A 57671-nucleotide genomic window follows, 5' to 3' on the forward strand; every position below is an offset into this window, starting at 1 on the left:
CTGGGGGTTTTCTGTGCACAAAAAAAACGGTTCCTTTACAAGAACCGTTTCTAATTTATATTGCAGATCCAATTAACGGCAATATCACCGATATCTTCAGTTTATTACTTTTTGATCTGCGCGTGCATTTCCTGCACCGAGGTTACTTTCTCGGTAGCGTCCGCGTTCAGCGCCATCGCGGTGGCGAAGCCGCCGTTCAGGGTAGTGTCGTAGTGCACTTTGTACTGCAGCGCGCTGCGGCGAATCAGCTTGGAGTCTTCAATCGCCTGACGACCTTCGGTGGTATTGATGATGTAGGTATATTCGCCATTCTTAATACGGTCCTGAATGTGCGGACGACCTTCATGCACCTTGTTCACCAGACGTGGATTGATACCCGCTTCACCCAGAACAATCGCGGTCCCGTGCGTCGCATCCAGCTCGAAGCCAAACTTCAGCAGTTTCGCCGCAAGGTCAACCACGCGCTCTTTATCGCCTTCACGAACGGAGAGCAGCGCACGACCTTGTTTTTTCATGGTGGAGCTACTGCCCAACTGTGCCTTGGCGAACGCTTCCGCGAAGGTACGGCCCACGCCCATCACTTCCCCGGTAGAGCGCATTTCTGGCCCTAACAGCGGGTCAACACCCGGGAATTTGTTGAACGGCAGCACCACTTCTTTTACCGAGTAGTACGGCGGGATTACTTCTTTGGTTACGCCCTGCTGTGCCAGCGTTTTCCCGGCCATCACGCGCGCCGCGACTTTCGCCAGCGGTACGCCAGTTGCCTTGGAGACGAACGGAACGGTACGCGCCGCACGCGGGTTCACTTCAATCAGGTAAACTTCGTTATTCTTCACCGCAAACTGTACGTTCATCAGACCGCGAACCTGCAGTTCGAAAGCCAGTTTCTGCACCTGTTGGCGCATCACATCCTGAATTTCCTGGCTCAGGGTGTACGCTGGCAGAGAACATGCGGAGTCACCGGAGTGTACGCCCGCCTGTTCAATGTGCTCCATGATGCCGCCAATCAGCACCATTTCGCCGTCGCAGATAGCGTCCACGTCCACTTCAACCGCATCGTCAAGGAAACGGTCCAGCAATACCGGCGCATCGTTAGAAACGCTGACCGCGGTCTGGAAGTAGCGACGCAGGTCGGCTTCGTCGTAGACGATTTCCATCGCGCGACCACCGAGAACATACGATGGACGCACCACCAGCGGGTAGCCAATCTCTTTCGCCTTCTCAACGGCCATCTCAATGGCGGTTACGGTAGCGTTCGCCGGTTGTTTCAGCTTCAGACGGTCAACCGCCTGCTGGAAACGCTCGCGGTCTTCCGCACGGTCGATGGCATCCGGGCTGGTACCAATAACCGGCACACCTGCCGCTTCCAGCGCACGCGCCAGCTTCAGCGGGGTCTGGCCGCCGTACTGTACGATGACGCCTTTCGGCTTCTCGATACGCACGATTTCCAGTACGTCTTCCAGCGTGACCGGCTCGAAGTACAGGCGGTCGGAGGTGTCGTAATCGGTTGAAACCGTTTCCGGGTTACAGTTGACCATGATGGTCTCGTAACCGTCTTCACGCAGCGCCAGCGAGGCGTGTACGCAGCAGTAGTCGAACTCAATGCCCTGACCGATACGGTTTGGACCACCGCCCAGCACCATGATTTTATCGCGGTCAACGGACGGGTTCGCTTCGCACTCATCTTCATAGGTGGAGTACATGTAAGCGGTGTCGGTGGCAAATTCTGCCGCACAGGTATCCACGCGTTTGTAAACCGGATGCAGGTTATACTGGTCACGCAGCTTGCGGATTTCCGCTTCGCGAACGCCAGCCAGTTTCGCCAGACGCGCATCGGCGAAACCTTTGCGCTTCAGTACGCGCAGGAAGTCAGCGTCGAGGCCGTTGATGCCAAGGTCGGTGACTTTTTCTTCCAGACGCACCAGTTCTTCAATCTGCACCAGGAACCAGCGGTCGATGTTGGTCAGGTTGAACACGCCATCGACGGACAGGCCAGCACGGAAGGCATCGGCGATGTACCAGATGCGCTCAGCGCCAGCGTCTTTCAGCTCGCGACGGATTTTAGTCAGTGCTTCCGGGTCGTCCAGGCTTACTTTCGGGTCGAAACCGGTCGCGCCCACTTCCAGACCGCGCAGCGCTTTCTGCAGCGATTCCTGCTGGGTGCGGCCAATCGCCATCACTTCACCGACAGATTTCATCTGCGTGGTCAGACGGTCGTTAGCGCCAACGAATTTCTCGAAGTTGAAGCGTGGAATTTTCGTCACAACGTAGTCGATGGACGGCTCAAACGAGGCCGGAGTACGGCCACCGGTGATGTCGTTCATCAGTTCGTCGAGGGTGTAACCTACGGCCAGCTTGGCGGCGACTTTCGCAATCGGGAAGCCGGTAGCTTTGGACGCCAGCGCCGAGGAGCGGGATACGCGAGGGTTCATTTCGATGACAATCAGGCGACCGTTTTTCGGGTTTACCGCAAACTGGACGTTAGAACCGCCAGTTTCTACGCCGATTTCACGCAGTACCGCCATCGAGGCGTTACGCATGATTTGGTATTCTTTGTCGGTCAGCGTCTGGGCTGGTGCTACGGTGATGGAGTCACCGGTATGGATGCCCATCGCATCGAAGTTTTCGATGGAGCAGACGATGATGCAGTTGTCGTTTTTATCACGCACCACTTCCATCTCGTACTCTTTCCAGCCAATCAGTGATTCATCAATCAGCAGCTCGTTGGTTGGGGAAAGATCCAGACCGCGTTCGCAGATTTCTTCGAACTCTTCGCGGTTGTAGGCGATACCGCCACCGGTGCCGCCCATGGTGAAGCTAGGACGGATAATGCACGGGAAGCCAACGTCAGCGGCAACCGCCAGCGCTTCTTCCATGGTGTGAGCGATGCCTGAACGCGCGGTGTCGAGACCAATCTTCTTCATCGCGATATCGAAGCGACGACGGTCTTCCGCTTTATCAATGGCATCCGCCGTTGCGCCAATCATGGTCACGCCGAACTCAGCCAGTACGCCCTGGCGTTCCAGTTCCAGTGCACAGTTCAGCGCTGTCTGACCGCCCATGGTTGGCAGCACCGCATCCGGGCGTTCTTTCTCAATAATTTTGCGTACTACTTCCCAGTGAATCGGCTCGATGTAGGTGGCATCGGCCATTTCCGGGTCGGTCATGATGGTTGCCGGGTTTGAGTTCACCAGAATAACGCGGTAACCCTCTTCACGCAGGGCTTTACACGCCTGCGCGCCGGAATAGTCAAACTCACACGCCTGACCGATAACAATCGGACCCGCGCCCAGAATCAGGATACTTTTTATGTCTGTACGTTTTGGCATGGCTCTTTTACTCCTGATTATTTCGCGGACTGACGGTATTGCTCAATTAACTCGATAAAGTGGTCGAACAGCGGTGCAGCGTCGTGCGGACCCGGACTCGCTTCAGGATGCCCCTGGAAGCTAAACGCCGGTTTGTCGGTACGATGAATCCCCTGCAGGGTGCCATCGAACAGTGACTTGTGAGTCACGCGCAGGTTGGCTGGCATCGACGCTTCATCGACCGCAAAACCGTGGTTCTGCGCGGTGATCATCACGGTGTTGTTATCAATATCTTTTACCGGATGGTTGCCGCCGTGGTGGCCAAACTTCATCTTAATGGTCTTCGCACCGCTCGCCAGCGCCAGCAGCTGATGGCCGAGGCAGATGCCAAATACCGGAATATCGGTTTCGAGGAATTTCTGAATCGCGGTAATTGCGTAGTCGCACGGCGCCGGGTCGCCAGGGCCGTTGGACAGGAAGATACCGTCCGGATTCATCTTCAGGGCTTCTTCTGCAGAGGTTTTCGCCGGTACAACCGTCAGGCGGCAGCCGCGGTCCGCTAACATACGCAGGATGTTACGTTTGGCACCGAAATCGTAAGCCACAACGTGGAACGGCAGTTCATCGGCGGATTTTGCTTCCGGCAGGTCACCGGCCAGCGTCCAGCTCCCCTGCGTCCAGCTATAAGGCTCCGCGGTGGTCACTTCTTTCGCCAGATCCATACCGTTCAGGCCTGGGAAAGCTTTTGCTTTTTCCAGTGCCAGCGCCGCATCCGGGTTATCGTCCGCGATGATGCAGCCGTTCTGAGCACCCTTTTCACGCAGCAAACGCGTCAGCTTACGGGTATCGATATCAGCAATCGCCACAATGTTATGGCGCTTGAGGTAAGAAGAGAGGTCTTCGGTATCGCGGAAGTTGCTGGCAATCAGCGGCAGGTCGCGGATGACCAGGCCTTGCGCATGTACCTGAGAAGATTCTGCATCGGCTTCATTGGTGCCGACATTACCGATATGAGGATAAGTAAGAGTGACGATTTGGCGGGAATAGGAAGGATCAGTGAGGATTTCTTGATAACCGGTCATTGAAGTATTGAAAACGACTTCCCCAACCGCCGAACCTGTTGCCCCTATGGCCCGACCGTGAAACTGGGTTCCGTCTTCCAGAACCAATAGCGCTGACTTAATCAAAACACCCTCCAGAGAATATTCACTCACTTTATTTGCATATTAATTCATTAACACCTCATGAATCAATGCAAATTTGCTTACCTATGGATTTCTGGCAAACGGCGGCATTCTAGAGATAGCCCACGTAAAAGTCTACCCAAAAGGGTAATTTTTATTATTATTTTACGCCATTGGGATAAATCACACGATTTAACAGGCAAAAAGATCAGCTAACTCAGGGTGGAAAACGCTTGCGGCAGGCAAAGAGTGTAAAAACAGAATGTAAGAGAGAAAAAAGTGGACCATTTGGTCAAAATTTACATTGAGATAACAAAAACACCCAACAAAACATATAAAAACACCAATCTGAAAGAAAAAACATACTAAAAAGCGAAAAATAAAAGGGCAATAAAATATTGCCCTATGTAATCAAATAATTATGATTACAATAACCACATCACGAAGGGTAATGAAAGCTATAAACTGCGTAAATCAAGCACATCTTTCATATCAAAAAGACCATTTGACTTTGATTTTAGCCAAATCGCCGATCGCACTGCGCCATTGGCAAAAGTCATGCGGCTGGACGCTTTATGCGTGATCTCAATACGCTCGCCAATATCAGCAAACATCGCGGTATGCTCCCCGACGATATCCCCCGCCCGCACCGTGGCAAAACCGATCGTGCCCGGTACGCGCTCACCGGTGTAACCTTCACGCGAATAGACAGCGCACTCTTTTAAATCTTTATCCAGCGCCCCGGCAATTGCCTCGCCCATCGCCAGCGCAGTGCCTGACGGCGCATCAACTTTATGGCGGTGGTGGGCTTCAATAATCTCAATATCGGTGTAATCGCCCATCACTTTCGCCGCTTTCTCCAACAGCTTAAGCATGACGTTAACGCCAACGCTAAAGTTCGCGGCGAAAACGATAGCAATCTCCTGCGCAGCATCGCGAATAGCCTGTTTACCGGCGTCATCAAAGCCGGTGGTGCCAATCACCATCCCTTTACCGTGCTGGCGGCAAAACGCCAGATGCGTCAGCGTGCCTTCCGGGCGGGTAAAATCGATGAAAACATCGAAATCATCTTTCACAGCTTCAAGACTGCTTTGCACGGTAACGCCCGTTTTCCCGGCTCCCGCTAACTCTCCGGCATCGCTTCCCAGTAAGGATGAGCCTTCGCGCTCTAACGCCGCACCAAGCTGTACGCCTTCCATGCCGAGAGTGGCCTGAATCAACTGACGCCCCATGCGTCCTCCGGCTCCCGCGATGGCAACGCGGATTTGTGCATCATGCATAGCTATTCTCTTTTGTTAATTTTACGTAAATCGTTTTCAGATTAACCAGCACAACGCTGCGCCGCCAGCCGAAAACGTCGATAATTAGAATTTAATGATAAACAGGCAGAGATATCAGTAAAAGGCATGACGCCACGGAATAAGCAGCGTCATATCGTTATATCAGAGTGGAGATCAGGGGGCCAGTGCCAGCACCTCTGCCACCCACTGCTGGAAACCTTCCACGTTCAGGCCCAGCGCAACCTGCGCATTTGCCGGATGCCCCAAACGTCCTTCGATGTCCACCACCGTCGTACCCGAGGTATATTCGCCCTGGGTTTCAACCGCCACGAAACACGACTGCAGGGTAAACAGTTCCGGGCGCACCAGCCAGGCAATGGCGCACAGATCGTGCATTCGCAGCCCCGTATTCATACTGCCGCTACGGTAATGGCTAAACAGCGCGTGCAGCATTTTTCCCGTCTGGTTAAGCTGAGGCAACGTCGCCAGATAGTCCGGGGCGAGCATGGCCTGATTAGTGACATCCAACCCACACATCACAATCTCCAGCCCGCTCTGGAAGACTTTCGCTGCGGCCTCGGGATCGATAGCAATATTAAACTCGGCGTTGGGTGTGAAGTTCCCGCGCCCGGCAGAGCCGCCCATAATCACCAGACGGTGAATGTTAAATACGCATTCAGGATAATGGGTCAGCAGCAGCGCAATGTTGGTCAGTGGGCCAATCGCCACCAACGTCACGGGCTGCGGGGCATGCATCAGCGCATCGCGAATCGCCTGGAAGGCGGGTTTTACCATCGCCTGGCGGTCGTGTTCGACAAATTCATACCCTTCCATACCGGACTCGCCGTGCACGGAAGCGGCATCACGCAGCGGTCGCACCAGCGGCATCGATGCTCCCTGCGCCAGTGGAACATCCGCATTCCAGAAGTGCAGCAGTTGCAACGCATTGCGAGTGGTTTTTTCCACCGACACATTGCCTGCTACCGTGGTCATCAGTTGCAGATCCAGCTCAGGGGCAAACAGCGCGGCGGCAATGGCGGCGGCATCATCAATGCCGGGATCGGTATCAAGAATGATCGGTAAGCGCATGGTTTCTCCATAAAAAAATGCCAGACGTTAAGTCTGGCATCTTCTCATAATCGTAACCGGAAAGACTTACTCTACTTCACGAACATCCACACGCAGCTCTTTCGGCACTTCGAAAACGATGTTCTCTTCGCGGCCTTCCAGCGGAATAGCTTCCCCACCGCCAAGCTCCTGCAGGCGAGCAATCACGTTTTGCACCAGGATATCCGGCGCCGAGGCTCCGGCCGTCACGCCTACGCACTGCGCCTCTTTCACCCACGCTTCCTGGATGTCGGTCGCATCGTCAATCAAATACGCCGCTTTCCCCATTCGCTGGGCCAGTTCAGCCAGACGGTTGGAGTTAGAGGAGTTCTTCGAGCCGACCACCAGCACAACATCAGCCTGTTCCGCCAGCGCGCGAACCGCTTCCTGACGGTTGGTGGTGGCATAACAGATATCGTCTTTGCGCGGCCCGACAATTTTCGGGAAACGTTGACGCAGAGCATCAATAACGTCAGAAGTGTCGTCAACGGAAAGCGTTGTCTGCGTCATGAAGGATAATTTGCCTTCATTTTTCACATTCAGTTTCAGCACATCATCTGGTGATTCAACCAGATACATTCCCCCTTGCGGGTTGCTGTACTGGCCCATCGTGCCTTCGACTTCCGGGTGCCCGGCGTGACCAATCAGAATGGATTCTTCGCCACGACGGCTGGCGCGGGCAACTTCCATATGCACTTTCGTGACCAGCGGGCAGGTCGCATCAAAAACCGTGAGATCACGGCCTTTGGCTTCGTTACGCACCGCCTGAGACACGCCATGAGCGGAGAAAATCAGGATCGCGCCATCCGGCACTTCGCTGATTTGCTCGATAAAAATAGCGCCGCGCTCGCGCAGGCTATCCACCACATAGCGGTTATGCACCACCTCGTGACGGACATAAATCGGCGCGCCATAAATAGCCAGCGCGTTTTCCACAATGCTGATAGCGCGGTCTACGCCAGCGCAAAAACCGCGCGGGTTGGCCAACAGGATCTGCATTTTACGCCTCCAGTGCCGGTTCGACTTCCAGCACTTCAATATCAAAATGAACGGTATGCCCGGCCAGCGGATGGTTGAAATCAACCGTGATCGAGTCACCGTTGATTTCGCGGATCACGCCAGGCATCTCACTGCCGTCCATTGCGGTAAAGAGCATGATAGCGCCAATTTCTGGCTCGCCCGCGTCCATAAATTCCCGACGCGAGAAATACTGAATTAAATCCGGACTTGACACGCCAAAGGCGGCATCCGGTTCCAGAGCAAAAGTGGTTTTATCACCTTCTTTTAGCCCCAGCAGGTGTTGTTCCAGTCCTTCAGACAGAGAACCGTCGCCCAGGCGAAACAGCGCAGGCTTGCCGTTATTGCGGGTTGACTCTGCGGTGGAGCCATCGTCGAGCTTAAGGGTGAAGTGCACCAGCACCGCACTGTTACTCTGTACTGATTTAGACATGCAGGTTGCTCTTTAAAATTGCTGCCGCCTGTTTGCCCGGTGGCGCTACGCTTACCGGGCCTACAAGGATCGCAGTAAATTGTAGGCCGGATTAGCATAGCGCCATCCGGCATTTTTTTATGCGGCTTTTTTCTCTTTCGACGGTAAGAAGCCTTCGAGGACAATCAATGCCGCCCCGATACAGATAGCTGTATCGGCCAGATTGAAGGTCGCGAAATGCCAGTCACCGACGTAAAAGTCAATCATATCAACCACGAAGCCGTGCCACAGGCGGTCGAACAGGTTGCCCAGCGCACCGCCAATGATTAACGCATACGCGATGTTGTTCAGCTTCTGCGTCGCCTTCGAGCGATACATCATCACCATCAGAATGACGCAAATACCGATGGCGATGCCGGCAAAGAACCAACGTTGCCAGCCACCGCTGTCAGCTAAGAAGCTAAACGCCGCACCGTAGTTACGCGCGTAGTGCAGATTAAGCGACGGAAACAGCGACACCGTATCCCCCAGAGCAAAGTTCTGGAGGATCAGGTATTTGCTGCCTAAATCGATAATCAGCACGACTACCACCAGCCACAGCCAGCGTAGTCCTGTTGAACAAAGAGGCTTACTCATCAGGCAAACTTACGTTGTTCGCCATCACCGGCGATGTTGCTGACACAGCGTCCGCAGATATCTGCATGTTCCGCCACCTGACCGACGTCGGTAGTGTAATGCCAGCAGCGCGGGCATTTCTCACCTTCGGCCTTGCTCAGTACGATTTTCAGACCTTTGAGCAGTTCGCTCTGCTGAGCATCAGCAGGAGCCGCTGCATAATCCGCAACCGTCGCACCGGAGGTCAGCAGAACAAAGCGCAACTCTTCGCCCAGCGCGGTCAGTTTCGCCGCCAGTTCGGGTTCAGCGTACAGGGTCACTGCCGCTTCCAGAGAACCACCGACTTTCTTATCCGCACGCGCCTGCTCGATGACCTTGTTCACTTCGCCGCGCACTTTCAGCAGCTCGTCCCAGTAGGCATCGTTCATCGCTTCGGTTTCGCCTAAGCCAAACAGACCTTCGTACCATTCACCGGTAAAGACGTACTTCTCACGATCGCCCGGCAGGTAGCCCCAGATTTCATCGGCGGTGAAGGACATGATCGGCGCCATCCAACGAACCAGCGCTTCAGCGATATGGAACAGCGCAGTCTGGCAGCTACGACGCGCCACGCTGTCCGCTTTCGCGGTGTACTGACGGTCTTTGATGATGTCGAGGTAGAACGAGCCCATTTCTACAGAGCAGAAGCGCATCAGGCGCTGTACCACTTCGTGGAAATCATAGGCTTCGTAAGCTTTCAGGATCTCTTCCTGTGCAGCTTGCGCACAACCTACCGCCCAACGATCCAGCACCACCATATCTTCCGGTTTCACCATGTCTTTCACTGGATCGAACCCGTTCAGGTTCGCCAGCAGGAAGCGCGCGGTGTTACGGATACGACGATAGCTGTCGGCAGCACGTTTCAGGATTTCGTCAGAAACGGCCATTTCGCCAGTATAGTCGGTAGAAGCAACCCACAGACGCAGAATATCCGCGCCCAGTTTGTTCATCACGTCCTGCGGAGAAACGGTGTTACCGATAGATTTGGACATCTTACGGCCCTGACCATCAACGGTGAAACCGTGGGTCAGTACCTGGCGATAAGGTGCTTTGCCTTTCATAGCGGTGGAGATCATCAGGGAAGACATGAACCAGCCACGGTGCTGGTCAGAACCTTCCAGATACATATCGGCCGCATGGCCTGCAAACTCAGGGCGCACGTCCACGACGGATGAGTGGGTTGAACCGGAGTCGAACCACACGTCCAGCGTATCCGGGACTTTGACATACTGGTCAGCTTCGTCGCCGAGGATATCTTTCGGATCGAGATCCCACCACGCCTGGATGCCGTCAACTTCAACGCGTTTGGCGACTTCTTCCATCAGTTCGATAGCGCGCGGATGCAGCTCTTCGGTATCTTTGTGAACAAACAGAGACATCGGCACGCCCCACGTACGCTGACGGGAGATACACCAGTCAGGACGGTTGGCAACCATCGATTCAATACGCGCCTGACCCCAGTCTGGGATCCACTGCACGCCTTTGATTTCTTTCAGCGACTGAGCGCGCAGGCCTTTCTGGTCCATGCTGACGAACCACTGTGGCGTCGCACGGAAGATGATCGGTGACTTGTGACGCCAGCAGCATGGGTAGCTGTGCTGCATCTTCTCAACATGCAGCAGCGCGCCTTTTTCGCTCAGCAGCGCAACGATTTTGTCGTTGGCTTTAAAGACGTTCACACCGTCCAGATCCGGATAGGTACCCGCCAGGTATGCGCCGTCCGGACCAACCGGGTTAGCGATTTCCAGACCGTACTTCTGGCTGATGACGTAGTCATCCGGACCGTGGCCGCCAGCGGTATGGACCGCACCGGTACCCGCGTCCAGCGTAACGTGATCGCCAAGGATAGCCGGCACGTCAAAGCCCATGAATGGGTGAGTAAAGCGCAGCAGTTCCAGCTCTGCGCCTTTAACGGTGTTAGACCACTCAGACATACCTTTAGAGTCAGGATTTTCTTTCGTCATAACTTCGAGGAAAGTACCATACAGGTCCTGAGCAACAATGAAATTCTTCCCTTCAAAATTGCACATCACATAATCAAAATCAGGGCCCAATGTAATGGCTCTATTCGCAGGCAGCGTCCAAGGTGTAGTTGTCCAGATAACTAAAGACACCGGTCCATCAACAGAGGTTGCCCCAAATTTAGCTTTTACAGCATCAGGATCCGCGGCCTCAAATGCTACATAAATGGACGGAGAGGTTTTGTCATAATACTCAACTTCCGCTTCCGCCAGCGCGGAACGGCAGTCAACGCACCAGTGCACCGGCTTCGCACCTTTGTGCAGGTGACCGTTACCGATGATTTTACCCAGCGCACGAATGATGTTGGCTTCGGTTTTGAAGTCCATGGTCAGGTACGGATGCGACCAGTCGCCCAGTACGCCAAGACGGATAAAGTCTTTACGCTGACCGTCAACCTGGGTCGCTGCGTATTCGCGGCACTTGGCACGGAACTCAGCGGCGGTAAACTTCTCGCCCGGTTTGCCGTATTCCTGCTCTACTTTCAGCTCGATCGGCAGACCGTGGCAGTCCCAGCCCGGAACGTAAGGCGAGTCATAACCCGTGAGTCCTTTGGACTTCACGATAATGTCTTTCAGAATCTTGTTAACCGAGTGACCAATATGAATGCTGCCATTCGCATAAGGAGGGCCATCATGCAGAATGAAGGTTTTTTTGCCTTTTTTGGCCGCACGAATGATGCCGTACAGGTCATCATCAGTCCAACGCGCCAGCATTCCCGGTTCGCGCTTGGCGAGATCGCCGCGCATCGGGAACCCTGTTTCCGGCAAATTCAGGGTTGATTTATAGTCACTCATCAGATTCTCGGTTCCGTATTTAAAACTCGTATAGGCATTAAGCCGGTTTTGTTAGCCCAAAAAATTCACGGGCAGTCAACTCATCACGCGCAATCTGCGCTTTTAGCTCATCCAGCGAGGCGAATCGCTGTTCGCTGCGTATTTTTTTACGCAGTACTACATCTATATGGCGACCATACAGGTCCATTACAACGTCCAATAGATGCACTTCCAACTGTTGGCGTACGCCTGCTACCGTCGGGCGGGTGCCGATGTTGGCGACGCCGGGCAACGGTTTGTCACCCAGTCCCATCACTTCAACCGCATAAACCCCTTTCACCGGAGAAACCTGGCGACGCAGCGGTAAGTTTGCCGTCGGAAAACCGATGGTGCGCCCTAATTCATCACCGTGAACGACACGTCCTGAGATAGTAAAAGGATGCCCAAGTAGGCTTTCGGCCAGTTGCAGGTTATCTTCTGCCAGCGCCTGACGTACCGCGGTGCTGCTAATGCGCACACCGCCTTCGCAGAAGGTTTGGGTGCTGGTGATATCAAAACCATACTCAGCGCCCGCTTCCTGTAATAACAAGAAATCGCCCGCACGGCTAGCGCCAAAGCGGAAATCATCGCCAACGGCAAGAAATTGTACACCAAGGCGCTTAACCAGCAGATCGCTGATGAAGGTCTGCGCCGTTAATGCCGCAAAGCGCCTGTCAAAACGCACGCACAGCACGTAGTCCACGCCGCATTCCGCCAGATAACGCAGTTTTTCCCGCAGGCGGGTAAGGCGCGCAGGTGACTTCTCCGTCGCAAACAGTTCCAGCGGCTGTGGTTCGAAAATCATCACCACCACCGGTAAATTGCGTTTGCGCCCTTCTTCCCGTAAGCCTTGCAGCAACGCACGGTGGCCACGGTGCACGCCGTCGAAATTACCAATAGTCAGCACACACCCATGCGGGGCCTGGCTGAGATTATGTATGCCTCGTATCAGCTTCATGTCTGGCTCAAAACAGTGAAAATCGTGAAAGTATACCCTGTACCGCGGTCAACGTTAACCGGCGATTGTTTCTACGAAACAGAAAGAGGATTGTTTTCATTGTTATGAAACAAATTGCAGACCTCCATGGGCACGCCAATGCAATTTTTCTCGTCGAAAAGCTGTATTCACAGCACGCAAGCTGGTAGAATCCTGCGCCATCACTACGCAACGAGTGCTGTAATTTAAACGGCGCTTATTTGCACAAATCCATTGACAAAAGAAGGCTAAAAGGGCATATTCCTCGGCCTTTGAATTGTCCATATAGAACACATTTGGGAGTTGGACCTTGGCTAATATCAAATCAGCTAAGAAGCGCGCCGTTCAGTCTGAAAAGGCCCGCAAGCACAACGCTAGCCGTCGCTCTATGATGCGTACTTTCATCAAGAAAGTATACGCAGCTATCGAAGCTGGCGACAAAGCTACTGCACTGAAAGCATTTAACGAAATGCAACCAATCGTGGACCGTCAGGCTGCTAAAGGTCTGATCCACAAAAACAAAGCTGCACGTCATAAAGCAAACCTGACTGCACAGATCAACAAACTGGCTTAATCGCCTGCTTGTTGTCGCTTTGTAAAAAAACCCGCGCAAGCGGGTTTTTTTATGGCTGTCATTTGTTCATTGGCGTAAAGAGCGCCGAGTAGTCCGCATTACAAATACGCTGCACCGCCGGATGCTGGATCATCCTTTCCGCAAATATAGCGTGGTACTCCTCCATCACATTCTCCACGCGCCCAATCTCAACAATCGAATCATCGGCATAGAAGTTGTTCGAATAGAGCGTCGGGGCAACGAAAATAGCGTTATGCGTTGCACCAAAAGCTTTCATCAGCGCTGCGTCATCAAACTCGCCGAGGATTTCAACGTTCAAGCCTTGTGAGTTAATCCAGTTCAACAGCTTACGACCGAGCATCGAACGTCGTCCAGGAATCAGTAATCGACGCTCTTCCAGACAGGCCGGAAACGGCTTCTCAGGCAAAGGCTGGATGCACCAAAAACTCACGCCGCATTCGCCTATGCGCACCGAGAACAACCCTTCCTGTTGCGTAGAATCAATCGGACAGTCAGAGATAATCATATCCAGCTTATGCTGGCTGAGTTGGTCCAGCAGCATCTCGTGCGTTGATTCAAAACAACGCAGATGGATTTGTTCATCTTCCACCACCGCGGCATCCAACACACGGCTGACCAGCTGTTTGGATAGTGCATCCGCCACACCGACATCAAACAGCAAGTTAGACTCTTTGCGGTAGTTCACGATATCCAGCATTTCCTGGCTTAACGTGAACATTTTATCCGCATAACGAAAGACTAACTCGCCCAACTCGCTTGGCTCCAGCCCACGCCCCTTCCGCTTGAACAACTTTCCCTGTAAACGTTCTTCAAGCGCTTTGATCTGCCCGGTAATGGTCTGCGGTGTCAGATAAAGCGCTTCTGCTGCACCAACCACCGACCCTTCTTTATAGACATGCCAAAAGTAATACAGGTGGTTGTAATTTATATGAGACATACTCTCTCCCTGAAAATTGTCACGAAAGGGTTATCCTGTCAGGCGGATGCGTTTAACCGGGTGCGTAACCAGCAGTAACCAATTACCGCCGACAGCAAGGAGCCAATCAGGATCCCCAGTTTCGCCCAGTTAATCAGCTCAGGATCGACATTACCAAACGCCAGGCTGGCGATGAAAATCGACATCGTAAAGCCAATACCGCACAGAATCCCGACCGCCATGATCTGCTGGAAATTCGTTCCTTCAGGTAATTGCGCCAGCTTTAAGCGTAACGCCAGCCAGCAAAACAGGCTGATACCCAGAGGTTTACCAATCAACAGACCTGCAATAATCCCCAACGGTAATACAGAGGTCAGTCCATCAATAGTGACGCCCTGCAGTGAAACGCCTGCGTTGGCGAAGGCAAACAGCGGCAGGATCAGGTATGCCACCCACGGATGCAAAACATGCTCCAGACGCTTTGCCGGTGAACGTCCGTGTTTTTCCTTTAACGGAATGAAGAAACCGACGATCACGCCAGCCAGCGTCGCATGCACGCCAGACTTCAGTACCGCAGTCCATAGCACCACGCCCACCAGAATATAAATCCCGGTACGTCTCACGCCACACAGATTCAAGGCTGCCAGGACGAGAATGGCACACGCGGCAACGCCCAGCGACAGCAGCGAGAGATCGCTGGTGTAGAACAGCGCAATGATCACGATAGCGCCAAGATCATCGATAATCGCCAGCGCCATGAGAAAGATTTTCAGCGCCAACGGAACACGACTGCCCAACAGTGCCAGCACGCCTAATGCAAAAGCGATATCCGTTGCAGCCGGGATCGCCCACCCTTCACGAGTGATAGGGTCAGCATAGTTAAATGCCAGATACAGTAGCGCCGGGACAATCATCCCCCCGATAGCGGCAATGATCGGAAATGCAGCCTGACGCAGACTGGCCAGCGACCCCTGCATCAACTCGCGCTTTACCTCCAGACCAATCAACAGGAAGAACACCGCCATCAACGCGTCATTGATCCACAGCAGCATATTTTTGTTGATCTCAAGCGCGCCAACCCGCAGTTGAACGGGCGTTTCCAGAAAGGCGTGGTACCATCCACTGGTGATCCCGATATTTGCCATCAACATAGCGACGACGGCTGCGATGATCAGGATGATGCCCCCCGAGGCGTCACTACTAAAAAAACGATGCAGATGTTTCACTTTTATTCTCTCTATTAGGTGAATACTTCGTAAATACTATCTTACACCCTCAAAAAGCTCGTTAAAATTAGATTATTTATGATGAATAGATCGGTTTTTACGAACCATATATCCAGGAGGTAACTGCTGAAAATCAGTATTTAACCTTAGCAGTCATGTCATTCGATGTGGCGGGCATTGAAGGCATAGCGGAGATAATCCAGCGTTGAAACGACATTGCTGGGTGACATATGATTAATTTGTGTCAAAAACGGGTGTCTATTGATGTACGTAATAAACTCCGTTGCTCCGGCAAGCGTAGCATGGCGCAGCATGCCCGTTTTTTTATTACCCGTTAGGCTACATACTGCTATCGCATAATCTTGGGTGGAATAGGTACGCCAGACATTATTACGAATCCCTCCACTTTGAAACATGCGGTACGGAATACCACTTTGCGCAGGCCTGTCCCCTCTTTCCTTTACAAACGAGATATGGCAGCGCCCTTGCTGGACGTGTTGTAAATTAGCCATCATACAACCACCTAATATGAAGCACTCATGGTCAATGTAATGCTGAACATTGAGGGAGCGTTCATCAGTAAGTGTTTTGACTAATTCAAAATGCCGATAAGCTGGCAGGACAGGTTTTACCAGCATCCCGGAGTCATTTCTGTATAGCGTTGCGGGACCATAATCCACATCAAACAAGATATTCCGTCGCATTGTCATCAGTTCCTTGCGCTGGACAAGATGCGCTAACGTTCCGGAGGGTAAACGTTCTTCGTAGTAGGAAGTATACTGGTACTCATCCTCAACAGGCTGGGTTGAATAATTAGTCGAAACAGCAATAAGCCGGCCACTATTCTCCTCAACAGTGACCAGAACATACAGACTATTGTCACTACCGTTAAATTTTATCCGAAAAGCACGTGTACTCATCACCAGGTCGAATTTCGGAATAACAAACTCACGTTCAGCCTGATTTGCCTTACGGGATAATTTTAGTAGAACGCGGTTCAGGCCCGTGCTGTCAACAGACAGCGCCGAACGAATATCAACCAGTGAAGCACCCTCCAGGATAAGCCTGGCAAGATCTTCCAGACGAGGGTCGTCTTTATGCCTGACAGGAGAAATAAACGTTTTATGACATTGCAGGCAATAGACTCGCGGTTCCCCCTGAGCGGAAAAACCATACTTTTTTAATGAGGTACTGCCGCAGGTTGGGCAAACCTTAACCAACCCCTTCCATGACTGGTTTACCGACTGACGAAATAGGTTAAGAGAGCGTTCAGAAATGATAGGGAAAAAAAAGCCACATTCCCGGCACAGGATATTTTTCCCCTGTGCCAAGTAATCAGGGCTATTAAAGACCCCAAGGTTTTTACAATCGGGTGTTTTACACACATCTACATTGATTCGAGAAAACATATTCACTCCCTGCGAATATTGCTATCACACAAATATTGATTTTATCTCTGCGGGTGAAAATCCATTTTCATAGAGCGTTTTCATCGCATTCATCGTTGGGCTGGTATGGGCAAAAAAAGCCTGATAACCCGCGCACAGGTAGTTTTGATTCGAAGAACCAGAAACTGAAGGTAAAAAACGATGCTTAGGGCAACCACCATAACAGGCAAACTGCCACTGACAGGCATAACATTCCTGCGCCATTTTTTGGCGCTTATCTTCGCCAAACTGTCGATTTTGTTCGCTGTTGTTTATTGCGCGCAATGTCATATCCTGGATATTTCCCAGTTTGTACTGTGGGTAAACAAAATGATCGCAATTATAAACGTCGCCATTCATTTCCAACGCAAACGCACTACCACAGGTTGGCGCAAATACACATACCTGTGGCGGAAATCCACACCAGGCCGCTAAAGTTTGCTCAAAAATCTGTACACCTACATCGCCAATGTCGTTACGGATCCAGACATCAAAGATTGCATTAAGAAAATGGCCAAACTCGATAGGATCGACAGACCAAGGCATCATTGCAGTTTGTTTATCAACAGGATGTGCCAATCCTGTGTCACCACTTCTCTCAACCAGCGGAATAAACTGCATATAACGGCTGCCAATGCTTTTCAGATATTCATAGACCCGTAGCGGATAACGCATATTTGTATGGTTAACGACCGTCAGAGTATTAAACTCGACACCGTGACGTACCAGACATTTAATGGCTTGTTCAACCTTTTCGTGTGTCGGCTTTCCTGAACGTGTAACGCGCCATTCATCATGCAAAGCTGCATCACCGTCAATGGAAACCCCAACCAGGACGTGATGCTGCTTAAAAAACATCGCCCACTCGTTATCAATCAAAATACCGTTGGTCTGGAAAGTATTGATTATTGTCTTTTCACCCGCGTATATCTGCTGAAGTTCGACCGCCCGTCGAAAAAATGGCAGCCCCATCAACGTTGGCTCCCCTCCTTGCCAGGCAAAAATCACCTCATCCACATCCTGCGCGGCGATATGCTGTTTGATAAACAATTCAAGCGTATCTTCAGACATCCTGTAATTGGCTTTTCTCTGCGGATAGAGCTTCTCTTTCTCCAGGTAAAAACAGTATTTACAATCCAGATTGCATACCGAACCCGTCGGTTTAATCATGACCTGACAACTTTTTCTCTGCATTTAATTTAGATCCATAAATAAAAGAACCTGATTCAGTACCAAGGTGCTGAATCAGGCGGGCAGAGCCCTAAGTGGCATACTCTATATTTTTATTGTTATCCAATTAACCCCAGGTTACCGGAGTTGGTTTTTCACCTCGAGCTTTCATTAATGAATCGTTATCAATATCCTTTTTGTACTTCAGGAATTTACCGTACAGCTGTTTTTCTATATCAGGCTGCTTGCCAATCTGATTAAGGGTTTCAAAACGATCCTTTTTCAGGTTATAGAGATATTTAGGTTTATTTTCACGATCGATGATCATCTTCCAGTCACCATCCCGAATAGCCCATTCATCAGTAGGATCGTCCTGGAATGGCATATCAATACCAAAAATGAGTGGTTTCTGACGTACTAACGTTTTCTGTTCCAGTAATGGAACCAGAGACTGCCCATCGTAGGTACGATCTGTTGGCAGTTTAAAATCCATCATGTTTGCTAATGTCGGCAACCAGTCAAGGCCATAAACCGGCGTATCCGTTACCATTCCCTGCGGAATATGTTTACCATACTTGATGATTGCCGGAACGCGGATTCCGCCCTCCCACAGATTATCTTTACGACCGCGAAGCCCATCCGTTTCACCCGCCAGGTTTAACTCATACACTTTACGCGCTTCACGAGTGACAGGTCCGTTATCACTGGTAAAGATAACAATGGTGTTATCTTCTTCACCCATTGCCTTTATCTTATCCATTACTTTACCAACCTGAGCATCCATATAACTGATGTTGGCATAATACTCACCTGTGCCACGCCAAGGTTTATCAGCCCAATCACCGTAGAACAGATCCGGATGCTGTTTCTGGTAGGCACTCATGTATTGCGAATACATATCGAGGTATTTTTTCGGTGAGGCCAGCGGGCTATGGACCTCAGTAAATGCAACGTATAAGAAGAACGGTTTATCGTCTTTCTTGTTATCCAGCCAGTTAACAACTTCTGAACTAACCAGTTCACCGCTAAATGTTTCTGCTCTACCAATCGGTTTACCATTACGCACGAATCCGGTCGGATGCACGGTGCCATAGCGTGGGCGCTCTTTCGCGTTATCTAAAGTGGAATCGGTCACAAACCCTGCAGCATTCACCAGGGAATAGTCGAATCCCATATCTTTCGCCTGTGGCTGATCGGTGCGATCTCCTCCAGCATTCAGATGTAATTTCCCCATCATCGCCGTGTCGTAGCCTTGCGCTTTTAGCAGATTAGCAATCGTCAGCTCATTACGGCCCAATGCCACATCTTTCCCTTCAGGGATCCAGGAACGGATCCCCGTACGGAACGGCATACGTCCAGTGAGCAAACCAGCACGAGAAGGTGAACACAGCGGGGCTGGCGCATAGTAGTCGGTAAATTTCACCCCTTCCTGAGCTAATTTATCAATATTAGGTGTTTTAACGATTTGATGACCATAAGCCGCCAGATCGCCATATCCCAAATCATCCGTAAGGATGATGACCAAGTTAGGACGCTTATCCGTAGCGGCCTGAACTGTTTGTAATGTGCTCCCGGCGCACAGTGCCAACCCAATCATGCTGGCAACGACTGTTTTTTTCATTTCAGTTCCTTTAATTTTAATTAAAATGAATATCCGACCATATAAATCATCTGATCCCCATATCCGTCATAACCTAATTTGTTCTCAAAATAACGATACGTTACAGATGCCTTCCATCGTGGATAAAACTTCCATGCCAACGTTAACCCTCCATTTAAACCATTCCTACCGAATTGCTGCTCCGTGTAAGCATCATTTCTATCAATCTCGACTTCATTCCAGTCAGATAAAACAAAGCTTTCACCAAATAAAGAGAAGTTATAAACAGCAGTCCAACCAACAACATATCCATTCCATCCACTGGTCTGTCCATATTTCGGTGATACATAGTCACCTGATTGGTTATGCAAGCCGATATAAGGTTTAAAGAAACCCCAATCTCCGCTCCACCCCAGATAACCAAGTCCATAAAACATATCCAGATCGTCACCCCAAGAGTTGTCCCATTGACCGTATATCTTGCCAAAGAAGGTATAGTCAGAATCAAAAAGACGCACATGGGTCATAGCAGAGACGGTATGGTTACGGCCCGCCACTGCATGGTTCAATACGTTGCTTTCAATAAAAGAATAGAATTCAGCCTCTCTGAAGTTAACACCAAAATCAGCCGTTGCTTTCCAAACCTCACCACGGTGTACATTCACAAAACCGCTATTCCAGTCGGCATAACCAGCATTAATTGATCCAAAAGAGTTTTTATATTCCAGAGCCTGTATATTTTGGCTAAAAAGGGCTGGAGTGGCTAATACAAGGCTGACCAATAGTATTTTCTTTATCCGAGGCATTGAATTTATTCTCCATAATTATAATTTATTCATCAATGAATGAAGGTTTGCTGTGTGGAGAGATATTAAACAAATGTAATTACAAGATAGTGATGTAAATCTCACATCAGGATAGATAAAAGTTGCTTAAAATAATGTGTCCAATAATGTTGCTAGAGATATGATAAGTTCATATTTATTAATAAACACGTCAATATCTTCTTACTAAATCACCTCTGATATATTTACCTGACATGTTAGAAAACTCACATTCAAGGCCATCCAACTCACTTTTATCCTTGACAATAAAAAACCGGTATTCTCTCCAAGGAGAATACCGGTTTTTTCAAACGAGAAAGCTTTTCAGCTTGTCGTTAGCGCGTCAGATCGTCAAAGAACTTCTTCACACCGTCGAAGAAGCTTTTTGAACGCGGGCTGTTGTTTTCGCCGGTAGGACCGCCGAAGCTTTCCTGCAGATCTTTCAGCAACTGCTTCTGCTTGTCGTTCAGACCTACCGGGGTTTCAACAACTACACGGCACAGCAGATCGCCCTGAGCGCCACCGCGAACCGACTTCACACCTTTCCCGCGCATGCGGAACAGTTTGCCAGTCTGCGTTTCGCCCGGAATTTTTAACTTCACGCGACCGTCCAGCGTCGGGACTTCAATCTCGCCGCCCAGCGCTGCCATCGCAAAGTTAATCGGCACTTCACAGTACAGGTTGTTGCCTTCACGCTCAAAAATTGGGTGCTGTTTTACCTGCACCTGAACGTATAAATCGCCTGCTGGCGCGCCATGCTCACCGGCTTCACCTTCGCCAGACAGACGAATACGATCGCCGGTGTCAACGCCTGCCGGGATTTTAACGGACAGCGTTTTGCTTTTCTCAACGCGACCATGACCGTGACATTTGTTGCACGGATCTTTAATCAGCGTACCGCGCCCCTGACAATGTGGACAGGTCTGCTGTACGGCAAAAAAGCCCTGGCGCATCTGCACCTGGCCGGAACCGTGACAGGTTGGACAGGTCTGCGGTTGAGTACCTGCCTTCGCACCGCTGCCATGGCAGACGTCACACTCTTCCAGCGTCGGAATACGGATCTCTTTGGTGACGCCACGCACGGCTTCTTCCAGAGTGAGATCCATGTTGTAACGTAAATCAGCACCACGTGAGGCGCGCTGACGACCACGACCGCCGCCAAAGATATCGCCAAACACGTCACCAAAGATATCGCTGAAGTCAGCCCCGCCGCCAAAACCGCCGCCGCCGCCCATACCGCCTTGCTCAAACGCAGCATGACCGTACTGATCGTAAGCTGCACGTTTTTGCGCATCGGTCAGGATCTCGTAGGCTTCTTTGATCTCTTTGAACTTGGCTTCGGCCTCTTTATCACCCTGGTTACGGTCCGGGTGATATTTCATGGCCAGGCGCTTGTAGGCCTTTTTGATTTCACGCTCTTCCGCTGATTTGGAAACGCCTAAAATCTCGTAATAGTCTTGCTTAGCCATCTCTTTTTATCTGCCCCTAACATGCGTGCACGGGCGGAGAGGAAACCTCTTCGCCCGTGCCAGTAATTACCCGTTCAAAGGGCGATTATTTTTTGTCTTTCACTTCTTCAAACTCAGCGTCGACAACGTCGTCATCTTTCGCGTTGTTTGCAGAAGCATCAGCGCCTGCTGCACCAGCCTGCTGCTGTGCGTGCTGCTGCTGAGCGATTTCCATCAGTTTCTGGGAAACCTGTGCCAGCGCCTGCATTTTCGCTTCGATATCCGCTTTGTCTTCACCTTTCAGAGAAGTTTCCAGCGCGGTCAGTGCAGACTCGATGGCAGTTTTGTCGTCAGCCGGCAGTTGGTCGCCTGCTTCTTCAACCTGCTTACGAGTGCTGTGCAGCAGATGGTCACCCTGGTTACGGGTCTGAACCAGCTCTTCAAACTTACGGTCAGATTCTGCGTTCGCTTCTGCTTCGCGAACCATTTTCTGGATTTCTTCTTCGTTCAGACCAGAAGAAGCCTTGATGGTGATCTTCTGCTCTTTACCGCTGTTTTTATCTTTCGCGGAAACGTGCAGGATACCGTCGGCATCGATGTCAAAAGTTACTTCGATCTGCGGCATACCGCGCGGAGCCGGGCTGATACCATCCAGGTTAAACTGACCCAGATCTTTGTTATCGGCAGCACGTTTACGTTCACCCTGCAGCACGTGGATGGTTACCGCAGACTGGTTGTCTTCAGCGGTAGAGAACACCTGGCTGTGCTTGGTCGGGATAGTGGTGTTTTTCGCGATCAGTGGCGTCATCACGCCGCCCATGGTTTCGATCCCCAGAGACAGCGGGGTAACGTCCAGCAGCAGTACGTCTTTCACATCACCAGTCAATACACCACCCTGAACGGCAGCACCGATTGCTACAGCTTCGTCCGGGTTAACGTCTTTACGCGGCTCTTTGCCGAAGAACTCAGCAACTTTCTTCTGGACCATCGGCATACGCGTCTGACCACCAACGAGAATAACGTCGTTGATATCAGAAACAGACAGGCCGGCGTCCTGCAGAGCAACTTTCAGCGGCTCGATAGAACGGTTAACCAGGTCTTCAACCAGGCTTTCCAGTTTCGCACGGGTCACTTTGATGTTCATGTGTTTCGGACCAGTCGCGTCTGCAGTGATGTACGGCAGGTTCACGTCGGTCTGCTGAGCGGAAGACAGCTCGATCTTCGCTTTCTCAGCGGCTTCTTTCAGACGCTGCATCGCCAGCGGGTCATTACGCAGGTCGATACCCTGATCTTTCTTAAACTCGTCAACCAGGTAGTTGATCATACGGCTGTCGAAGTCTTCACCACCCAGGTGGGTATCACCGTTGGTTGCCAGAACTTCGAAGGTTTTTTCGCCGTCAACTTCGTCGATTTCGATAATAGAGATATCGAAAGTACCACCACCGAGGTCATACACCGCGATAGTACGGTTGCCGACTTCTTTATCCAGACCGTAAGCCAGCGCAGCTGCGGTTGGTTCGTTGATGATACGTTTTACTTCCAGACCTGCGATACGACCGGCGTCTTTGGTTGCCTGACGCTGAGCATCGTTAAAGTATGCAGGAACGGTGATAACCGCTTCAGTTACCGGTTCACCCAGGTAATCTTCAGCCGTTTTCTTCATTTTTTTCAGCACTTCTGCAGAGATCTGCGGCGGTGCCATTTTCTGACCTTTTACGTCAATCCATGCATCACCGTTGTCAGCACCGATGATTTTGTACGGCATGATCGCTTCATCACGCTGTACTTCTTCGTCCTGGAAGCGGCGGCCAATCAGGCGTTTAATCGCAAACAGGGTGTTTTGCGGGTTTGTCACTGCCTGACGTTTAGCCGGCTGACCAACCAGAGTTTCACCATCCTGGGTATAAGCAATGATAGAAGGCGTGGTGCGATCGCCCTCGGCGTTCTCCAGCACACGTGCAGTAGTGCCATCCATAATCGCTACACAAGAGTTGGTAGTACCCAGGTCGATACCAATAATTTTACCCATCTAAACGTCTCCACTAAAAATTCGGTCATCATGTGGTTGTGAATCTGTAATAAGGGCGAAACGTGCGGTTTCAACTACCCTGAATCGTTTTTTTTCAGACTCACCACTGCGGTTGACTACTAAGTGGGGTCGTAACCCACTTCATCAAGGGGGGCATGAAAAATTTTTTTAGCGCAGAAGCAATAAATTTGCCGAAAAAAGGCACAAAACTACAAAAAATGAATAATCGCCAATCAAAATAAATTCATAAAACCGATTAATACGGTGCTGTCATTCACGCAAAAATTGTAATAAAAAGAAAAGATTACGTGAATGAATCGTTTTTATGTCGGCGGTAAAATAGCGCGAAGCCACACACTTTTGCAGCCGTCAAAGAGAAATTCCATGAAATCCGTTTTAACCCTTTCCGCCAGCCTGCTTATGGGCCTGCTGCTGAGCAGCGCCGCGCACGCTAACGATCATAAAGTTCTGGGGATGATTGCTATGCCCCGCAATGCAACCAACGATCTCACGCTCAAAATTCCCGTTTGTCGGGTGGTGAAACGTATTCAACTCACCGCCGATAGAGGCGATATTAACCTTAACGGCGCATCCGTTTACTTCAAAGCTGCGCGCACCTCCAGCCAAAGCCTGAATGTCCCGTCTTCCATTAAAGAGGGACAAACCACCAATTGGATCAACATTAATAGCGACAACGACAACAAACGCTGCGTATCCAAAATTACTTTTTCAGGCCAGTCGGTAAACTCCTCTGACATGGCGACGCTTAAAGTCATCGGCGACGACTAATTCCGCCCTTTTATTCAGAAGCCATAGAAAACATGAATGTCACGTATTTGCATGACGACGACCTCGACTTTCTGCAGCATTGCAGTGAGGAACAACTCGCCACGATTACTCGCCTGTTAACGCATAATGAAAAAGGCAAAGCTCGTCTGTCGAGCGTTCTGAGCCACAACGAATTATTTAAATCGATGGAAGGACACCCGGAACAGCACCGCCGCAACTGGCAACTGATCGCTGGCGAACTTCAGCATTATGGTGGCGACAGCATTGCCAATAAACTTCGTGGCCATGGAAAGCTGTATCGGGCGATTTTGCTGGATGTTTCGAAGCGCTTGAAGCTTAAAGCCGACAAAGCGATGTCCACGTACGAAATTGAACAGTATTTGCTGGAACACTTTCTACGGAATGCCTGGCAAAAAATGGATGCCGGGCATAAGCAGGAATTTCTGCAGGCGGTTGATGCAAAAGTCTCTGAACTGGAAGAGTTACTGCCGCTATTGATGAAGGATCGCCATCTGGCGACTGGCGTTTCTCACCTGCTCTCCAGCCAACTCACTCAGATCCTGCGTACCCATGCCGCAGTGAGCGTCATTGGGCATGGATTGCTACGCGGTGCTGGGCTTGGCGGCCCGGTCGGCGCGGCTTTAAACGGGGTTAAAGCAGTGAGCGGCAGCGCCTATCGCGTGACGATCCCGGTAGTACTACAAATCGCCTGTCTGCGCAGAATGATCAACCACGCGCAAGCGTGATGCCCATCACAGGGAAAATATTTCATTTTCCCTTCGTTAGATCATAGACAGTGCCCTCTCCCCTGATTATCATGCCGCGCCCCAAAGACAGTGATCGTTATTTGGGGAAACTATTTCACCATTCAATCAATGATGATTTTGAGGAATTATGGGCAACACTAAGTTGGCTAATCCGGCACCGCTGGGCCTGATGGGCTTTGGCATGACCACCATTCTGCTTAACCTGCACAACGCGGGTTTCTTCGCCTTTGACGTTATTATTCTGGCGATGGGCATTTTCTACGGCGGAATCGCGCAAATTTTTGCCGGTCTGCTGGAATATAAAAAAGGCAACACCTTCGGTTTAACCGCCTTTACCTCCTACGGTTCGTTCTGGCTGACGCTGGTTGCAATCCTGATCATGCCGAAAATGGGCCTGGCGGATGCAACCAATGGTCAGTTCCTGGGCGTGTACCTGGGTCTGTGGGGCGTGTTCACACTGTTCATGTTCTTTGGCACGCTGAAAGCTAACCGCGCGTTGCAGTTTGTCTTCCTGAGCCTGACAGTGCTGTTCGCACTGCTGGCGGTTGGCAACATTGCAGGTAACGAAGCGATCATTCACGTTGCTGGCTGGATTGGCTTAGTGTGTGGCGCAAGCGCCATTTACCTGGCGATGGGTGAAGTGCTGAACGAACAGTTTGGCCGTACCATCCTGCCGATCGGTGAAGCGCACTAATCTGACGCTATCCCCCCGAACGGGGGGATATTCCCTACAAGCGCTGTAACTCTCCCTGTACGCTCGTATCGCGATGATAAATATCCTGTCGCAGCCAAATCCCCAGACCTAACCCCACCAGCGATAACGCCAGCACATACCAGGCCGGAGCCATTGGCGACACGCTCATTAACATCGTCACGGCGATTGGTGTCAGACCACCAAAAATGGCGTACGACACGTTGTAAGAAAAGGAGATTCCGGTAAAGCGGACCTCTGCCGGAAACGCCCGCACCATCACATAAGGCACTGCTCCCACCACACCAACGCACAACCCTACCAGCCCGTATAACAAGAACAAGTGCTGAGGGTGGCTGCCGGTCAGGTGATAAAAAAACCAGCTTGAACAGGCCAGCAGCAGGCTGCCGACAATAAAGGTTTTGCTGGCGCCGACCCGGTCGACAATAAACCCGGCCAGCAAACACCCGACGCACAGCATAATGGTGGCGACACTGTTGGCCTGTAACGTTAGCGCGGGTGCAAAGCCATACTGCTTCTGCAACCAGACTGGCGACATCAGGATCACCACCACTATCCCGGCCGATAACAGCCAGGTCAGCAGCATGGAAATGACCACCGCTTTTTTATGTTTGCTCACCACCGACTTCACCGGTAGCTCTTGCGCCAGCGCTTTACGCTGCTGCATTTCGAGGAAGATAGGCGTTTCCTGCAACCAACGACGCAGGTACATCGCCACCAGACCAAACACGCCCCCCAGCAGGAACGGGATACGCCAGCCGTAGTCATGCACCGCCTGCTGCGTCAGGCTGGTATTCACCAGAGTTGCGACCACCGATCCCAGCAGAATCCCCACCGTCAGCCCGGCGGTCAGCGTGCCACAGGCAATGCCGATGCGGCGCTCCGGTACGTGTTCCGCCACGAACACCCACGCGCCCGGCACTTCTCCGCCGATGGCTGCGCCTTGCAAAATGCGCATCAGCAGTAATAGCAGCGGAGCGAGGATCCCCATTGAGGCGTAGGTAGGCAAAAGACCAATCGCCAGCGTCGGTATCGCCATCAGCAAAATGCTCAGGGTGAACATTTTTTTACGCCCGACCAGATCGCCAAAGTGCGCCATGATGATGCCACCCAGCGGACGCGCCAGATATCCGGCGGCAAAAATGCCGAAGGTTTGCACCTGACGTAGCCATTCAGGAATGTCTGCCGGGAAGAAGAGTTCGCCAACAACAGCGGCAAAGAAGACGAAGATAATGAAATCATAAAACTCAAGCGCACCGCCGAGAGCAGCAAGCGTAAGAGTTTTATAATCCTGGCGATTCAGCGGTCGAGTGTGTTGTGACATAGCAAACCATGAGTCAGTGGAGTTATTGAATCTGTCTGTCGATAAATGTAAAGCAAAAATTACTATATCGTAAACAATTCAATACTCCACCGTCATTGGCACTTATGTCACGATCGGGCTACTTTCAGGCGTTTGTATCGCGAATTGCGCTTTTAGGACGAAAAGATGCTACAACAGCCGGTGCGGTTTCCACATACGGCCCATCCAGCAACTGTATACAATACGGTACACTTGCAAAAATACCCGGCACGATAACCTTACCGTCGGCATCTTTCACGCCTTCCAGCGTTTCTTTGATCGATTTCGGCTGGCCAGGTAGGTTCAGGATCAGCGCCTGTTTACGAATCACACCAACCTGGCGGGAGAGAATAGCCGTTGGCACAAAGTGCAGGCTTATCTGGCGCATCTGCTCGCCAAAGCCCGGCATCTGGCGGTCGGCTACGGCAAGCGTGGCATCAGGCGTTACATCGCGGCGGGCCGGACCCGTTCCGCCGGTAGTCAGCACCAGATGACAGCTCATTTCATCAACCAGCTCACATAAGGTCTGTTCGATGATCGCCTGTTCATCCGGGATCAACCGCGTTAGCAGCTCAAAAGGGGTGGTAAGGGCAGATGCCAGCCACTCTTCAAGGGCCGGGATGCCTTTATCCTGGTAAACGCCGCTGGAAGCACGGTCAGAAATGGAAACCAGGCCAATGCGTAAAGTATTCATGATTATTCCGTTTAAACAGTCTCGTTAAACAGAATGATACACTGCGAAGGGAAGGACAGACAGGTTTCAGAAGAGGTAGCGTGACCCCTGTCAGGGCCACGCGTTAATGATTACAGCAGATCGCCGATCATTTTTTCCAGTTTACCCTGGTCTACAGCAAACTTACGGATACCGTCCGCCAGTTTGTCTACAGCCATCGGATCCTGGTTGTGCTGCCACAGGAACTCAGCTTCGGTGATGCGTGCAGGACGCGCTTTCACTTCGCCAGAGAAGGACAGTTTACGTTCGATAGTACCTTCGCTTTCCGCCAGCTCTTTCAGCAGTGCCGGTGCAATCGTCAGACGATCGCAGCCTGCCAGCTCAATGACTTCGCCGACGTTACGGAAGCTCGCCCCCATCACCACGGTTTCATAACCGTGCTGTTTGTAGTACTCGTAGATTTCGGTTACGGAAACCACACCCGGATCTTCTGCCGGTGCATACTCTTTCTTGTCGGTGTTAGCTTTGTACCAGTCCAGAATACGACCAACAAACGGAGAAATCAGGTATACGCCTGCTTCGGCACATGCACGCGCCTGCGCGAAGGAGAACAGCAGAGTCAGGTTACAGTTGATGCCTTCTTTTTCCAGCTGCTCAGCGGCACGAATGCCCTGCCAGGTTGAAGCCAGTTTGATCAGAATGCGATCGTTGCTGATGCCAGCATCGTTGTACATTTTGATCAGACGTTTTGCTTTCGCGATGGACGCGTCGGTGTCGTAGGACAGACGAGCGTCAACTTCAGTAGAGATACGACCCGGGACCAGTTTCAGGATCTCCAGACCGATATTTACTGCCAGTTTGTCGGTCGCGTCGACGATCTGCTGCGCGCGGTCATTGCTCTGCTGCTTAGCCCAGGCTACAGCGTCATCAATCAGCTTGCGGTATTCTGGGATCTGCGCTGCGTTAAGAATGAGAGAAGGGTTAGTTGTGGCATCCTGAGGCTGATACAGCTTCATTGCCGCGATGTCTCCGGTGTCGGCCACTACTGTGGTGAACTGACGAAGGGAGGTCAATTTGTCCGTCATGATAGCGATTCTCTTTAAACAGCTTGTTAGGGGGATGTAACCGATCTTCCCTGATGATAGCACGACGCACTCTCAGCGCAACCGCCTGGATTGTCCGACCAGCCGCTCAGCCCTGATTACGCATCTCACAGCCCGTGATGCGCAATTAAGGATATAACGATTGTTATGATAAACTCCCGCAATCAATCTGCTTATAAGGTATATACTGGTCGATAATTGGTAGCGCTTACACGGGATTATTCGCGCTTACCGGCATCAACAAGAGGGATGTTAATGCCTGATTTTTTCTCATTTATTAATGAAATACTCTGGGGTTCGGTGATGATCTACCTCCTGCTTGGCGCAGGATGTTGGTTCACCTGGCGTACAGGGTTCGTGCAGTTCCGCTACATTCGCCAGTTTGGCAAAAGTCTTAAAAACAGCATCAGCCCGCAACCGGGTGGTTTAACTTCCTTTCAGGCTTTGTGCACCAGTCTTGCCGCGCGCGTCGGTAGCGGAAATCTGGCAGGTGTGGCGTTGGCGATCGCCGCCGGCGGCGCGGGAGCCATTTTCTGGATGTGGGTCTCGGCGGTCATTGGTATGGCAACGTCATTCGCTGAGTGCTCGCTTGCCCAACTGTACAAAGAACGCGACAGCAAGGGACAGTTTCGCGGCGGTCCTGCATGGTATATGGCCCGTGGGCTGGGCATGCGCTGGATGGGCGTGCTGTTTGCCATCTTTTTGCTCATTGCCTATGGCCTGATTTTTAACAGCGTTCAGGCGAACTCGGTCTCTCGTGCGTTGACCTTTGCTTTTGACATCCCTCCCCTCTTATCCGGTATCGCACTGGCAATCGCGTCATTACTGGTCATCGTCGGCGGCATTAAAGGCGTTGCTCGCCTGATGCAATGGTTTGTTCCGATGATGGCGCTGCTGTGGGTTGGTTGCAGTATCGCCATCTGCCTTTGGCATTTTGGACAGCTCCCCGGCATTATCATGACCATCATTAAAAGCGCCTTTGGCTGGCAGGAGGCCGCGGCCGGTGCCGCCGGGTATACGCTCAGCCAGGCCATAGCCAGCGGCTTTCAACGCGGTATGTTCTCGAATGAAGCCGGAATGGGCTCGACCCCGAACGCAGCCGCGTCGGCAGCATCCTGGCCACCGCATCCTGCGGCACAAGGCATTGTGCAAATGATCGGTGTGTTAGGTGACACGCTGATTATCTGTACGGCCAGCGCAATGATCATTTTACTGGCGGGTAATGGCACCACTTATGTACCAATGGAAGGCATCCAGTTGCTGCAAAGAGCTATGGTAACGCTCACGGGTGAATGGGGAGCCGGATTCGTGGCTTTTATTGTGATTCTGTTTGCCTTTAGCTCTATCGTCGCCAACTACATCTATGCGGAAAACAACCTCATTTTCCTGAAGCTGGACAACATGCGCGTCATCTGGCTATTACGTATCGCTACCGTGAGTACCGTTGTTGGGGGAACGTTAGTCAGCTTCCCACTCGTCTGGCAGTTGGCCGACATCATTATGGCTTGTATGGCCATTACTAACCTGACGGCGATTCTGCTGCTTTCTCCGGTTGTCCATACCATCGCCAGCGATTATCTGCGCCAGCGTAAACTCGGGGTGCGCCCGGAATTCGATCCGCGCCGTTATCCTGATATCAGACAACAGCTTGCGCCCGATAGCTGGGATGAAACGCCGCGCGAATAGCGCGGCAATCGCAACCATCGATCAATTCAGTCGTTTTTTTTGCTAAAGTCGCAGTAAATTTCCTGCAAGGACTGGATATGCTGATTCTGATTTCACCTGCAAAAACGCTCGACTACCAAAGCCCGCTGGCAACGACACGTCATACGTTGCCCGAGTTGCTGGATCACTCCCAGCAGCTTATTCACGTGGCGCGCCAGCTCTCTGCACCGCAGATTGGCAAGCTGATGGGGATTAGCGACAAGCTGGCGGATCTGAACGCCACCCGTTTCCATGACTGGCAGCCTGACTTCACGCCGGACAATGCACGTCAGGCCATTCTGGCGTTTAAAGGCGACGTGTATACCGGGCTGCAGGCTGAAACCTTCAGCGAGGCGGATTTCGACTTCGCTCAACAGCATTTACGAATGTTGTCCGGGCTGTACGGCGTTTTACGTCCGCTGGATTTGATGCAGCCTTACCGTCTGGAGATGGGCATTCGTCTGGCTAATGCGAAGGGTAAAGATCTCTACCAGTTCTGGGGAGATACCATCACCGATAAACTTAACGAAGCACTTGAAGCGCAAGGCGACAGCGTGGTGATCAACCTCGCTTCGGATGAGTATTTTAAATCTGTGAAACCGAAAAAGCTCAATGCTGAGCTTATCAAACCGGTCTTCCTTGATGAGAAAAACGGCAAGTTCAAAGTCATCAGCTTCTACGCCAAAAAAGCGCGCGGCCTGATGACTCGCTACATTATTGAGAACCGCTTAACGCAGCCGGAGCAACTGACTGCATTTAACAGTGAAGGCTATTTCTTTGATGAAGAAGCATCAGGGAATGGCGAACTGGTATTTAAACGCCACGAGCAATAATTTACATGCCGGATGACGGCTAACGCCTTATCCGGCATGCAGATTTGTAGGCCCGCTAAGCAAAGCGCCAGCGGGCACAACCGTTATCCGCGGGTCATCATCAGCTTACGCAGCGCAGCAAAATCAGCAGGCAGGTGGTGAGAAAGCAGCGGCAGGTCCGCACGTTCCGCCAGTTCTTTTGGCAACGCCAGCGTCAGGTCAAGAATCTCTTCAACGCTTTCTTTAAACTTCGCCGGATGCGCAGTACCAAGGAACAGGCCGTATTCGCCAGGGTTTAGCTGATCACGCAGCGCGCGGTAAGCCACTGCCGCATGCGGCTCTGAGGTGTAGCCTATCTCATGTAACTCACGCATTGTGTCCTGGGTCGTCGCATCGTCGACAGCGGCATAACCCAGTTCATTCAGACGCCAGATTTTACGGCGGAACAGTTCCTCCACGCGCGGCCAGTTGTTCGGCTGGCTGACATCCATCGCATTCGACAACGTTGCCTGGGTCGCTTTCGGCGCCCACTCACCTTCTGCAAGGAAACGCGGAACCGTATCGTTAACGTTAGTCGCCGCGATAAAACGCTTCACCGGCAAGCCCAGTGATTTCGCCAGCAGCCCGGCGGTCAGATCGCCAAAGTTACCGCTGGGAACGGAAATCACCAGTTGATTACGCGCCTCTTGCGGCAGTTGGGCCACCGCCTCAAAGTAGTAACAGATTTGCGCCAGCAGACGGCTGATGTTAATTGAGTTAGCCGAGTTCAGTCCCAGAGCCACCTTCAGCTCTTCATCATCAAACGCCTGTTTCACCAGCGCCTGGCAGGCATCAAAATCGCCATCAATCGCCACAGTTTCAATGTTACCGCCCAGCGTACAGAACAGTTTTTCCTGTAATGGGCTGATCTTGCCATTCGGGTAGAGGATCACCACGCGTACATTTTTCAGGCCATAAAAGGCATGTGCAACCGCCGCACCTGTATCCCCGGAGGTCGCCGTCAGAATGGTGACCGGTTTGTCGCCGCTGATGTGCGTCAGCATCTGCGCCATAAAGCGCCCGCCAAAGTCTTTAAATGCAAGCGTTGGGCCGTGGAACAGTTCCAGACAGCCGACATCCGTGGCAACCTGAGCAACCGGTGCCGGAAAGGCAAATGCCGCACGCACGCGCTCTTCCAGAATTTCCTGAGGGATCTCGTCACCAATAAATGCGGACAGGATCTTAGCGCTGCGGCTAACAAAGTCCTGGTTCAGCATCTCATCGACTTCTGTCAGATTGAATTCCGGCAAATCATGCGGAAAAAACAATCCCTGATTCTTGCCAAGCCCTTGCGTGACGGCCTGTGCAAAGCTGACCTGTTCGTTGTGATCTTTCAGATTATACAGTTTCATTGATTATCCCAGTACCCGTGCGCCCGCCGTGTCCAGCCGGCAAATATGAACAAAGCCTTCCTGATTTTGCAGGTAATTTTTACCCAGCCAGTCTGCTACGCGCTGCGCCGTATCCGGTTTATCGCACAAGGCGAACAGCGTCGGCCCTGAGCCAGATATACCGCTGGCCAGTGCGCCAATTTCGGCTACCGCCTGACGCGCCTGGCTAAAGCCTGGCAGCAAGCGGGTACGATACGGCTCAGCAATGACGTCTTTCATCAGCTTCGCGGCCAGAAGAGGCTGACGGGAATAGCAGGCATGAATGAACCCAGCCAGATGCCGCCCGTGAGCGATACAGTCCTGACGACGATACTGCGCTGGGAGAATCGCCCGCGCTTCTGCCGTCGACACTTTAATCCCCGGATACGCCAGTACCCACAGCCACTCATCAAAGCCTGGCACCTGCTGGCTAATAATGCCGTTTTCTTCAATCATTAACTGCATGCCGCCCAAAAAGCACGGGGCAACGTTATCGTAATGAATACTGCCGGAGATACGCCCTTCAAGCTCGCCCATTATCGCCAACAGGCGCGTATCGTTGAGTGGCTTACCGCAGTGTTCGTTCATAGCGACTAACGCCGCCACGACGGAACAGGCGCTGGAGCCTAACCCGGAGCCAATCGGCATATTTTTTTCCAGCGTCATCGCCACCGGAACGCTTTTACCCAGCTCCTGACAGAATCGCTCCCAGCACTGGTAGACAATGTTTTCTCGCGGCTCAGACGGCAGCTTGTTGGCAAAACGGCCGAGGTTGTTCAGACTAAAATGGTCGGCCGCCTCAACGGACACCACATCGCCCAACAGCGAACCATCCACCGGAGTTACCGCCGCACCGAGCACATCAAACCCGACGCTCATATTGGCACTGGAAGCCGGGGCATAAACTCTCACCATGTCAGACTCCTAACTTCCATGAAAGGGTGCGTAGCAGGTCGGCAAAGACGCCCGCCGCCGTCACATCGTTACCCGCGCCATATCCGCGCAGAACCAACGGTAACGGCTGATAATAGTGGCTGTAAAACGCCAACGCGTTTTCACCGTTTTTCACTTTGAACAGCGGATCGTTGCCGTCTACTGCCTCTATTTTCACGCGACAGACGCCGTCCTCTTCAATATTGCCAACATAGCGCAATACTTTCCCCTCATCACGGGCTTTCGCCACGCGCGCGGCAAAGGCGTCATCCAGCTGCGACAATTTCGCCATAAACGCGGAAACATCACCGGAATCATCAAACTCTTTTGGCAGAACCGGCTCAATGACAATGTCAGAAAGCTCCAGCTCACGACCGGTTTCACGGGCCAGGATCAGCAGCTTACGAGCCACATCCATACCAGAAAGATCGTCACGCGGATCGGGTTCGGTATAGCCCATCTCACGCGCCAGGGTTGTGGCCTGCGAGAAGCTCATGCCTTCATCCAGCTTGCCGAAAATAAACGACAATGAGCCAGAAAGAATGCCTGAGAATCGTTGCAGTTCATCGCCCGCGCTGAGCAGATTTTGCAGGTTTTCAATAACCGGCAAGCCCGCGCCCACGTTGGTGTCGTACAGGAATTTACGACGAGACTTCGCGGCGGCAAAACGCAGCTGATGGTAGTAATCCATCGACGACGTGTTGGCCTTTTTGTTCGGCGTAACCACATGGAAGCCTTCGCGCAAAAAGTCGGCATACTGGTCTGCTACCGCCTGGCTTGACGTACAGTCGACAATCACCGGATTGAGCAGATGGTATTCTTTCACCAGACGAATTAAGCGCCCAAGATTGAAAGGCTCTTTCGCGCTCTCCAGCCCCGACTGCCAGTTTTCCAGATTCAGACCGTGGACGTTGGTCAGCAGGGCCTTCGAGTTCGCCACGCCGCACACGCGCAGATCGATATGCTTCTTTTTGAGCCAGGTTTGCTGACGTTTAAGCTGCTCCAGCAGCGCACCGCCCACGCCGCCTACGCCAATCACAAACACTTCAATCACCTGGTCGGTGTTGAACAGCATTTGATGGGTCACGCGTACGCCGGTGGTCGCGTCATCGTTATTCACCACCACCGAAATAGAACGCTCAGACGAGCCCTGGGCGATCGCTACAATATTGATGTTCGCACGAGCCAGCGCGGCAAAGAACTTCGCCGAGATGCCGCGCAGGGTGCGCATACCATCGCCAACGACCGAGATGATGGCCAGACGCTCAGTCACCGCCAGCGGCTCCAGCAGGCCTTCTTTCAGTTCGAGATAGAATTCATCCTGCATGGCGCGTTGCGCACGCGCACAGTCGCCCTGCGGGACGCAGAAGCTGATGCTGTATTCAGAAGAGGATTGGGTGATCAGCACTACCGAGATGCCCGCACGCGACATTGCAGCAAAAACGCGCGCCGCCATGCCCACCATGCCTTTCATTCCAGGGCCGGAGACGCTAAACATCGCCATGTTATTAAGGTTAGAAATACCTTTTACCGGCAAATCATCGTCATCACTGCTGGCACCGATCAGCGTACCGGGCGCTTGTGGATTGCCGGTATTTTTAATCAGGCACGGGATCTGGAACTGGGCAATAGGGGTAATGGTGCGCGGGTGCAGCACTTTGGCGCCGAAGTAAGAAAGCTCCATCGCTTCCTGATAAGACATCGACTTCAGCAGTCGGGCGTCGGGTACCTGACGTGGATCGCAGGTATATACACCGTCAACATCGGTCCAGATCTCACAACAATCAGCGCGCAAACAGGCGGCCAGTACAGCGGCAGAGTAGTCAGAACCATTTCGCCCCAGCACCACTAACTCACCTTTTTCATTTCCGGCGGTAAACCCTGCCATCAGAATCATGTGGTCCGCAGGAATACGGCTGGCGGCAATGCGGCGCGTAGATTCGGCAATATCAACAGTAGATTCGAGGTAATGGCCGACTGCCAGCAATTTCTCCACCGGGTCGATGACCGTCACGTTATGCCCGCGTGCTTCCAGCAGGCCGGCCATGATAGCAATCGACATTTTTTCACCACGGCAGATAAGCGCGGCATTGATGCTGTCCGGGCACTGTCCCAGCAGGCTGATGCCGTGCAGGACGTGCTTAATCTGGGCAAATTCTTGTTCAACAAAGGCTTTGAGCTGCGCCAGCGGGAAACCCGGCTGTGCGGCGGCAAGCCCCACCAGCAGCTCAGAGAAAATACGTTCGGCGTCGCTGATATTGGCTAAAGCATCCTGACCACCGATGGTCTTCTCAATCATTGCCACCAGATGGTTGGTAATTTTTGCGGGGGCAGAGAGAACGGTCGCGACCTGCCCCTGTCTGGCATTGCTTTCCAGAATATCGGCAACCCGCAGAAAGCGCTCTGCATTTGCCACTGATGTACCGCCGAACTTCAACACTCGCATGGTTTACCTCATTGCCTTTGGTCGAAAAAAAAGCCCGCACTGTTTAGGTGCGGGCTTTTTCTTGTGTTTCCTGTACGCGTCAGCCCGCACCGTTACCTGTGGTAATGGTGATGGTTGTGGTAATAGTGATGCTGATGCGTTTCATGATGTTGTGTGCTCTGTAATTATTATCTGTCTGTCTTGTATTCTTTTAGGGTTAAAGTATCTGCTGACCTAAGTCAATAAATTTTTAAATTGATCACATTCCGAAACTTGTTCACGAGCAACTGCTTGCCCTTTTACTTTCAACCAATACAGCATGTCCAGCCCACTTGAACCAAGAACAAAACACTACACAACAAAAACTGTTCAAAATTTTATTTTGTGATGTTTTTTTCAATATCATGTAAAAAACGGTGCAACATTGCCGTGTCTCGCTGCCCCAACAGACCCATTCGCTGTTGCAACCAGTCCGTGAGTTTAATGTCGTCAGAAACGTTCAGCGTGGCTAATAAACGCATAACGCGTTCGCGCAATGCCTGGAGCTGAAGTTCATCCGTCACTTCACTTTTTTTGGCCGGTTGTTGTATTAAACCTGCTAATTGATAGCAATACACCATCACCGCCTGCCCCAAATTGAGTGAAGGATAGTCAGCGACCATCGGTACAGCAGTGAGTACATCTGCCAGCGCTAATTCTTCATTGGTCAGCCCCGAATCTTCACGACCAAACACCAGCGCCGCGTGATCCATCCACGCTGATTTCTCCTGTAACAGGGGAACCAGTTCGACCGGGGTGGCGTAATAATGGAACTTCGCCCGGCTACGCGCGGTGGTCGCAACGGTAAAATCAACGTCGTGAAGCGCCTCGGCCAACGTTGGAAAAACGTTAATATTATCAATAATGTCGCCCGAACCATGCGCGACCCATCGCGTGGCGGGTTCCAGGTGAGCCTCGCTATCAACGATCCGTAATTGAGTGAATCCCATGGTCTTCATCGCACGGGCAGCCGCACCAATATTTTCCGCTCTGGCAGGGGCAACCAGAATAATTGTTAAACGCATTTCGATACTCTTTTTGGTCAGTCTGCGAGTAATAATGTGACGCACGTCAACATATTACGCAGCGCAAATTTACATTTTTTTAACAGAAGTCACTGAAAAAGGATTTCGCATCCGATAAAAAATGCTAAACTATTTCCAAACTGTACTATTGCTTTTTATGTTAACAAAAGTTGTATATCCCTCTGTTTATCCATGATAATTTATTTTAAAATGGATCGCATTGGTTGGATTCATTACATTTATTAATTAGCTCGTGCAACTAGTTGTAATATTGCAATTTTGTGATGAAAGCAAACATTTGGATACGTTGATTTCATCAAACTGTTAACGTGCTACAATTGAACTTGATATATGTCAACGAAGCGTAGTTTTATTGGGTGTCCGGCATGTCTTAGCCTGTTATGTTGCTGTTAAAATGGTTAGGATGACAGCCGTTTTTGACACTGTCGGGTCCAGAGGGAAACTACCCACGACCAAGCTAATGATGTTGTTGACGTTGATGGAAAGTGCATCAAGAACGCAATTACGTACTTTAGTCATGTTACGCCGATCATGTTAATTTACGGCATGCATCAGGCAGGTCAGGGACTTTTGTACTTCCTGTTTCGATTTAGTTGGCAATTTAGGTAGCAAACATGCAGACCCCGCACATTCTTATCGTTGAAGACGAGTTAGTAACACGCAACACGTTGAAAAGCATTTTCGAAGCAGAAGGCTATGATGTATTCGAAGCGACAGATGGCGCGGAAATGCATCAGATTCTCTCTGAATATGACATCAACCTTGTGATTATGGATATCAATCTGCCTGGGAAAAATGGCCTCCTGTTAGCGCGCGAACTTCGCGAACAAGCTAACGTTGCGCTGATGTTCCTGACGGGCCGTGATAACGAAGTCGATAAAATTCTCGGCCTCGAAATCGGCGCAGACGATTACATCACCAAGCCGTTTAACCCGCGCGAACTGACTATCCGTGCTCGTAACCTGCTGTCCCGTACCATGAACTTGGGTACTGTCAGCGAAGAACGCCGTAGCGTCGAAAGCTACAAGTTCAACGGCTGGGAGCTGGACATCAACAGCCGCTCTCTGATTGGTCCTGACGGCGAGCAGTATAAACTGCCACGCAGCGAATTCCGTGCCATGCTTCACTTCTGTGAGAACCCGGGCAAAATCCAGTCTCGCGCAGAACTGCTGAAAAAAATGACCGGTCGCGAACTGAAGCCGCATGACCGTACCGTTGACGTGACTATCCGCCGCATTCGTAAACATTTCGAATCAACGCCGGATACGCCAGAAATCATCGCCACCATTCACGGTGAAGGCTACCGTTTCTGCGGCGACCTGCAGGATTAATTCAATCCTCACTGGTAAAAAAACGGCGCGTTATGCGCCGTTTTTCATTTCACCACCGCCCTATTTCCACAAGCGAAACGCGTCACTCTGTGCAGGCTGAGGCTCCGGAATTTCTGTCGGCTTTGGTTTTGGCTGTGCCAGCGAGTGCCAGTCAAGATGACGCGTCAGGAACATCACGCCACACAACGCGACCAACAGCACGCCGGTTCCCAACAGTAAAGAGCTGTCCTGTGAACGTAGCAGCACCCACATCACGCCATCCAGCGCCAGTAGCGCCACGGTAAACAAAATACTGTTCCGCCAGCTCTGCAATATCGCCTGCAGATACACACCGTTCATCAATGCGCCCACAAGGCTTGCCGTTATCCACGCGGCGGTAAAACCAATGTGTTCTGACAACGCCAGCAGCAACAGATAAAACATCACCAGCGATAACCCCACCAGCAGGTACTGCATCGGGTGCAGTCGAAGGCTGGTCATGCTTTCAAGCACAAAAAAAGACATAAAGGTCAGCACAATCAGCAAAATGGCATATTTTGTCGCCCTGTCCGTCAGTTGATATTGATCCGCAGGCGTGGCGACAGCAACGCTAAATGCAGGCATTCCCTCCCAGCCAATCTTTTCACCATCAAAGCGTTCGCCGAGGTTATTGGCAAACCAACTGCTTTGCCACTGGGCATTGAATCCAGACTCACTGATTTCGCGCTTCGCCGGAAGAAAATCTCCAAGAAAGTTGGGATGCGGCCAATTGCTGGTTAAGGTCATTTCACTGTTTCGGCCAACCGGAACGACGGAAAAGTCGCCGGTGCCGCTCAAATTAAGCGACAGCGCCATGCTGAGATTTTGCGCCGTCCAGCTCGCGTCGGGCAGCGGAATATGGATCCCCTGAGCACGACCAGCCAGCCCCGTTCCAGGCTCAACGGCCAGCGACATGCCGTTAACCAGGGGGGCTTTCACCACGCCGATCCCACGCGCATCACCCACGCCCACCACAATAAACGGTTTGCCCAGGCTGACATTGGGATGGTTTAAATCACTCAAACGTTCAGCGTTAAACTCAGCTTTCACCGCCAAATCGTTATGCCAGACCTGGCCTTCATAAATACCAATTTTACGCGCTTCAACGTTTTGGCTTCCCTCAACGACCAACGATTCCGGTAACCAGAAATGGATATAGCTGCGCTTACGCTGGACCTCTTTACCCTCCTCCAGCTCGGTATAAAGTTCCGTCACCGGAATGGCAATCAACGGGCCGACCATCTTTTGCGGTCCGCTGGTGCTCTGGCGGATTGCATCTTCAACATCATTGCGATAGTCCGATCGCTCAACGATTATCTGCCTGACCATTGTCAGGGGAATTAACAACAGCAGCATAGCGCCGCCTAAGGTGACGATTTTCCAGAACAGGGGTGATTTCAACATAGCGTTCTCCTTTGCAATACCAGCAAGGTAGAACAACTATGTGCGGGGAATTTGAAGTTATGTGAAGTGACGGTGAAGCGTAAACGAAGCCTGTGCGCCGCCTTCCGGTCGATTGCGTAAGGTCACCGAGCCTGCATGCAGTCGCGCAACCTCACTGACAAACGCCAGTCCCAATCCGCTGCTCTTAAGCCCATTTTCACGGGGCAGCGAGTAGAAGCGTTCAAAAATACGCGGCAACGCAAAATCAGGGATCCCGCTGCCGCTGTCGGTAACCTGCAATATGATCTGCTCTTCGTGCTGATGCGCACTCAGCACAATCGTCCCGTCCGGTGGCGTAAAATCGATAGCGTTGTCGAGCAAATTCCCCAATGCCTGCTCCAGCAGCGCGGGATCGGCATCAACGCTAAGCGATGAAGGCATAATGGTCAGCGTGATGTTTTTTGCCGCCAGCTGCACGCTCCGGACCTCTTTGAGCTGGGCAAACAGCGCATCTACCGCCACTGGCGTCAACGTAATGTCCTGTCGATTCTCCAGTCGCGCCTGGCGTAACAAGGTTTCAACCAGCGCCTGCATGCGCGCATTTTGCGTCAGAATATTATCAGTAAAACGCGCAACCACGTTCGGCGGCGGGCCTTCGCGCAAAATTTCCGCCGCGCCGCGAATGGCCGCCAGCGGGCTTTTGAGTTCGTGCGTTAATGCATAAACGTATTGCTCAATATAATTCTTGCCCTCCAGCTTCAGACGCATACTTTCCAGCGCCTGCGCCAGTTTACGTAACTCGCTGCTGCCTAAATCAGGCAGTGCGACGGGGCGGTTCTCGGTCACAGAGTCGGCATAACGCGCCAGCCGGGCAATGGAACGGTTGATCCACCATACCATTCCGGCGCCAATCACTAAGGCGATCCCCAGCAATACGGCGCTGGCCCACAGCATCCGCCGTTCACTGCGTTTAATCACCGGCGCCATCGCCGCATTGGGTTTGCCGACGCTAAGCACCCCAATAATACGCCCGCCGTCAACGATCGGCGCGGCAACGTACATCACCGAACTTTCCGGATCGTTCGGATTCTGCAACGTACTGCGGGCACCATACTGCCCACGCAACGTTAACCACACATCATTCCAACGGGAGTAGTCCTGGCCGACCGCCTGGTTAGCGGAATCAAACAGCACCTTGCCCTGCGCGTCCGTCATGTAGACATGGTATTCATTACGCACTTTGTTAATGCCGCTGATATTGGCATGGAATGGGCGGTTATGCAGTTGGGAAAATGCCTGCGCCAGCTTACCGTTGGCGGGAGCGTCAGAGAGTAAATCATCACGCGCCAGCGCAGCCAGCAGCGTGGCGGTATCAATCAATGTGCCTTCAGTCGCCCGGCGGACGCCAGGCTTAATTTCCTGCACAAAGATCGACAACACGAACCAGGCGGCAACGGCGACAATCAGGAAATAGCCGAGCAGCAAACGCATACCAATGCGCATCAGACGCTCCTCAGGCTGTATCCCATACCGCGATGCGTATTAATAGGGGAAAACTCGGGGTTGATGGCGCGCAGCTTGGCGCGCAGCGTTTTGATGTGGGTATCGACCGTTCTGTCGAAGGTGTCCTGCGCATCGGCCCAGACTAAATCCATCAATTGCTGGCGAGAGTAAATGCGCCCCGGCGACATCAGCAGCGTTTTCAGCAACAGGAATTCATAGCGCGTCAGAGTTAACGGTATACCGAACCAGGTAATCTGCGCGGCCAGCTCATTAAGCTCAAAATCCCCGCAGCGCGTCGTTGAGGAAGGAGAGGCGAATTTTTGCACCCGCCGCAGCAGCGTGCGGACGCGGGCGCACACCTCGCGCGGAGAGAAGGGTTTGGCAACATAATCATCCGCGCCGATTTCCAGCCCCAGCAGACGATCCACTTCATCGCTGCGCGCGGTGAGAAAGAGGATCGGCAATGCCGGATGGCGTTCAAGTAAACGTCGACACAGTTCAAAACCGCTGATATCCGGCAGGCCGACGTCCAGAATTATCGCATCGGGACATCTCTGGCGCGCATTTTCCAGCACCGGTAGCCCGCGCTCGAACGCTTCTACGCTAAAACCTTCCTGCTGCAGCATATAGATAAGCGTATCGGCGATTCCCTGCTCATCCTCAACCAACCAGATCAACGGCTGTTGCATTTTGCTTCCTTGTTATTGCCGCCACGGCATAATGGGCACAGCGCTGATGGCATTTTTGGGCGATCCATCAACCACTTTATCTGAATAGGCCAGATAGGCCAGCGCATTACGTTTTGCGTCATAAAAACGTACGACCTGTAAGGATTTAAACACCAGCGAGGTCCGTTTTTTAAACACCACTTCGCCTTGCGCTTTACCGTTCTTGATTCTGTCGCTCAGTTCCACCGGTCCCACCTGCTGGCAGGAGATGGCGGCATCAGAGGTATCCTCAGCCAGCCCCAGCCCACCTTTGATGCCGCCGGTCTTGGCACGACTCACGTAGCAGGTCACATTGGTTACATCCGGATCGTCAAACGCCTCGACCACAATTTTATGGTCCGGCCCAAACATTTTGAACACCGTATCGACAGATCCAATCTGCTCCGCATGGGCGACCTGCGCCAACATCAGCAAAATTGAGGAAATGGCTAAGCTCTTATATTTCATATTGTTACCATTCTTAAAAGTTACTCTGAGTAATTATTCGACATTCTAAGATAAAACGTATACAGATCACAGGATTACAATAATCACGCTTTCGAATGTCCAAAAAAAGCATTTATGAGCAAAAAAAACACTGAATGCTAAAACAACAAAAAATGCTATTATCCTCATACCTGACGTCAGGTACTCGTTGTTGAAAGGATGAGGATATTTTATGGATCAGGCTGGCATTATTCGCGACCTATTAATCTGGCTGGAAGGTCATCTGGATCAGCCTTTGTCGCTTGACAATGTGGCGGCAAAAGCAGGCTATTCCAAGTGGCACCTGCAGAGAATGTTTAAGGACGTGACGGGCCATGCTATTGGCGCCTATATCCGCGCCCGTCGTTTATCGAAATCCGCAGTGGCGCTTCGCCTGACTGCGCGCCCTATTTTGGATATTGCCCTGCAATACCGCTTCGACTCTCAACAAACCTTTACTCGCGCGTTCAAGAAACAGTTTTCCCAAACGCCTGCGCTGTATCGTCGCTCCCCGGAATGGAGTGCGTTTGGTATTCGCCCGCCAATGCGACTGGGTGAATTTGCTATGCCTGCGCACGAGTTTGTCACGCTTGAAGATACGCAACTGCTCGGCACCACACAAAGCTATTCCTGCTCGCTGGAACAGATTTCAGATTTCCGTCATGAAATGCGTATTCAGTTCTGGCGCGACTTCCTTGCTCAGGCTCCTGCGATCCCGCCAGTGCTGTACGGGCTTAACGAAACGCGTCCAAGCATTGAAAAAGATGACGAACAGGAAGTGTTTTACACCACAGCACTGACGCCGGAACAGGCCAATGGTTATGTGCAATCGGCGCAGCCTATCCTGTTACAAGGTGGCGAGTACGTGATGTTTACCTACGAAGGGCTGGGAACCGGCGTGCAAGAGTTTATCCTGACGGTTTACGGCACATGCATGCCGATGCTGAACCTGACGCGCCGTAAAGGACAGGATATCGAGCGATACTACCCGGCAGAAGATGCCAAAGCGGGAGATCGCCCGATCAACCTGCGCTGCGAATTCCTGATTCCAATTCGCCGCTAGCGCTGCAGTTCATCCAACGCAGGGGCGTCCAGATGTGAGATGTCCCCTGCCGTTTCAACGACCCATCCCGGCGCCAGCCATAAGCTTTCCTGGTAATCAACGCGAGAAATAGAACAGTTGCGCAGACGCAAGCGACGTTCAGCCCATGCCGGTAATCCCAGAATCGTACTCACCAGGCAACCCAGCGCGATACCGTGACTGACCAGCAGCGGACGACTTCCCGGCGGCAATTCCAGACAGGATGCCAGCGCCGCGTTGACGCGATCGCTCAATTCCTGCATCGATTCCCCTTCCGGGATACGCCCATCCACCGTGCCGTTCACCAACTGGCGACGCCAGCCCTCTTCCTCTGGCGTCAGCGTATCGATGTGACGTTTTTCCAGCACACCCATATTTAGCTCGCGCAGGCGGGAGTCATAGGTGATATCACAGCCACAGGCCTGGGCGATGATTTCTGCGGTGCGTCGTGTACGACCGAGATCGCTACTGATGACATGCGTAATACCAAACGAGCGGGCGCGTTCACCCACCTGCATGGCTTGTTGTTCACCTTTAGCGGTTAGTGGGCTGTCTGACTGGCCTTGAATACGTCGCTCGGCGTTCCACTGCGTTTCGCCATGGCGAACAAGGTATACCTGTAACATGCTTTTTTTCCGTTATATACTCGTCATACTTTGAGTAGACTCTGCGATGAATTTTCAAACTGAGCTTAATTATGCACAAGGTTATCTCTGCGACCACCAATCCTGCCAAAATTCAGGCAATTCTGCGGGCATTTGAAGAGATTTTCGGGGAAGGATCCTGCCATATTGAACCCGTCGCCGTCGAGAGTGGCGTGCCGGAACAACCTTTCGGAAACCAGGAAACGCGCACTGGCGCACGAAATCGCGTTGATAACGCTCGCCGCCTGCACCCGCAGGCTGATTTCTGGGTCGCCATTGAAGCAGGAATTGACGATGACGCCACCTTTAGTTGGGTGGTGATTGATAACGGCATTCAGCGTGGTGAAGCCCGTTCAGCCACGCTGCCATTGCCTACTGTCATTCTCGACAGAGTCCGCAAAGGTGAAGCGCTCGGCCCGGTGATGTCGGACTATACAGGTATTGATGAGATTGGCCGTAAAGAGGGCGCAATCGGCGTCTTTACCGCGGGCAAGCTGACGCGCTCAAGCGTCTATCACCAGGCGGTAATTTTGGCGCTCAGCCCGTTTCATAACGCGGTGTATTTATAGCATTGTGCCGGATGTTCAATCGTAGGCCGGATAAGGCAAAGCCGCATCCGGCGGATCAATTTTTCCCGAGCAACACCTGCTCCAGCCACTGACGCAGATCCACCGGTGCGGATTTGAGGCTGTTCGACCCTCGCGTAATAGTGGCAATCCCCGCCCCGAGCTCGTTTTTAAGCTCACGCTGGCTCATCTCGCCGCGCAACAGCTCTTCAATGATACGCACACGCGTACCCAACGCTTCACGCTCATCCGGCGTTAACATCAAATTGAGCAGTGGCAGGTGTAAATCTTGTTCGTAGGCGTGTTTAAGCAGATCGACAAAACGTAACCACTCCTGGTGACGTTGTTCTGCCATCTCTGCTGAATAGGGTGATTGCTGAGTCATAAGATATCGCCATCGTTGCGGGGGGAAGCGCGCTTGCCTCCCCCTTTTGTACTCTTTAACGAGTACGATAGCATAACACAATCGATACGATCAGTAACGACGTTGCCATTCTGCGTCGCTCATCAACTCCGGTTTATCGCCGAGGAAATAGCGATAGTACGCATCGTAAGCCAGCACATTCTTCACGTAGCCACGCGTCTCTGAGAACGGAATACTTTCGACAAACGCGACGGCATCAATGCGGCCAGCGCTATTGCCAAGCCAGGTGCGAACGCGCCCCGGACCGGCGTTATAGGCCGCCGACGCAAAAATGCGGTTATTACCGAATTGCTGGTAAACATACTGCAAATAGCTGGTTCCGATGTTGATGTTGGTATCAGGATCCAGTAGCTGGCTCGGGCTGCTGTAACCCGGAATCGAGAACATTTTCACCGTATGCGTCGCCGTGCCCGGCATAATCTGCATCAGCCCGCTGGCGCCGACCGGCGATTTCACTTTCGGGTTCCAGGCGCTTTCCTGACGCGCTATCGCCATCGCATAGCTCGGCTGTATATCCTTGCCGCTGGTGTAGCGGGTAAACAGATCCTTGTAGGCCAGCGGGAAGCGCTCTTCCAGATGATCCCACAGCTTACCGGCAATCGTCGCCTGCACGCTCAGATCCCACCAGTGATTGTTGAACGCGTAACGCGCCAACTGAGCCTGCTCGGACCTGGTACGGCTGGTGACCAGATTCGCCCATTCACTGCGCGCGGTATTATCCATGTTCCAGTACATCAGCTCGCGCACGCGCGCCATTTCCGGGCCTTGAGTCAGCGCAGAATCAACGTTCTCTGGCGCTTTATCCACTTTCAGCTCGTACTCTTCGCCCAGACGCTGTGCCGCCACCATCGGATAGAAACCACGCTGCTGCATGAGCTGGTGCAGGATCTCTTTGGCTTCCGCATCGCGTCCGCGCTCCAGCAGCAGATCCGCCTGCCAGTAGCGCCACTCGTCTTTTTCTTTTGCTTCCATTGGCAGACGCGCCAGCCAGGTATTCAGGCCTCGACGATCGCCGGTTCCCAGCGCCATGCGCACGCGGCGCTCCACAAGCGAAGTGGAATTGGAGCGCATAATCGCATCATCACGCCATTTGGCCTGCTCGTCGGTGACGTCATTGCCCATCAGACGCCAGGCAACAATGTCGCGCAGTTCCTGGGTTTGCTCGTCATTAAGCTGTTGCGCCTGCACCAGGGACGGGATCATCAGGCGGGCGTTTTCTACATCCTGACGCGCCACGCTGGCAAAGGCGACCGCCGCCATCTGTCGGGTGAAATCCGTGGCACCGGTGGTGCGTGCAAAAGTCATCACCGAATTCGGATCGTTGGCCAGCGAGATGATCGCAGAGGCAATGGTTTGGTATTGCGCGGGCATCTGTCCGGCCAGCGCCGTCACCAGACCGGTATTCCCGGCTTTCATCGCCAGACGAATACGCTCCAGATACGCCAGCGGATCCTGAGTGCCTGAGGCGCGCCATACGCCAAATAATTTGTCACAGGCGTTCGGCTGACTTTTCCCGGTCAACCACAGTTCTTTCGCGCCCTGCCAGGCTTCTTCGGTTTGTCCGGTACTCCATTTTGCGAAGTAATAGTTACATTGCGCTTCCGTGGTACCCGGTTTTTCCGGGCTGAACGCCAGCAGTCCACGCCAGTCTTCGCGGCGCGCCAGTTCATTCACGAAACGCGATTGCAACGTACGCGCCGGAGGCAGCGTCGGGTTGGCGCGCACAAAATTGGTGACAGTAATCGTGGGCTGATTCATCAGGTCGTCAGTGATCTGACGATATTCCAGATACGGGTACAGAGGATAGTTCTTCAGGCCGGGCATCATCTGCTCTACGACATCCATCTGTCGGTTGTCCCAGGCTTGCTTAATTTGCGCATAGCGATTGCGCTGCTCATCCAGGGAATCGGCTCGCGCCACTTGACTGACTGTCAGCAGACATACGCTGGCTGCCAGCAGGCGCCAGGTAAATTGATTGGCTTTGTCCACAAGCTCTTCCTCTTCTCATGTTACGTCTGTGCAGCATCATGCCGCTTAATTAATTCATGCTAACCAGACATTGCAGAATGCGCCACGTCACGGACACTTTTTTACTTTTGTTGCGAGTGAGATCTGCTGGCTGGGATTGGGCAATGAAAAAGGCTACACTTCGCCTTTGATAACTCTATTCATCACTATAAAAGAGGCGAAGTCCACGTGGCTCAATTCGTTTATACCATGCATCGTGTCGGCAAAGTCGTTCCGCCGAAACGTCATATTCTTAAAAACATCTCACTGAGCTTCTTCCCTGGCGCCAAAATCGGTGTTCTCGGTCTGAACGGTGCGGGTAAATCTACCCTGCTGCGCATCATGGCCGGTATTGATACCGATATCGAAGGTGAAGCTCGCCCACAGCCCGGCATTAAAATCGGTTACCTGCCGCAGGAACCAAAACTGAACCCGGAACATACCGTTCGAGAATCCGTTGAAGAAGCGGTTGCCGAAGTGGTTAGTGCACTGAAAGGTCTGGATGAAGTGTACGCCAAGTACGCCGAGCCGGACGCCGACTTCGATAAACTGGCCGCACAACAGGGCAAGTTTGAAGAAATTATCCAGGCGCACGACGGCCATAACCTGAACGTGCAGCTTGAGCGCGCCGCTGACGCCCTGCGTCTGCCGGACTGGGACGCTAAAATTGAGAATCTCTCCGGTGGTGAACGCCGCCGCGTTGCGCTGTGCCGTCTGCTGCTGGAAAAACCAGACATGCTGCTGCTCGACGAACCGACCAACCACCTGGATGCGGAATCCGTCGCGTGGCTGGAACGCTTCCTGCACGACTTCGAAGGCACCGTGGTGGCGATCACCCACGACCGTTACTTCCTCGACAACGTTGCCGGCTGGATCCTGGAGCTTGACCGCGGCGAAGGTATTCCGTGGGAAGGTAACTACTCTTCCTGGCTTGAGCAAAAAGATCAGCGTCTGGCCCAGGAAGCCTCTCAGGAAGCGGCTCGCCGTAAATCCATTGAGAAAGAGCTGGAGTGGGTGCGTCAGGGCGCTAAAGGCCGTCAGTCTAAGGGTAAAGCCCGTCTGGCACGCTTTGAAGAGCTGAACAACACCGAATACCAGAAACGTAACGAAACCAACGAACTGTTTATTCCACCTGGAGCACGTCTGGGCGATAAAGTCGTTGAAGTCACCAATCTGCGTAAATCCTACGGCGATCGCGTGCTGATTGACGACCTGAGCTTCTCCGTGCCGAAAGGCGCAATTGTCGGCATCATCGGTCCGAACGGCGCGGGTAAATCTACCCTGTTCCGTATGATGTCCGGCCAGGAACAGCCTGACAGCGGCACCATCACGCTGGGTGAAACCGTCAAACTGGCCTCCGTTGACCAGTTCCGTGACGCCATGGACAACAGCAAAACCGTGTGGGAAGAAGTTTCCGGCGGGCTGGATATCATGCGCATTGGCAACACCGAGATGCCAAGCCGTGCCTACGTGGGCCGCTTCAACTTCAAAGGTGTGGATCAGGGCAAACGCGTCGGCGAGCTGTCCGGTGGTGAGCGTGGTCGTCTGCACCTGGCGAAGCTGCTGCAGGTTGGCGGCAACATGCTGCTGCTCGATGAACCAACCAACGACCTGGATATCGAAACCCTGCGCGCGCTGGAAAACGCCCTGCTGGAGTTCCCGGGTTGCGCGATGGTTATCTCGCACGACCGTTGGTTCCTTGACCGTATCGCCACCCACATTCTGGATTACCAGGACGAAGGTAAGGTTGAGTTCTTCGAAGGTAACTTTACCGAATACGAAGAGTACAAGAAACGTACGCTGGGCGCCGATGCGCTGGAGCCGAAACGTATTAAGTACAAGCGTATTTCTAAGTAATTAGCGTTAAGCGCCGGATGGCGGCGTTACGCCTTATCCGGCCTACGAGATTAGTGCGACTTGTAGGTCGAATAAGCGAAGCTCCATCCGGCATTAAAACCTACCTCTGCTCGCCCATCAATTCTTTCACCAACTCCACACAGCGCAGGAAGCGGCCGTCGTAGTCAGGCTCCTTAACGTGTACAAAATTGATATTGTTTTCCTGCAGCATCTCGACCAGCAGCGTCTGAAACGCTTTTCTGTCAACTGAGCTTCCAAGGCTGCGTAGGCCATCCGCCACCCATGGGGTGTTGTTTTCCAGCAGGATCACCAGGTCAAAGCGATACTCGTCAATCAGGGCCTGCACAAACGGATGTTCTCGCCCTTCATACTTTTTACAGAAGGCCTGAGTGGTCACGAAATCGGTGTCGATGAACGCGACTTTATTGGCATACTTAACAGCAAAATCAATGTATTGCGCTTGTCCCAGGGCGATTTTATCGTAGTCAGAATACTGTAACGCCATCTCATCGCCGCCCAAATGGGAGAAGACATAATCACGGCCGTATTCCCACGCACTGGTGGTGTTAAAGATATTGGCAAGCTTGTTCACCAGCGTCGATTTGCCGCTCGACTCCCCGCCGAGGATCGCCACGGTGCGCACGAAAAACGGCTTCACTTCGGTCGGAATATACTCCCAGTAGCGAAACGGGTTTTCACGGATTTGCCCACCGCTAATGCTCATAAACGTCCGCTTGGGATCCACCAGCACGGTTTCGATCCCCAAATGTTCGAGATACTGCGGGGCATCTGATTCTTCAGAGGTGTAGATCCAGTTTGGCTGGATCCCTTTCTCCTGCATAAACGTTTTGATCCCGTTGCTCCACACGTCCCAACCGTGCGGATACGGCTCCATACCCTCTTCGTTGAAGGCATGAATTCGGATATTTTTCTGATATTTAAATGTTTGTAGCAGCCAACGTAAACGATCGGGCACCGTCGGCTGTTGCGACATGGCGCTGTCTTCAAACAGGCTGCGATCGCGCGTATCGTCATACCCCATGATGATATGCAGCTCATCGACCTGACTACAGGCGCGCTGGATCAAATAGATGTGGCCGGTGTGCAGCGGATAAAACTTACCGAATACCACACCGATATTTTTCTGCTGGCGCGGAAACTCCAGCCCGAGAAAACGGTGCAATGCCTCCAGCTTTTGCGCGCTGGGGCTTTTGATTTTGGCATTCAGCAGTTGGCTTAAATATCCCTTGGTCATGCCACTGGCATCCGCCACCTGTTGCAGGGTACAGCCCTTTTGCTTTATGGCGGTTTTGAGATAGTCGAATGATGACACAAGAGCCTCCTGCTGGAAAAATCGCGTAACACTGCCTGATGGCGCTTCGCTTATCAGGCCTACAACATCAATCCGTAGGCCGGATAAGACGCATTGCGTCGCCATCCGGCAAATTATACAACATCACTGCATACAGAGGATTATAAGTCGTCAAACACGCTTAACGCATCTGCAAGCTTTTTAACGCCAAAAACCTGCATCCCTTCCGGCACTTTTTTCGGGACGTTGGCGGCAGGCACAATCGCCCGACGGAAGCCATGCTTCGCCGCTTCAGAAATACGCTCCTGGCCGCTCGGCACCGGGCGAATCTCGCCCGCCAGTCCCACTTCGCCAAAGACCACCAAATCCTGCGGTAGCGGTCTGTCACGCAGGCTGGAGACCATTGCCAGCAGCAGCGCCAGATCGGCGCTGGTTTCGGTGACTTTGACACCACCGACCACGTTGACGAACACATCCTGATCCGCCATCTGCAAGCCGCCGTGACGATGCAGCACCGCCAGCAGAATCGCCAGACGGTTCTGTTCCAGACCGACCGCCACGCGACGCGGGTTCGCCATCATTGAGTGATCGACCAGCGCCTGAATCTCTACCAGCAGCGGACGCGTACCTTCCCAGACCACCATCACCGAACTACCGGAAGTAACTTCATCGCCACGGCTTAAAAAGATAGCGGAAGGATTGCTGACTTCACGCAGGCCCTGCTCGGTCATGGCAAAGACGCCCAGCTCATTCACCGCGCCAAAGCGGTTTTTATGGCTACGCAGGGTACGGAAACGGGAGTCGGCATCGCCGTCGAGCAGCACCGAGCAGTCGATACAGTGCTCCAGCACTTTTGGCCCCGCCAGCGATCCGTCTTTCGTCACATGACCTACCATCACAATCGCCACGCCGCGCGTTTTGGCAAAGCGCGTCAGGTAAGCGGCCGTTTCGCGCACCTGCGCCACGCTGCCCGGCGAAGACTGAATATCCGCCATGTGCATCACCTGAATGGAGTCGATCACCATCAGCTTCGGCTGTTCTTCTTCGGCAATCAGGCAAATTTGTTCGATGCTGGTTTCCGACAGCATGTTCAGATTCGCCGTCGGTAGGCCAAGCCGATGCGCGCGCATCGCCACCTGCTGTAGCGATTCTTCGCCGGTGACGTACAGCGTTTTCATCTGCTCGGCGAGCTTGCACAGCGTTTGCAGCAGCAACGTCGATTTGCCCGCGCCAGGGTTACCGCCAATCAGAATAGCGCTGCCAGGTACCACCCCACCGCCCAGCACGCGGTCAAACTCTTTAAATCCGGTGGAAAAACGCGGCAATTCCTCAAGGCTGATGTCAGACAGCTTCTGCACTTTTGCGACACCCGCATTCCCGGCATAGCCGCTGAGCCGCTCGTTACGCGCCACCGTCGGCGACGCGGCAAGGCGCACCTCGGTAATAGTGTTCCAGGCCTGACAGGCGCTGCATTGCCCCTGCCAGCGCGGGTAATCGGCCCCGCATTCATTACAAACAAAGGCGCGTTTTGGAGCTTTTGCCACGTTTTACCTCTTTCGTTAACGCTTTTGCCGGATGACGCTGACGCTTATCCGGCATCAAAACTATTTCTGGTTCATGCTGCCGGAGAGAATGCAGAACACCCCCATTAGATCGGCGTGACGGATAGTAATCTCTGTCTTTTCATTCACTTTGGGTTTGGCATGATACGCAATGCCCAACCCCGCGGTTTTGATCATCGGCAGATCGTTCGCGCCGTCGCCGATCGCCACCGTCTGCGCCATCGGGATCTCATACTCTTGCGCCAGACAGGTCAGGGTATTGGCTTTGTACTGCGCATCGACGATGTCGCCAATCACGTTGCCGGTAAATTTCCCGTCCATGATCTCCAGCTCGTTTGCTACAGCCGCCGTCAGACGTAACTTATTACGCAGATAATCCGCAAAGAAGGTAAACCCACCGGAGGCGATGGCCACTTTCCAACCCAGCGTTTCCAGCTTCAACACCAGTTGAGTCAGGCCAGGCATCAGCGGTAAATTTTCGCGTACCTGATGCAGAATATTGGCATCCGCACCTTTCAACGTTGCCACACGGCTGCGCAGGCTGGCGGTAAAGTCCAGCTCACCGCGCATCGCACGTTCGGTAACTTCGGCAACCATCTCACCGGTGCCGGCCAGCTTCGCGATTTCATCAATGCACTCGATCTGGATCGCCGTTGAATCCATATCCATCACCAGCAAACCCGGCGTACGCAGATGTGGAATCTTGCCGAGTGGCGCAACATCCAGTTTGGCATCATGCGCCAGTTTTGCCGCACGCGGCGTTAACGAACCTGCCAGGCGAATCACCTGATAATCCTCAACGCACCAGGCGGCCACGATCACCATCGCCGCGCCCAGTTTGCTCTGGTATTGCGTGAGACGTTGTTTATCCAGCCCGCGACCATACAGCAGCCAGCCACTACGGCCCGCGTGGTAATCCAGCGGCATGACTTCATCGCCACTTAAAGAGAGGGGCAGACCTGGCCACAGAGAGACATCTTCAGGTAGATCGCACCAGGTAATGTTAGGCATTAAAGCTCCTGTAAAATCGTTCGGGTCGGAATCATCCAGGGGAAAATAACGCATGAGGCTACCCTGTAACCAGCGCTTCTGGCAACATTAAGTCTCAAATTTTCAGCAGGTGGAATATGGCTCGCACAAAACTGAAATTCCGACTACATCGTGCAGTGATTGTATTGTCCTGCCTGGCGCTACTCGTCGCCCTGATGCAGGGCGCATCCTGGTTTAGTCAAAGCCACCAGCAACAACGTAATCCGCAACTGGAAGAGCTGGCCCGTACGTTGGCACGTCAGGTCGCATTAAACGTCGCACCGCTGATGCATACCGAAACACCGGATGAAAAACGCATTAAAGCAGTGCTCACGCAGTTGACGGAAAGTAGCCGTATTCTGGATGCGGGCGTGTACGATGAACAGGGTGACCTGATTACCCGTACCGGTGAGAGCGTTAACGTTCGTGACCGACTGGCGCTGGACGGTAAAAAAGCCGGGGGATATTTCAACCAGCAGATTGTCGAACCCATTCAAGGCAAAAATGGTCCACTGGGCTATCTGCGCCTGACGCTGGATACCCACACGCTCGCCACCGAGGCCAAACAGGTGGATAACACCACCAACATTCTACGCCTTATGCTGCTCCTGTCACTGGCGATTGGCGTGGTGCTGACCCGGACCTTACTGCAAGGTAAACGCACCCGCTGGCAACAATCGCCGTTCCTGCTTACCGCCAACAAACCGGTGCAGGAAGAAGATAAAGATGATTAAGAAAAGGAAATCGCTATGACTACCCTGCGTCTGCTTATCTCAGACTCTTACGATCCGTGGTTTAACCTGGCGGTTGAAGAGTGCATATTTCGCCAGATGCCCGCCACGCAGCGCGTTCTGTTCTTATGGCGTAACGCCGATACGGTGGTGATTGGCCGGGCGCAAAACCCATGGAAAGAGTGCAATACCCGCCGTATGGAAGAGGATCACGTGCGGCTCGCTCGTCGCAGCAGCGGCGGCGGCGCGGTGTTTCATGATTTAGGCAATACCTGCTTTACCTTTATGGCCGGCAAACCGGAATACGACAAAACTATCTCTACCGCTATCGTACTCAACGCATTGAATTCATTGGGCGTTATGGCCGATGCTTCGGGACGCAACGATCTGGTGGTGAAAACGCCGGACGGCGATCGCAAAGTCTCTGGTTCAGCCTATCGCGAAACCAAAGATCGCGGCTTCCATCACGGTACGCTGCTGCTGAATGCTGACCTCAGCCGCCTGGCGAACTATCTGAATCCGGATAAAAAGAAACTCGCGGCGAAAGGGATTACCTCCGTTCGCTCCCGCGTGGCCAACCTTACCGAGCTATTACCGGGCATTACCCATGAACAGGTCTGCCAGGCGGTCACGGACGCCTTTTTCGCCCATTACGGCGAACGCGTCGAAGCGGAGGTGATATCCCCGGATAAAACGCCGGATCTGCCGAATTTTGCCGAAACCTTTGCGCGCCAGAGCAGTTGGGAGTGGAATTTCGGCCAGGCACCGGCGTTCAGCCATCTGCTGGACGAACGTTTCACCTGGGGCGGCGTCGAGCTACATTTCGACGTCGAAAAAGGTCATATCACCCGTGCACAGGTCTTTACCGACAGCCTCAATCCCGCGCCGCTGGAAGCGCTGGCGGGGCGACTGCAAGGGTGTTTGTACCGCGCGGATATGCTACAACAGGAGTGCGAGGCGCTGATAGCGACGTTTCCGGAACAGGAGAGTGAGTTGCGGGAACTGGCGAATTGGGTCGCACGGGCCGTGCGTTAAAGAATTGCCAGATGGCAGCTACGCCTTATCCGGCCTACAAATGAGTGCTTTCTGTAGGCCGGATAAGCAACGCGCCATCCGGCATTACCGCCACTCACCAGCGTCAAGATCCCTCACCTCCCCCGCCCAATCAACCGGGTAAACGCCATTGCGAACATCACGATGAAAGGTCGAAAACGGCCAGTCCTGCACCCGCCTTACCCAACCGTGCTTCACGGGGTTGAAGTAGAGGTAATCGGCATGTCGGCGAAAATCCTTTTCGTCGCGAATCGCGTGCTCCCAGAATCGTGGCTGCCACACGTCATGGCGCATTATCGATTTGGTAAATAACTTTTTAAGCTCCCGCCAGCGAGATGAAAAGTCACAATCGTTCTCAGGAAGCGTCCAGATGCAATGCAGATGCTCAGGCAACACGACAAAAGCATCAATTTGAAAAGGCTTCGTATTTTTCACTCGGCGAATAGCAGAGCGTAATTCCGCAATCTGGCGGACAAGTAAATCACTTTTCCGGTTTTTCAGATTAACCGTGAAAAACCAGGTGCCACCGTTAATGTAATAACGACGATAGTTCGACATTTTGTTCATTCCTTAAACAAAATCCAAACGTAACGGGTTAATAGCAAAAGGCAATGCGGAGAGGGTAATTCGGGAATGAGGCTCGCAGTATAAACAGCAGATTGCCGGATGGCGGCTACGCCTTATCCAGCCTACAAGTCGATCCGGTAACAACCGCAGGCCGTTGTAGGCCCGGTAAGCGAAGCGCCACCGGGCACAGCACAATCTTACTCTTTATCGCCCAGCAGTACGGATTCCAGCGCGATTTTGATCATGTCGTTGAAGGTCGTCTGACGCTCAGCGGCAGTGGTCTGCTCATGGGTACGGATATGGTCGGACACGGTGCAGATAGTCAGCGCTTTCGCACCAAACTCAGCAGCAACGCCATAGATGCCCGCCGCTTCCATTTCCACGCCCAGTACGCCGTATTTTTCCATCACGTCGAACATTTCGCCGTCCGGAGAGTAGAACAGGTCAGCGGAGAACAGGTTGCCTACGCGCGCGTCAACGCCCAGCGCTTTTGCCGCATCAACTGCGTTACGTACCATGTCAAAGTCAGCGATAGCCGCAAAGTCATGATCTTTAAAGCGGATACGGTTCACTTTAGAGTCGGTGCAGGCGCCCATACCGATCACCACGTCGCGCAGTTTGACGTCCATACGCACAGCGCCGCAGGAGCCAACGCGAATGATTTTCTTCACGCCGAAATCGGTGATCAGCTCTTTGGTGTAGATGGAGCAGGATGGGATACCCATACCGTGGCCCATCACGGAGATCTTACGGCCTTTGTAAGTACCGGTGAAACCTAACATGCCGCGAACGTTGTTCACTTCACGAACATCTTCGAGGAAAGTTTCAGCAATATGTTTTGCACGCAGCGGGTCGCCCGGCATCAATACGACGTCAGCGAAATCACCCATTTCTGCATTAATATGTGGAGTTGCCATCTTCAGTTCCCTTTAAATTTGTTGTTATTGCCTGATGGCGGCTACGCCTTATCAGGCCTACAAAACGGTTCCTCGTAGGCCGGATAAGCGTAGCGCCATCCGGCAACGGGTATCACAGCATGTTTTTACCGTAGTCCATCGGCGATGTGCCAAAGTAGCTCGCCAGCGTCTGGCCGATATCCGCGAAGGTTTCACGGTGACCTAAAGAGCCCGGTTTGACTTTCGGGCCGTAGATCAGCACCGGAATGTGCTCACGGGTATGGTCGGTACCGGTCCAGCTCGGGTCGCAGCCGTGGTCGGCGGTGAGGATCAGAATATCATCTTCACCCACCAGCTCCATCAGCTCCGGCAGACGGCGGTCAAACAGTTCCAGACCTGCGGCATAGCCCGCGATGTCGCGGCGGTGGCCCCAGGAAGAGTCGAAGTCCACAAAGTTAGTGAAGACAATGGTCTCGTCACCCGCTTCTTTCATCTCTTTGATGGTGGCGTCGAACAGCGCATCCAGACCGGTCGCTTTCACTTTTTTAGTGATACCGCAGTTGGCGTAAATGTCCGCGATCTTACCGACAGAGACAACATGACCTTTTTTCTCGTCAACCAGTTTCTGCAGCACGGTCGGCGCTGGCGGCTCAACGGCCAGGTCGTGACGGTTACCGGTACGCTGGAAGTTACCGGCTTTATCACCGATAAACGGACGCGCGATAACACGACCGATGTTGTAACCACCTTCGG

General features: G+C 52.5%; 52 protein-coding genes and 1 other annotated feature (1 of these 53 running past the window's edge). Of the genes, 12 read left to right on the forward strand and 40 right to left on the reverse strand.

Going from position 1 to position 57671, the window contains the following annotated elements; translation table 11 throughout:
• Window positions 1-104 precede the first annotated feature (104 nt).
• From carB to FDX04_RS24510, 10 genes are all read right to left on the reverse strand, one after another.
• On the reverse strand, window positions 105-3329 hold the full coding sequence (carB, locus tag FDX04_RS14620) for a carbamoyl-phosphate synthase large subunit (protein ID WP_137371146.1): 3225 nt from the start codon (window positions 3327-3329) through the stop codon (window positions 105-107).
• 17 nt (window positions 3330-3346) lie between these two features.
• Window positions 3347-4495 carry a glutamine-hydrolyzing carbamoyl-phosphate synthase small subunit gene (gene carA, locus FDX04_RS14625; protein WP_137371147.1) on the reverse strand — a complete coding sequence of 383 codons (1149 nt, stop codon included), beginning with the start codon at window positions 4493-4495 and terminating at the stop codon, window positions 3347-3349.
• A 455-nt stretch (window positions 4496-4950) separates the two neighbouring features.
• Window positions 4951-5772, reverse strand: a complete 822-nt coding sequence (gene dapB / locus FDX04_RS14630; protein WP_079937124.1) for a 4-hydroxy-tetrahydrodipicolinate reductase — start codon at window positions 5770-5772, stop codon at window positions 4951-4953.
• A 174-nt stretch (window positions 5773-5946) separates the two neighbouring features.
• A complete protein-coding gene (gene rihC / locus FDX04_RS14635) occupies window positions 5947-6861 on the reverse strand; it encodes a ribonucleoside hydrolase RihC (protein WP_137371148.1) in 915 nt (304 codons plus the stop codon).
• A 66-nt stretch (window positions 6862-6927) separates the two neighbouring features.
• The gene (gene ispH, locus FDX04_RS14640) at window positions 6928-7878 is read right to left on the reverse strand and encodes a 4-hydroxy-3-methylbut-2-enyl diphosphate reductase (RefSeq protein WP_079937132.1); all 951 of its coding nucleotides are present in this window, start codon (window positions 7876-7878) and stop codon (window positions 6928-6930) included.
• Between the two features lies 1 nt (window position 7879).
• Window positions 7880-8329 (reverse strand): FKBP-type peptidyl-prolyl cis-trans isomerase, encoded by a 450-nt coding sequence (gene fkpB, locus FDX04_RS14645; RefSeq protein WP_003018929.1) that lies wholly within the window; start codon window positions 8327-8329, stop codon window positions 7880-7882.
• 117 nt (window positions 8330-8446) lie between these two features.
• Window positions 8447-8944, reverse strand: coding sequence for a signal peptidase II (gene lspA, locus FDX04_RS14650; RefSeq protein ID WP_003018932.1), 498 nt, complete (start codon window positions 8942-8944; stop codon window positions 8447-8449).
• Window positions 8944-11778 carry an isoleucine--tRNA ligase gene (ileS, locus tag FDX04_RS14655; protein ID WP_137371149.1) on the reverse strand — a complete coding sequence of 945 codons (2835 nt, stop codon included), beginning with the start codon at window positions 11776-11778 and terminating at the stop codon, window positions 8944-8946. The genes lspA and ileS overlap by 1 nt, the downstream gene beginning before the upstream one ends.
• Window positions 11779-11815: 37 nt before the next feature.
• Window positions 11816-12754: a bifunctional riboflavin kinase/FAD synthetase gene (ribF, locus tag FDX04_RS14660; protein WP_079937134.1), complete on the reverse strand. Its 939-nt coding sequence runs from the start codon at window positions 12752-12754 to the stop codon at window positions 11816-11818.
• A gap of 7 nt (window positions 12755-12761) precedes the next feature.
• Complete coding sequence (locus tag FDX04_RS24510) at window positions 12762-12965, reverse strand: DUF2575 family protein (protein WP_079937267.1); 204 nt, start codon at window positions 12963-12965, stop codon at window positions 12762-12764.
• Between the two features lie 117 nt (window positions 12966-13082).
• Between FDX04_RS24510 and rpsT the strand changes: the two genes are divergently transcribed.
• Window positions 13083-13346 (forward strand): 30S ribosomal protein S20, encoded by a 264-nt coding sequence (gene rpsT, locus FDX04_RS14670; RefSeq protein WP_003018940.1) that lies wholly within the window; start codon window positions 13083-13085, stop codon window positions 13344-13346.
• A 58-nt stretch (window positions 13347-13404) separates the two neighbouring features.
• On the opposite strand, the gene nhaR is transcribed toward rpsT, so the two are convergent.
• From nhaR to dnaK, 8 genes are all read right to left on the reverse strand, one after another.
• Window positions 13405-14304: a transcriptional activator NhaR gene (gene nhaR / locus FDX04_RS14675; protein WP_137360221.1), complete on the reverse strand. Its 900-nt coding sequence runs from the start codon at window positions 14302-14304 to the stop codon at window positions 13405-13407.
• A 38-nt stretch (window positions 14305-14342) separates the two neighbouring features.
• Window positions 14343-15509 (reverse strand): Na+/H+ antiporter NhaA, encoded by a 1167-nt coding sequence (gene nhaA, locus FDX04_RS14680; protein WP_042312462.1) that lies wholly within the window; start codon window positions 15507-15509, stop codon window positions 14343-14345.
• 158 nt (window positions 15510-15667) lie between these two features.
• Window positions 15668-16918, reverse strand: a complete 1251-nt coding sequence (locus tag FDX04_RS14685) for an IS1 family transposase (protein ID WP_137371150.1) — start codon at window positions 16916-16918, stop codon at window positions 15668-15670.
• A gap of 24 nt (window positions 16919-16942) precedes the next feature.
• On the reverse strand, window positions 16943-18130 hold the full coding sequence (locus FDX04_RS14690; protein WP_137371151.1) for an anaerobic sulfatase maturase: 1188 nt from the start codon (window positions 18128-18130) through the stop codon (window positions 16943-16945).
• Between the two features lie 103 nt (window positions 18131-18233).
• Entirely contained in the window at window positions 18234-19727 is a 1494-nt protein-coding gene (locus FDX04_RS14695) for a sulfatase (protein ID WP_137360217.1), read from the reverse strand.
• Window positions 19728-19747: 20 nt separating this feature from the next.
• Window positions 19748-20512 (reverse strand): outer membrane protein OmpK, encoded by a 765-nt coding sequence (locus FDX04_RS14700; RefSeq protein WP_137360216.1) that lies wholly within the window; start codon window positions 20510-20512, stop codon window positions 19748-19750.
• A gap of 353 nt (window positions 20513-20865) precedes the next feature.
• On the reverse strand, window positions 20866-21999 hold the full coding sequence (gene dnaJ, locus FDX04_RS14705; RefSeq protein ID WP_003018956.1) for a molecular chaperone DnaJ: 1134 nt from the start codon (window positions 21997-21999) through the stop codon (window positions 20866-20868).
• 85 nt (window positions 22000-22084) lie between these two features.
• Window positions 22085-24007: a molecular chaperone DnaK gene (dnaK, locus tag FDX04_RS14710; protein WP_042312465.1), complete on the reverse strand. Its 1923-nt coding sequence runs from the start codon at window positions 24005-24007 to the stop codon at window positions 22085-22087.
• Window positions 24008-24391: 384 nt separating this feature from the next.
• On the opposite strand from dnaK, the gene FDX04_RS14715 reads away from it, so the two are divergent.
• The 3 genes from FDX04_RS14715 (at window position 24392) to satP (ending at window position 26257) form a co-directional block, all read left to right on the forward strand.
• A complete protein-coding gene (locus tag FDX04_RS14715) occupies window positions 24392-24796 on the forward strand; it encodes a DUF2541 family protein (RefSeq protein ID WP_042312469.1) in 405 nt (134 codons plus the stop codon).
• 32 nt (window positions 24797-24828) lie between these two features.
• Window positions 24829-25542, forward strand: coding sequence for an acidic protein MsyB (msyB, locus tag FDX04_RS14720; protein WP_137371152.1), 714 nt, complete (start codon window positions 24829-24831; stop codon window positions 25540-25542).
• A gap of 148 nt (window positions 25543-25690) precedes the next feature.
• Window positions 25691-26257, forward strand: coding sequence for an acetate uptake transporter (satP, locus tag FDX04_RS14725; protein ID WP_003829744.1), 567 nt, complete (start codon window positions 25691-25693; stop codon window positions 26255-26257).
• Window positions 26258-26291: 34 nt separating this feature from the next.
• On the opposite strand, the gene FDX04_RS14730 is transcribed toward satP, so the two are convergent.
• The 3 genes from FDX04_RS14730 to tal form a co-directional block, all read right to left on the reverse strand.
• Entirely contained in the window at window positions 26292-27599 is a 1308-nt protein-coding gene (locus tag FDX04_RS14730) for an MFS transporter (protein WP_003829746.1), read from the reverse strand.
• Window positions 27600-27723: 124 nt separating this feature from the next.
• Window positions 27724-28311, reverse strand: a complete 588-nt coding sequence (gene mog / locus FDX04_RS14735) for a molybdopterin adenylyltransferase (protein ID WP_079937140.1) — start codon at window positions 28309-28311, stop codon at window positions 27724-27726.
• A 110-nt stretch (window positions 28312-28421) separates the two neighbouring features.
• On the reverse strand, window positions 28422-29375 hold the full coding sequence (tal, locus tag FDX04_RS14740; protein WP_137371153.1) for a transaldolase: 954 nt from the start codon (window positions 29373-29375) through the stop codon (window positions 28422-28424).
• Between the two features lie 273 nt (window positions 29376-29648).
• On the opposite strand from tal, the gene FDX04_RS14745 reads away from it, so the two are divergent.
• Together FDX04_RS14745 and yaaA are read left to right on the forward strand one after the other, a co-directional pair.
• Window positions 29649-31079, forward strand: coding sequence for a sodium:alanine symporter family protein (locus FDX04_RS14745; protein ID WP_137371154.1), 1431 nt, complete (start codon window positions 29649-29651; stop codon window positions 31077-31079).
• 77 nt (window positions 31080-31156) lie between these two features.
• A complete protein-coding gene (gene yaaA, locus FDX04_RS14750) occupies window positions 31157-31930 on the forward strand; it encodes a peroxide stress protein YaaA (RefSeq protein ID WP_079937142.1) in 774 nt (257 codons plus the stop codon).
• An 83-nt stretch (window positions 31931-32013) separates the two neighbouring features.
• On the opposite strand, the gene thrC is transcribed toward yaaA, so the two are convergent.
• The 6 genes from thrC to yjjY form a co-directional block, all read right to left on the reverse strand.
• The gene (gene thrC / locus FDX04_RS14755; protein WP_137371155.1) at window positions 32014-33300 is read right to left on the reverse strand and encodes a threonine synthase; all 1287 of its coding nucleotides are present in this window, start codon (window positions 33298-33300) and stop codon (window positions 32014-32016) included.
• 3 nt (window positions 33301-33303) lie between these two features.
• Window positions 33304-34233 carry a homoserine kinase gene (gene thrB / locus FDX04_RS14760; RefSeq protein ID WP_137371156.1) on the reverse strand — a complete coding sequence of 310 codons (930 nt, stop codon included), beginning with the start codon at window positions 34231-34233 and terminating at the stop codon, window positions 33304-33306.
• A 1-nt stretch (window position 34234) separates the two neighbouring features.
• Window positions 34235-36697, reverse strand: a complete 2463-nt coding sequence (thrA, locus tag FDX04_RS14765; RefSeq protein ID WP_137371157.1) for a bifunctional aspartate kinase/homoserine dehydrogenase I — start codon at window positions 36695-36697, stop codon at window positions 34235-34237.
• Window positions 36698-36720: 23 nt separating this feature from the next.
• Window positions 36721-36847: a sequence feature (Thr leader region), on the reverse strand.
• Entirely contained in the window at window positions 36777-36842 is a 66-nt protein-coding gene (gene thrL, locus FDX04_RS14770) for a thr operon leader peptide (protein WP_032337689.1), read from the reverse strand. Its footprint overlaps the feature before it by 66 nt.
• A gap of 206 nt (window positions 36848-37053) precedes the next feature.
• On the reverse strand, window positions 37054-37740 hold the full coding sequence (locus tag FDX04_RS14775) for a tRNA/rRNA methyltransferase (RefSeq protein ID WP_137371158.1): 687 nt from the start codon (window positions 37738-37740) through the stop codon (window positions 37054-37056).
• Between the two features lie 399 nt (window positions 37741-38139).
• A complete protein-coding gene (gene yjjY, locus FDX04_RS14780; protein ID WP_042998021.1) occupies window positions 38140-38280 on the reverse strand; it encodes a protein YjjY in 141 nt (46 codons plus the stop codon).
• A 95-nt stretch (window positions 38281-38375) separates the two neighbouring features.
• Between yjjY and arcA the strand changes: the two genes are divergently transcribed.
• Complete coding sequence (gene arcA / locus FDX04_RS14785; protein ID WP_001194359.1) at window positions 38376-39092, forward strand: two-component system response regulator ArcA; 717 nt, start codon at window positions 38376-38378, stop codon at window positions 39090-39092.
• 60 nt (window positions 39093-39152) lie between these two features.
• On the opposite strand, the gene creD is transcribed toward arcA, so the two are convergent.
• The 4 genes from creD to creA are packed head-to-tail and all read right to left on the reverse strand — an operon-like array spanning window position 39153 to window position 43171.
• Complete coding sequence (creD, locus tag FDX04_RS14790; protein ID WP_137371159.1) at window positions 39153-40514, reverse strand: cell envelope integrity protein CreD; 1362 nt, start codon at window positions 40512-40514, stop codon at window positions 39153-39155.
• A gap of 57 nt (window positions 40515-40571) precedes the next feature.
• Window positions 40572-41996, reverse strand: a complete 1425-nt coding sequence (gene creC, locus FDX04_RS14795) for a two-component system sensor histidine kinase CreC (RefSeq protein ID WP_137371160.1) — start codon at window positions 41994-41996, stop codon at window positions 40572-40574.
• Complete coding sequence (creB, locus tag FDX04_RS14800; protein ID WP_042312498.1) at window positions 41996-42685, reverse strand: two-component system response regulator CreB; 690 nt, start codon at window positions 42683-42685, stop codon at window positions 41996-41998. The genes creC and creB overlap by 1 nt, the downstream gene beginning before the upstream one ends.
• 12 nt (window positions 42686-42697) lie before the next feature.
• Complete coding sequence (gene creA, locus FDX04_RS14805; protein WP_038637033.1) at window positions 42698-43171, reverse strand: protein CreA; 474 nt, start codon at window positions 43169-43171, stop codon at window positions 42698-42700.
• A gap of 211 nt (window positions 43172-43382) precedes the next feature.
• Between creA and robA the strand changes: the two genes are divergently transcribed.
• A complete protein-coding gene (gene robA, locus FDX04_RS14810; RefSeq protein WP_079937150.1) occupies window positions 43383-44252 on the forward strand; it encodes an MDR efflux pump AcrAB transcriptional activator RobA in 870 nt (289 codons plus the stop codon).
• Here robA and gpmB read toward each other — a convergent pair.
• Window positions 44249-44896 (reverse strand): 2,3-diphosphoglycerate-dependent phosphoglycerate mutase GpmB, encoded by a 648-nt coding sequence (gene gpmB, locus FDX04_RS14815; RefSeq protein ID WP_003019006.1) that lies wholly within the window; start codon window positions 44894-44896, stop codon window positions 44249-44251. The two genes, robA and gpmB, sit on opposite strands and share 4 nt — an antisense overlap.
• 71 nt (window positions 44897-44967) lie before the next feature.
• Between gpmB and yjjX the strand changes: the two genes are divergently transcribed.
• Window positions 44968-45483, forward strand: a complete 516-nt coding sequence (gene yjjX, locus FDX04_RS14820; RefSeq protein WP_008786139.1) for an inosine/xanthosine triphosphatase — start codon at window positions 44968-44970, stop codon at window positions 45481-45483.
• A 55-nt stretch (window positions 45484-45538) separates the two neighbouring features.
• Here the strand turns inward: yjjX and trpR are convergent, their stop codons facing one another.
• Both trpR and sltY read right to left on the reverse strand, forming a co-directional pair.
• Window positions 45539-45865 (reverse strand): trp operon repressor, encoded by a 327-nt coding sequence (gene trpR / locus FDX04_RS14825; RefSeq protein ID WP_003837292.1) that lies wholly within the window; start codon window positions 45863-45865, stop codon window positions 45539-45541.
• Between the two features lie 90 nt (window positions 45866-45955).
• Complete coding sequence (gene sltY / locus FDX04_RS14830) at window positions 45956-47893, reverse strand: murein transglycosylase (RefSeq protein WP_123268663.1); 1938 nt, start codon at window positions 47891-47893, stop codon at window positions 45956-45958.
• Between the two features lie 207 nt (window positions 47894-48100).
• Here sltY and ettA point away from each other — a divergent pair, with 207 nt between their 5' ends.
• Window positions 48101-49768, forward strand: coding sequence for an energy-dependent translational throttle protein EttA (gene ettA, locus FDX04_RS14835; RefSeq protein WP_003829940.1), 1668 nt, complete (start codon window positions 48101-48103; stop codon window positions 49766-49768).
• A 100-nt stretch (window positions 49769-49868) separates the two neighbouring features.
• On the opposite strand, the gene nadR is transcribed toward ettA, so the two are convergent.
• The 3 genes from nadR to serB all read right to left on the reverse strand — a co-directional run bounded on the left by nadR (window position 49869) and on the right by serB (window position 53653).
• Window positions 49869-51101 (reverse strand): multifunctional transcriptional regulator/nicotinamide-nucleotide adenylyltransferase/ribosylnicotinamide kinase NadR, encoded by a 1233-nt coding sequence (gene nadR, locus FDX04_RS14840; RefSeq protein WP_137371161.1) that lies wholly within the window; start codon window positions 51099-51101, stop codon window positions 49869-49871.
• A 140-nt stretch (window positions 51102-51241) separates the two neighbouring features.
• Window positions 51242-52624, reverse strand: coding sequence for a DNA repair protein RadA (gene radA, locus FDX04_RS14845; protein ID WP_003829944.1), 1383 nt, complete (start codon window positions 52622-52624; stop codon window positions 51242-51244).
• A 60-nt stretch (window positions 52625-52684) separates the two neighbouring features.
• Entirely contained in the window at window positions 52685-53653 is a 969-nt protein-coding gene (gene serB / locus FDX04_RS14850; RefSeq protein WP_137371162.1) for a phosphoserine phosphatase, read from the reverse strand.
• A gap of 116 nt (window positions 53654-53769) precedes the next feature.
• Between serB and FDX04_RS14855 the strand changes: the two genes are divergently transcribed.
• Together FDX04_RS14855 and lplA are read left to right on the forward strand one after the other, a co-directional pair.
• A complete protein-coding gene (locus tag FDX04_RS14855) occupies window positions 53770-54405 on the forward strand; it encodes a YtjB family periplasmic protein (RefSeq protein ID WP_038637011.1) in 636 nt (211 codons plus the stop codon).
• 15 nt (window positions 54406-54420) lie between these two features.
• Window positions 54421-55437, forward strand: a complete 1017-nt coding sequence (lplA, locus tag FDX04_RS14860) for a lipoate--protein ligase LplA (protein ID WP_137360203.1) — start codon at window positions 54421-54423, stop codon at window positions 55435-55437.
• Window positions 55438-55521: 84 nt separating this feature from the next.
• On the opposite strand, the gene FDX04_RS14865 is transcribed toward lplA, so the two are convergent.
• The 3 genes from FDX04_RS14865 to deoB form a co-directional block, all read right to left on the reverse strand.
• Entirely contained in the window at window positions 55522-56013 is a 492-nt protein-coding gene (locus tag FDX04_RS14865; RefSeq protein WP_000073956.1) for a transposase, read from the reverse strand.
• A 206-nt stretch (window positions 56014-56219) separates the two neighbouring features.
• On the reverse strand, window positions 56220-56939 hold the full coding sequence (deoD, locus tag FDX04_RS14870; RefSeq protein WP_000224864.1) for a purine-nucleoside phosphorylase: 720 nt from the start codon (window positions 56937-56939) through the stop codon (window positions 56220-56222).
• A 112-nt stretch (window positions 56940-57051) separates the two neighbouring features.
• Window positions 57052-57671, reverse strand: the 3' portion of a protein-coding gene (gene deoB / locus FDX04_RS14875) for a phosphopentomutase (protein WP_137371163.1). Its footprint extends 604 nt past the window's final position; 620 of the gene's 1224 nt are visible here — the last part of the coding sequence; its start codon lies off the right edge, out of view — the gene reads right to left on this strand; its stop codon occupies window positions 57052-57054.

It is taken from the genome of Citrobacter sp. wls615, assembly GCF_005281355.1.
Taxonomy (GTDB): Bacteria; Pseudomonadota; Gammaproteobacteria; order Enterobacterales; family Enterobacteriaceae; genus Citrobacter; species Citrobacter werkmanii.

What these genes read in the sequence shown, in the direction of transcription:
- carB (WP_137371146.1), bottom strand. Translation starts at nt 3,329, where the DNA reads ATGCCAAAACGTACAGACATAAAAAGTATCCTGATTCTGGGCGCGGGT.
- dapB (WP_079937124.1), bottom strand. Translation starts at nt 5,772, where the DNA reads ATGCATGATGCACAAATCCGCGTTGCCATCGCGGGAGCCGGAGGACGC.
- rihC (WP_137371148.1), bottom strand. Translation starts at nt 6,861, where the DNA reads ATGCGCTTACCGATCATTCTTGATACCGATCCCGGCATTGATGATGCC.
- ispH (WP_079937132.1), bottom strand. Translation starts at nt 7,878, where the DNA reads ATGCAGATCCTGTTGGCCAACCCGCGCGGTTTTTGCGCTGGCGTAGAC.
- fkpB (WP_003018929.1), bottom strand. Translation starts at nt 8,329, where the DNA reads ATGTCTAAATCAGTACAGAGTAACAGTGCGGTGCTGGTGCACTTCACC.
- lspA (WP_003018932.1), bottom strand. Translation starts at nt 8,944, where the DNA reads ATGAGTAAGCCTCTTTGTTCAACAGGACTACGCTGGCTGTGGCTGGTG.
- ileS (WP_137371149.1), bottom strand. Translation starts at nt 11,778, where the DNA reads ATGAGTGACTATAAATCAACCCTGAATTTGCCGGAAACAGGGTTCCCG.
- ribF (WP_079937134.1), bottom strand. Translation starts at nt 12,754, where the DNA reads ATGAAGCTGATACGAGGCATACATAATCTCAGCCAGGCCCCGCATGGG.
- nhaR (WP_137360221.1), bottom strand. Translation starts at nt 14,304, where the DNA reads ATGTCTCATATAAATTACAACCACCTGTATTACTTTTGGCATGTCTAT.
- FDX04_RS14685 (WP_137371150.1), bottom strand. Translation starts at nt 16,918, where the DNA reads ATGTTTTCTCGAATCAATGTAGATGTGTGTAAAACACCCGATTGTAAA.
- FDX04_RS14690 (WP_137371151.1), bottom strand. Translation starts at nt 18,130, where the DNA reads ATGCAGAGAAAAAGTTGTCAGGTCATGATTAAACCGACGGGTTCGGTA.
- FDX04_RS14695 (WP_137360217.1), bottom strand. Translation starts at nt 19,727, where the DNA reads ATGAAAAAAACAGTCGTTGCCAGCATGATTGGGTTGGCACTGTGCGCC.
- FDX04_RS14700 (WP_137360216.1), bottom strand. Translation starts at nt 20,512, where the DNA reads ATGCCTCGGATAAAGAAAATACTATTGGTCAGCCTTGTATTAGCCACT.
- dnaJ (WP_003018956.1), bottom strand. Translation starts at nt 21,999, where the DNA reads ATGGCTAAGCAAGACTATTACGAGATTTTAGGCGTTTCCAAATCAGCG.
- dnaK (WP_042312465.1), bottom strand. Translation starts at nt 24,007, where the DNA reads ATGGGTAAAATTATTGGTATCGACCTGGGTACTACCAACTCTTGTGTA.
- FDX04_RS14715 (WP_042312469.1), top strand. Translation starts at nt 24,392, where the DNA reads ATGAAATCCGTTTTAACCCTTTCCGCCAGCCTGCTTATGGGCCTGCTG.
- msyB (WP_137371152.1), top strand. Translation starts at nt 24,829, where the DNA reads ATGAATGTCACGTATTTGCATGACGACGACCTCGACTTTCTGCAGCAT.
- satP (WP_003829744.1), top strand. Translation starts at nt 25,691, where the DNA reads ATGGGCAACACTAAGTTGGCTAATCCGGCACCGCTGGGCCTGATGGGC.
- FDX04_RS14730 (WP_003829746.1), bottom strand. Translation starts at nt 27,599, where the DNA reads ATGTCACAACACACTCGACCGCTGAATCGCCAGGATTATAAAACTCTT.
- mog (WP_079937140.1), bottom strand. Translation starts at nt 28,311, where the DNA reads ATGAATACTTTACGCATTGGCCTGGTTTCCATTTCTGACCGTGCTTCC.
- tal (WP_137371153.1), bottom strand. Translation starts at nt 29,375, where the DNA reads ATGACGGACAAATTGACCTCCCTTCGTCAGTTCACCACAGTAGTGGCC.
- FDX04_RS14745 (WP_137371154.1), top strand. Translation starts at nt 29,649, where the DNA reads ATGCCTGATTTTTTCTCATTTATTAATGAAATACTCTGGGGTTCGGTG.
- yaaA (WP_079937142.1), top strand. Translation starts at nt 31,157, where the DNA reads ATGCTGATTCTGATTTCACCTGCAAAAACGCTCGACTACCAAAGCCCG.
- thrC (WP_137371155.1), bottom strand. Translation starts at nt 33,300, where the DNA reads ATGAAACTGTATAATCTGAAAGATCACAACGAACAGGTCAGCTTTGCA.
- thrB (WP_137371156.1), bottom strand. Translation starts at nt 34,233, where the DNA reads ATGGTGAGAGTTTATGCCCCGGCTTCCAGTGCCAATATGAGCGTCGGG.
- thrA (WP_137371157.1), bottom strand. Translation starts at nt 36,697, where the DNA reads ATGCGAGTGTTGAAGTTCGGCGGTACATCAGTGGCAAATGCAGAGCGC.
- FDX04_RS14775 (WP_137371158.1), bottom strand. Translation starts at nt 37,740, where the DNA reads ATGCGTTTAACAATTATTCTGGTTGCCCCTGCCAGAGCGGAAAATATT.
- yjjY (WP_042998021.1), bottom strand. Translation starts at nt 38,280, where the DNA reads ATGACTAAAGTACGTAATTGCGTTCTTGATGCACTTTCCATCAACGTC.
- arcA (WP_001194359.1), top strand. Translation starts at nt 38,376, where the DNA reads ATGCAGACCCCGCACATTCTTATCGTTGAAGACGAGTTAGTAACACGC.
- creD (WP_137371159.1), bottom strand. Translation starts at nt 40,514, where the DNA reads ATGTTGAAATCACCCCTGTTCTGGAAAATCGTCACCTTAGGCGGCGCT.
- creC (WP_137371160.1), bottom strand. Translation starts at nt 41,996, where the DNA reads ATGCGCATTGGTATGCGTTTGCTGCTCGGCTATTTCCTGATTGTCGCC.
- creB (WP_042312498.1), bottom strand. Translation starts at nt 42,685, where the DNA reads ATGCAACAGCCGTTGATCTGGTTGGTTGAGGATGAGCAGGGAATCGCC.
- creA (WP_038637033.1), bottom strand. Translation starts at nt 43,171, where the DNA reads ATGAAATATAAGAGCTTAGCCATTTCCTCAATTTTGCTGATGTTGGCG.
- robA (WP_079937150.1), top strand. Translation starts at nt 43,383, where the DNA reads ATGGATCAGGCTGGCATTATTCGCGACCTATTAATCTGGCTGGAAGGT.
- gpmB (WP_003019006.1), bottom strand. Translation starts at nt 44,896, where the DNA reads ATGTTACAGGTATACCTTGTTCGCCATGGCGAAACGCAGTGGAACGCC.
- yjjX (WP_008786139.1), top strand. Translation starts at nt 44,968, where the DNA reads ATGCACAAGGTTATCTCTGCGACCACCAATCCTGCCAAAATTCAGGCA.
- trpR (WP_003837292.1), bottom strand. Translation starts at nt 45,865, where the DNA reads ATGACTCAGCAATCACCCTATTCAGCAGAGATGGCAGAACAACGTCAC.
- serB (WP_137371162.1), bottom strand. Translation starts at nt 53,653, where the DNA reads ATGCCTAACATTACCTGGTGCGATCTACCTGAAGATGTCTCTCTGTGG.
- FDX04_RS14855 (WP_038637011.1), top strand. Translation starts at nt 53,770, where the DNA reads ATGGCTCGCACAAAACTGAAATTCCGACTACATCGTGCAGTGATTGTA.
- lplA (WP_137360203.1), top strand. Translation starts at nt 54,421, where the DNA reads ATGACTACCCTGCGTCTGCTTATCTCAGACTCTTACGATCCGTGGTTT.
- FDX04_RS14865 (WP_000073956.1), bottom strand. Translation starts at nt 56,013, where the DNA reads ATGTCGAACTATCGTCGTTATTACATTAACGGTGGCACCTGGTTTTTC.
- deoD (WP_000224864.1), bottom strand. Translation starts at nt 56,939, where the DNA reads ATGGCAACTCCACATATTAATGCAGAAATGGGTGATTTCGCTGACGTC.